Annotated in this window: 51 protein-coding genes, 2 pseudogenes and 3 riboswitches (1 of these 56 running past the window's edge); of the genes and pseudogenes, 33 read left to right on the plus strand and 20 right to left on the minus strand. The window is 52.7% G+C overall.

The features are described from left to right. Positions 1-332: 332 nt before the first annotated feature. From LPA02S_RS01010 to LPA02S_RS01020, 3 genes are read left to right on the plus strand one after another with little or no spacing between them, the layout of a single operon-like run. On the plus strand, positions 333-1,601 hold the full coding sequence (locus LPA02S_RS01010) for a tetratricopeptide repeat protein (RefSeq protein ID WP_054649873.1): 1,269 nt from the start codon (positions 333-335) through the stop codon (positions 1,599-1,601). 52 nt (positions 1,602-1,653) lie between these two features. Next, positions 1,654-2,838: a CCA tRNA nucleotidyltransferase gene (locus LPA02S_RS01015; RefSeq protein ID WP_054649875.1), complete on the plus strand. Its 1,185-nt coding sequence runs from the start codon at positions 1,654-1,656 to the stop codon at positions 2,836-2,838. A gap of 30 nt (positions 2,839-2,868) precedes the next feature. Beyond that, positions 2,869-4,770 (plus strand): ABC-F family ATP-binding cassette domain-containing protein, encoded by a 1,902-nt coding sequence (locus LPA02S_RS01020; RefSeq protein WP_056956951.1) that lies wholly within the window; start codon positions 2,869-2,871, stop codon positions 4,768-4,770. Positions 4,771-4,845: 75 nt separating this feature from the next. Here the strand turns inward: LPA02S_RS01020 and trhA are convergent, their stop codons facing one another. After that, positions 4,846-5,493 carry a PAQR family membrane homeostasis protein TrhA gene (trhA, locus tag LPA02S_RS01025; protein ID WP_420835968.1) on the minus strand — a complete coding sequence of 216 codons (648 nt, stop codon included), beginning with the start codon at positions 5,491-5,493 and terminating at the stop codon, positions 4,846-4,848. Positions 5,494-6,420: 927 nt separating this feature from the next. On the opposite strand from trhA, the gene LPA02S_RS01030 reads away from it, so the two are divergent. The 6 genes from LPA02S_RS01030 (at position 6,421) to LPA02S_RS01055 (ending at position 11,212) form a co-directional block, all read left to right on the plus strand. Next, entirely contained in the window at positions 6,421-7,263 is an 843-nt protein-coding gene (locus LPA02S_RS01030) for a DegV family protein (protein ID WP_056956950.1), read from the plus strand. A 194-nt stretch (positions 7,264-7,457) separates the two neighbouring features. Next, positions 7,458-8,282: an SGNH/GDSL hydrolase family protein gene (locus tag LPA02S_RS01035; protein ID WP_054649881.1), complete on the plus strand. Its 825-nt coding sequence runs from the start codon at positions 7,458-7,460 to the stop codon at positions 8,280-8,282. After that, on the plus strand, positions 8,282-8,959 hold the full coding sequence (locus LPA02S_RS01040) for a YpmS family protein (protein WP_054649883.1): 678 nt from the start codon (positions 8,282-8,284) through the stop codon (positions 8,957-8,959). Before LPA02S_RS01035 ends, LPA02S_RS01040 begins: the two co-directional genes overlap by 1 nt. 10 nt (positions 8,960-8,969) lie before the next feature. Then, complete coding sequence (msrA, locus tag LPA02S_RS01045; RefSeq protein WP_056956949.1) at positions 8,970-9,488, plus strand: peptide-methionine (S)-S-oxide reductase MsrA; 519 nt, start codon at positions 8,970-8,972, stop codon at positions 9,486-9,488. 2 nt (positions 9,489-9,490) lie between these two features. Then, a complete protein-coding gene (locus LPA02S_RS01050) occupies positions 9,491-9,712 on the plus strand; it encodes a YozE family protein (RefSeq protein ID WP_054649885.1) in 222 nt (73 codons plus the stop codon). A gap of 15 nt (positions 9,713-9,727) precedes the next feature. Further along, a complete protein-coding gene (locus LPA02S_RS01055; RefSeq protein ID WP_225354969.1) occupies positions 9,728-11,212 on the plus strand; it encodes a S41 family peptidase in 1,485 nt (494 codons plus the stop codon). A gap of 183 nt (positions 11,213-11,395) precedes the next feature. Here the strand turns inward: LPA02S_RS01055 and LPA02S_RS01060 are convergent, their stop codons facing one another. Together LPA02S_RS01060 and LPA02S_RS01065 are read right to left on the minus strand one after the other, a co-directional pair. After that, positions 11,396-11,761: a rhodanese-like domain-containing protein gene (locus LPA02S_RS01060; protein ID WP_054649887.1), complete on the minus strand. Its 366-nt coding sequence runs from the start codon at positions 11,759-11,761 to the stop codon at positions 11,396-11,398. A 2-nt stretch (positions 11,762-11,763) separates the two neighbouring features. Next, the gene (locus tag LPA02S_RS01065) at positions 11,764-12,291 is read right to left on the minus strand and encodes a MarR family winged helix-turn-helix transcriptional regulator (RefSeq protein WP_156470969.1); all 528 of its coding nucleotides are present in this window, start codon (positions 12,289-12,291) and stop codon (positions 11,764-11,766) included. Positions 12,292-12,577: 286 nt separating this feature from the next. Here LPA02S_RS01065 and LPA02S_RS01070 point away from each other — a divergent pair, with 286 nt between their 5' ends. Next, positions 12,578-13,171 carry an NUDIX hydrolase gene (locus LPA02S_RS01070; RefSeq protein ID WP_054649889.1) on the plus strand — a complete coding sequence of 198 codons (594 nt, stop codon included), beginning with the start codon at positions 12,578-12,580 and terminating at the stop codon, positions 13,169-13,171. Between the two features lie 165 nt (positions 13,172-13,336). On the opposite strand, the gene LPA02S_RS01075 is transcribed toward LPA02S_RS01070, so the two are convergent. Beyond that, positions 13,337-13,786, minus strand: a complete 450-nt coding sequence (locus tag LPA02S_RS01075) for a MerR family transcriptional regulator (protein ID WP_056956948.1) — start codon at positions 13,784-13,786, stop codon at positions 13,337-13,339. 80 nt (positions 13,787-13,866) lie between these two features. Here LPA02S_RS01075 and LPA02S_RS01080 point away from each other — a divergent pair, with 80 nt between their 5' ends. Continuing rightward, complete coding sequence (locus LPA02S_RS01080) at positions 13,867-14,598, plus strand: SDR family oxidoreductase (protein WP_054649891.1); 732 nt, start codon at positions 13,867-13,869, stop codon at positions 14,596-14,598. A gap of 103 nt (positions 14,599-14,701) precedes the next feature. Here the strand turns inward: LPA02S_RS01080 and LPA02S_RS01085 are convergent. From LPA02S_RS01085 to LPA02S_RS01105, 5 genes and pseudogenes are all read right to left on the minus strand, one after another. Further along, positions 14,702-15,124 (minus strand): annotated as a pseudogene (locus tag LPA02S_RS01085) (type I glyceraldehyde-3-phosphate dehydrogenase); the annotation flags it as partial. Positions 15,125-15,152: 28 nt separating this feature from the next. Beyond that, the gene (locus LPA02S_RS01090) at positions 15,153-16,019 is read right to left on the minus strand and encodes a DUF3737 family protein (protein WP_054649893.1); all 867 of its coding nucleotides are present in this window, start codon (positions 16,017-16,019) and stop codon (positions 15,153-15,155) included. Between the two features lie 50 nt (positions 16,020-16,069). Beyond that, positions 16,070-16,993 carry an alpha/beta hydrolase gene (locus LPA02S_RS01095; protein ID WP_054649895.1) on the minus strand — a complete coding sequence of 308 codons (924 nt, stop codon included), beginning with the start codon at positions 16,991-16,993 and terminating at the stop codon, positions 16,070-16,072. 17 nt (positions 16,994-17,010) lie between these two features. Beyond that, a pseudogene (locus LPA02S_RS01100) lies at positions 17,011-17,754 on the minus strand (SDR family oxidoreductase). A gap of 14 nt (positions 17,755-17,768) precedes the next feature. Beyond that, positions 17,769-18,329, minus strand: a complete 561-nt coding sequence (locus LPA02S_RS01105) for a sugar O-acetyltransferase (RefSeq protein ID WP_082405362.1) — start codon at positions 18,327-18,329, stop codon at positions 17,769-17,771. 109 nt (positions 18,330-18,438) lie between these two features. On the opposite strand from LPA02S_RS01105, the gene LPA02S_RS01110 reads away from it, so the two are divergent. Next, positions 18,439-19,320 carry a LysR family transcriptional regulator gene (locus tag LPA02S_RS01110; protein ID WP_054649899.1) on the plus strand — a complete coding sequence of 294 codons (882 nt, stop codon included), beginning with the start codon at positions 18,439-18,441 and terminating at the stop codon, positions 19,318-19,320. Here the strand turns inward: LPA02S_RS01110 and LPA02S_RS01115 are convergent, their stop codons facing one another. From LPA02S_RS01115 to eno, 4 genes are all read right to left on the minus strand, one after another. Further along, positions 19,321-20,172, minus strand: coding sequence for an aldo/keto reductase (locus LPA02S_RS01115; protein WP_054649901.1), 852 nt, complete (start codon positions 20,170-20,172; stop codon positions 19,321-19,323). Positions 20,173-20,885: 713 nt separating this feature from the next. Further along, complete coding sequence (locus LPA02S_RS01120; protein ID WP_003594410.1) at positions 20,886-21,290, minus strand: sigma factor-like helix-turn-helix DNA-binding protein; 405 nt, start codon at positions 21,288-21,290, stop codon at positions 20,886-20,888. Between the two features lie 186 nt (positions 21,291-21,476). Further along, on the minus strand, positions 21,477-23,750 hold the full coding sequence (locus LPA02S_RS01125; protein ID WP_056956947.1) for an HAD-IC family P-type ATPase: 2,274 nt from the start codon (positions 23,748-23,750) through the stop codon (positions 21,477-21,479). A gap of 74 nt (positions 23,751-23,824) precedes the next feature. Then, the gene (gene eno, locus LPA02S_RS01130) at positions 23,825-25,111 is read right to left on the minus strand and encodes a phosphopyruvate hydratase (protein WP_056956946.1); all 1,287 of its coding nucleotides are present in this window, start codon (positions 25,109-25,111) and stop codon (positions 23,825-23,827) included. A 50-nt stretch (positions 25,112-25,161) separates the two neighbouring features. Next, positions 25,162-25,230, minus strand: a riboswitch (Fluoride riboswitch). A 186-nt stretch (positions 25,231-25,416) separates the two neighbouring features. Between eno and LPA02S_RS01135 the strand changes: the two genes are divergently transcribed. The 5 genes from LPA02S_RS01135 (at position 25,417) to LPA02S_RS01155 (ending at position 28,579) form a co-directional block, all read left to right on the plus strand. After that, positions 25,417-25,815 (plus strand): fluoride efflux transporter FluC, encoded by a 399-nt coding sequence (locus tag LPA02S_RS01135; protein ID WP_054649903.1) that lies wholly within the window; start codon positions 25,417-25,419, stop codon positions 25,813-25,815. Next, positions 25,809-26,159 carry a fluoride efflux transporter FluC gene (locus LPA02S_RS01140; protein WP_056956945.1) on the plus strand — a complete coding sequence of 117 codons (351 nt, stop codon included), beginning with the start codon at positions 25,809-25,811 and terminating at the stop codon, positions 26,157-26,159. The genes LPA02S_RS01135 and LPA02S_RS01140 overlap by 7 nt, the downstream gene beginning before the upstream one ends. A gap of 73 nt (positions 26,160-26,232) precedes the next feature. Beyond that, positions 26,233-26,292: riboswitch (Fluoride riboswitch) on the plus strand. 47 nt (positions 26,293-26,339) lie between these two features. After that, complete coding sequence (locus tag LPA02S_RS01145; protein ID WP_054649907.1) at positions 26,340-26,909, plus strand: DHH family phosphoesterase; 570 nt, start codon at positions 26,340-26,342, stop codon at positions 26,907-26,909. Between the two features lie 35 nt (positions 26,910-26,944). Continuing rightward, positions 26,945-27,006, plus strand: a riboswitch (Fluoride riboswitch). Between the two features lie 63 nt (positions 27,007-27,069). Continuing rightward, a complete protein-coding gene (locus LPA02S_RS01150; RefSeq protein ID WP_054649909.1) occupies positions 27,070-27,912 on the plus strand; it encodes a metallophosphoesterase family protein in 843 nt (280 codons plus the stop codon). Between the two features lie 10 nt (positions 27,913-27,922). Then, positions 27,923-28,579, plus strand: coding sequence for a DUF190 domain-containing protein (locus tag LPA02S_RS01155; RefSeq protein WP_054649911.1), 657 nt, complete (start codon positions 27,923-27,925; stop codon positions 28,577-28,579). Positions 28,580-28,760: 181 nt separating this feature from the next. Here LPA02S_RS01155 and LPA02S_RS01160 read toward each other — a convergent pair whose 3' ends face one another. Further along, positions 28,761-29,306 (minus strand): helix-turn-helix domain-containing protein, encoded by a 546-nt coding sequence (locus LPA02S_RS01160; protein WP_082405363.1) that lies wholly within the window; start codon positions 29,304-29,306, stop codon positions 28,761-28,763. A gap of 384 nt (positions 29,307-29,690) precedes the next feature. On the opposite strand from LPA02S_RS01160, the gene LPA02S_RS01165 reads away from it, so the two are divergent. From LPA02S_RS01165 to LPA02S_RS01215, 11 genes are all read left to right on the plus strand, one after another. Further along, positions 29,691-30,935, plus strand: a complete 1,245-nt coding sequence (locus tag LPA02S_RS01165) for a replication initiation factor domain-containing protein (RefSeq protein WP_082788849.1) — start codon at positions 29,691-29,693, stop codon at positions 30,933-30,935. Positions 30,936-31,016: 81 nt separating this feature from the next. Continuing rightward, positions 31,017-31,265: a hypothetical protein gene (locus LPA02S_RS01170; protein ID WP_054650508.1), complete on the plus strand. Its 249-nt coding sequence runs from the start codon at positions 31,017-31,019 to the stop codon at positions 31,263-31,265. A 76-nt stretch (positions 31,266-31,341) separates the two neighbouring features. Next, a complete protein-coding gene (locus LPA02S_RS01175) occupies positions 31,342-32,580 on the plus strand; it encodes a tyrosine-type recombinase/integrase (protein WP_056956944.1) in 1,239 nt (412 codons plus the stop codon). Positions 32,581-32,693: 113 nt separating this feature from the next. Beyond that, positions 32,694-33,560 carry a ribosome biogenesis GTPase YlqF gene (ylqF, locus tag LPA02S_RS01180; RefSeq protein WP_056956943.1) on the plus strand — a complete coding sequence of 289 codons (867 nt, stop codon included), beginning with the start codon at positions 32,694-32,696 and terminating at the stop codon, positions 33,558-33,560. Continuing rightward, complete coding sequence (rnhB, locus tag LPA02S_RS01185; RefSeq protein WP_054650506.1) at positions 33,544-34,299, plus strand: ribonuclease HII; 756 nt, start codon at positions 33,544-33,546, stop codon at positions 34,297-34,299. Before ylqF ends, rnhB begins: the two co-directional genes overlap by 17 nt. 104 nt (positions 34,300-34,403) lie before the next feature. Then, positions 34,404-35,258: a DNA-processing protein DprA gene (gene dprA / locus LPA02S_RS01190; RefSeq protein ID WP_056956942.1), complete on the plus strand. Its 855-nt coding sequence runs from the start codon at positions 34,404-34,406 to the stop codon at positions 35,256-35,258. 95 nt (positions 35,259-35,353) lie between these two features. Further along, positions 35,354-37,435: a type I DNA topoisomerase gene (topA, locus tag LPA02S_RS01195; RefSeq protein WP_056956941.1), complete on the plus strand. Its 2,082-nt coding sequence runs from the start codon at positions 35,354-35,356 to the stop codon at positions 37,433-37,435. A 320-nt stretch (positions 37,436-37,755) separates the two neighbouring features. After that, a complete protein-coding gene (xerC, locus tag LPA02S_RS01200; protein ID WP_054650504.1) occupies positions 37,756-38,652 on the plus strand; it encodes a tyrosine recombinase XerC in 897 nt (298 codons plus the stop codon). Between the two features lie 102 nt (positions 38,653-38,754). After that, positions 38,755-39,276, plus strand: a complete 522-nt coding sequence (hslV, locus tag LPA02S_RS01205; protein ID WP_056956940.1) for an ATP-dependent protease subunit HslV — start codon at positions 38,755-38,757, stop codon at positions 39,274-39,276. A 9-nt stretch (positions 39,277-39,285) separates the two neighbouring features. After that, positions 39,286-40,689, plus strand: a complete 1,404-nt coding sequence (gene hslU, locus LPA02S_RS01210) for an ATP-dependent protease ATPase subunit HslU (RefSeq protein WP_056956938.1) — start codon at positions 39,286-39,288, stop codon at positions 40,687-40,689. A 26-nt stretch (positions 40,690-40,715) separates the two neighbouring features. Next, entirely contained in the window at positions 40,716-41,588 is an 873-nt protein-coding gene (locus LPA02S_RS01215; protein WP_054650502.1) for an aldose 1-epimerase family protein, read from the plus strand. A gap of 72 nt (positions 41,589-41,660) precedes the next feature. Here LPA02S_RS01215 and plsY read toward each other — a convergent pair whose 3' ends face one another. Next, positions 41,661-42,281 (minus strand): glycerol-3-phosphate 1-O-acyltransferase PlsY, encoded by a 621-nt coding sequence (plsY, locus tag LPA02S_RS01220; protein ID WP_054650500.1) that lies wholly within the window; start codon positions 42,279-42,281, stop codon positions 41,661-41,663. 213 nt (positions 42,282-42,494) lie between these two features. Between plsY and parE the strand changes: the two genes are divergently transcribed. From parE to LPA02S_RS01240, 4 genes are all read left to right on the plus strand, one after another. Next, positions 42,495-44,516, plus strand: a complete 2,022-nt coding sequence (gene parE / locus LPA02S_RS01225) for a DNA topoisomerase IV subunit B (protein ID WP_056956936.1) — start codon at positions 42,495-42,497, stop codon at positions 44,514-44,516. Between the two features lie 6 nt (positions 44,517-44,522). Continuing rightward, positions 44,523-46,985: a DNA topoisomerase IV subunit A gene (gene parC / locus LPA02S_RS01230; RefSeq protein ID WP_056956934.1), complete on the plus strand. Its 2,463-nt coding sequence runs from the start codon at positions 44,523-44,525 to the stop codon at positions 46,983-46,985. Positions 46,986-47,302: 317 nt separating this feature from the next. Further along, a complete protein-coding gene (locus LPA02S_RS01235; RefSeq protein WP_056956932.1) occupies positions 47,303-48,265 on the plus strand; it encodes a LysR family transcriptional regulator in 963 nt (320 codons plus the stop codon). Between the two features lie 45 nt (positions 48,266-48,310). Beyond that, positions 48,311-49,240: a manganese-dependent inorganic pyrophosphatase gene (locus LPA02S_RS01240; RefSeq protein ID WP_056956930.1), complete on the plus strand. Its 930-nt coding sequence runs from the start codon at positions 48,311-48,313 to the stop codon at positions 49,238-49,240. A 1,043-nt stretch (positions 49,241-50,283) separates the two neighbouring features. On the opposite strand, the gene LPA02S_RS01245 is transcribed toward LPA02S_RS01240, so the two are convergent. From LPA02S_RS01245 to LPA02S_RS01255, 3 genes are all read right to left on the minus strand, one after another. Beyond that, positions 50,284-50,577, minus strand: coding sequence for an ArsR/SmtB family transcription factor (locus LPA02S_RS01245; RefSeq protein WP_054650498.1), 294 nt, complete (start codon positions 50,575-50,577; stop codon positions 50,284-50,286). 37 nt (positions 50,578-50,614) lie between these two features. After that, the gene (locus LPA02S_RS01250) at positions 50,615-51,178 is read right to left on the minus strand and encodes an NUDIX hydrolase (protein ID WP_056956928.1); all 564 of its coding nucleotides are present in this window, start codon (positions 51,176-51,178) and stop codon (positions 50,615-50,617) included. A 126-nt stretch (positions 51,179-51,304) separates the two neighbouring features. Further along, complete coding sequence (locus LPA02S_RS01255) at positions 51,305-52,171, minus strand: DegV family protein (protein ID WP_056956926.1); 867 nt, start codon at positions 52,169-52,171, stop codon at positions 51,305-51,307. Between the two features lie 230 nt (positions 52,172-52,401). On the opposite strand from LPA02S_RS01255, the gene LPA02S_RS01260 reads away from it, so the two are divergent. After that, complete coding sequence (locus LPA02S_RS01260; RefSeq protein WP_056956924.1) at positions 52,402-54,108, plus strand: NFACT RNA binding domain-containing protein; 1,707 nt, start codon at positions 52,402-52,404, stop codon at positions 54,106-54,108. A gap of 72 nt (positions 54,109-54,180) precedes the next feature. Here LPA02S_RS01260 and LPA02S_RS01265 read toward each other — a convergent pair whose 3' ends face one another. Beyond that, positions 54,181-57,033: an ATP-binding protein gene (locus LPA02S_RS01265; RefSeq protein ID WP_054650496.1), complete on the minus strand. Its 2,853-nt coding sequence runs from the start codon at positions 57,031-57,033 to the stop codon at positions 54,181-54,183. Then, positions 57,026-57,671, minus strand: the 3' portion of a protein-coding gene (locus tag LPA02S_RS01270; protein ID WP_056956922.1) for a carbamoyl phosphate synthase small subunit. The gene runs 455 nt beyond the window's last position; only the last 646 of its 1,101 coding nucleotides appear in the window; the start codon falls outside the window, past its right edge — the gene reads right to left on this strand; it ends in the stop codon at positions 57,026-57,028. The genes LPA02S_RS01265 and LPA02S_RS01270 overlap by 8 nt, the downstream gene beginning before the upstream one ends.

The following is a 57,671-nucleotide window of genomic DNA, read 5'->3' on the forward strand; positions in this document are numbered from 1 at the left end:
CGCAGCTCATTTCAATATTGGGCACTAGCGCGAGAGCGTTGTAGCGTTTAACGCTTGAGGAGGCCGTGAGCGGTTTTGGCCTTTTGGTTAGAGTTACTTGTGCGGCGTCTTCTGGCCTGCGCAGCTCATTTCAATATTGGGTACTAGCGCGAGAGCGTTGTAGCGTTTAACGCTTGAGGACGCCGTGAAGCGGAATTGGCCTCTTTGGGTAGAGTTACTTATGCGGCGTCTTCTGGCCTGCGCAGCTCATTTCAATATTGGACAGCAACGCCCATCTCCAGCACAAAGTCATTAATTTCAAAAGATACTTCCGTGAATGAGGGGGAAACAACATGAGTAGTTATTCAGCCCAAATGCTTGATGCCATCGAGGGTGGTCAACTGGAACGCGCACACGAACTATTGCAGTTGGCGCAGACCAATGATGATGATGAAACTCAATTTAATTTGGCCGAGGAACTGTACGGAATTGGGTTCACACCGGAGGCCAAGCAACTGTACGAGTCGTTGTTAGGCAAATATCCCGATGAGGGTGATGTGTTGACCGCCCTCGCTGATATTGCGGTGACCGATGGTGACAGCGATGCGGCTTTGGAGTACCTATCCCGGATTCACCCGGACAATCCGGCATACGTCCAAGCGTTACTAGCAGTTGCGGATTTGTACCAAACGCAGGGCCTATATGAGGTGAGCGCACAAAAGCTACGTGAGGCGGCCCAGTTGGCCCCAGACGAGCCGGTCATCACCTTTGCCCAGGGTGAGCTAAACCGTGCTTGGGGGCACACGCAGGACGCTGCTGCGGCCTACCTGCGGCTTCTGGATCAGGGTGAGGACATTGTCGCCGGGGTGAACGTCCGCGGCCGTTACGGTGAGGCTTTGGGCAACCTCGGGCGTTACGAAGATGCGGTCGCCGTATTTGACGACGTGGGGGTTGACGCGTTAACTTTGGATGAGACCTTTCAACTGGGTGTCATGGACATTGAGCTGAAGGAATATAAAGACGCGACTGACGCCCTTCAGCGAGTGGTTGAACAGGACGAGACCTACACGAGTGCCTACCTGCCGCTTGCCCAGGCGCAGCAAGCCATGGGGGACACCACGGGCGCATTACAAACCGTGCAGGCGGGAATTGCCCAGGACGACACGAACGCCGACCTGTTCGCTTTGGGTGGCACGTTGGCATTAGATCTAGACGATGCGGAAACGGGCGAGCGGTACTTCCAAAGTGCGCTGGCCATTGACCCTAATAATCAGGCACACCGGCTCGACTGGAGTAACTTCTTGCTCCATGAGGGGCGTGACCAGGAGAACGTTGATTTCTTGGGCGCACTGGATGAAGATGGCAATAGTGATCCACAGTTGTACTGGAACCTCGCCCGTTCCCAGGAGCAGTTGGAGGAGTACGACGCGGCACGGGCCAACTACCTGCTGGCGTTCGGTACCTTTCAAGACCGCCCGAGCTTTTTGCGCGACATTGCACAGTTTTTCCGCACGACTGCGGCCGCGGCGGAAGAACGCGCGGCGTTGCAACGCTTGGTACAGTTGGAGCCCGATGATGTGGACGCACAGGAACGGTTGGATGATCTGAATGCGGGTGCGTAGCGCGGCAGTTACCGTCAAAACAATATAAGCAATCACGGAGGCAGTTATTGGCATGCAAGTAGACTTAAGTAACCCACAATTTCAAGCGGCGGTACCCATTTTGCGCCGCATCGAGGATGCAGGCTTCGAAGCCTATTTTGTTGGTGGCTGTGTCCGGGACGCCCTCCTTGGGTTGCCCATCCACGACGTTGATATTGCCACTTCTGCGTATCCAGCCGAGGTGAAGGGCATTTTTCGGCGTACCGTGGACACCGGCATTCAGCACGGGACGGTGACGGTGCTTGATCATGGTGCTGGTTACGAGGTGACGACGTTTCGCACTGAGTCCGGGTACCAAGACTTCCGTCGCCCAGACAGCGTGCAGTTCGTGCGCTCCCTCAAAGAGGACCAGTTGCGGCGTGACTTTACGGTGAATGCCCTCGCTGCGCGGCATGACGGAACGGTTATTGATAACTTTGACGGCCTAACTGACCTGCACAATCACGTTTTACGTGCTGTGGGGCGTCCCGATGACCGCTTTGGCGAGGATGCCCTCCGCATGATGCGGGCGGTCCGTTTTCAAAGTCAGTTGGGGTTCGCTTTGGAACCTGCGACCGCGCAGGGCATCAGTGATAACGCCCCGCTACTACAACACATTGCCGTCGAGCGCATTGCGTCCGAGTTTACCCGATTACTGCTAGGCATTGATCGGCGTGCAGGTTTACAAACGCTAATTGATACCGACCTGTACCGCTACTGCCCGCAGCTGGCGGATGCGCGGGCTGCTTTGAACCACCTAGCAGCGTTACCCGATACCCAGCTGCAGGATCCTGCCGTTGCGTGGACTTTAATGGTGGTGCTGGTTGGCGCACCCGTCAACCGGTTTCTCCGGGCGTGGAAGCAGTCGAACGACCTCATTGCGACGGTTAGCGCTGCTGCGGCAATCTGGCCGCTACTAGGGGACACCATCCCCGACCATTGGGCGCTCTATACCGCGGGACGGACGGGGCTCCGTATCGCGCTTGAGGCGTACGTCCACGTGCACCCGGACTTTAACAGCACACCGGTTCAGGCCGCGTACGATGCGTTAGCCATCCATGACAAAGGTGAGTTGGCACTGACTGGCAGTGATTTAATCCAGGCGGGCATGCAACCGGGCCGGGCGATGGGGCAGGCTCTGCGTCGGGCTGAGGAAGCCGTGGTGGCAGGCAGCGTACCGAACACCAAGAATGCGTTGCTGGCGTACGTGCGTGTCTAGTTTTTGAGATAGCGAGAGGGGAACTTTTTAGTGCAAACATTAACCGCTACGGGCGTCAACAAGGCGTACGGGGATAAACAACTACTACAATACGTTAACTTTCTGATTAACGAGGGAAACCGGATTGGGTTGATTGGGGTTAACGGGACCGGCAAGACGACGTTACTTGAGGGACTCGCGGGGACCGCGCCGTTTGACGACGGGTCCGTGGAGGCGCCCAAAAACTACCGGATTGCTTACTTAGCGCAGCAGCCCTCTTTGCCGCAGGCCGATACAATCATGGATGCTGTATACGGCGGGGATGCCCCCGTTTTTGCAGCCATCCGGGAGTACGAGGCTGCGTTGGCTGCGTACGGTGATGCACCCATGAGCGACGCTGTGCAGGAGCGGTATACCAAAGCAATGGCGCGTATGGACCAGACGAATGGTTGGGACGCGGAGACCGAGATCAAAACCATTTTGACCCAGCTACACCTCGATGACCTGACCCAGAAAATAGGCACGCTGTCCGGTGGGCAAGCTAAGCGTGTGGGGTTAGCGCAGGTTTTAATTGAGCAACCGGACTTGTTGATGCTGGACGAACCCACGAACCACCTAGATTTTGATTCAGTAGCCTGGTTGGAAAAGTATTTGGCTGCGTACAAAGGTGCGTTGCTAGTCGTGACCCATGATCGGTATTTCCTCGACCGGGTTGCCAACCAAATTTGGGAGTTGGACCGTGGGCAGCTACAGGCCTTCAACGGTAATTATCAGGACTACGTCGCGCAGAAAGCCGAGCAAAATGAGCGCGAGGACGCGATGGCGCACAAACAGGCACAGTTGTATAAGCACGAATTAGCCTGGATGCGCGAGGGGGCGCACGCGCGGTCGACCAAGCAAAATGCGCGCGTTAACCGGTTTAAGGCGATGAGTAACGGTCAACAGGAACGTCCAACCGCCACGGTCGACATCGACATCGGTACCCAGCGTTTAGGCAAGAAGGTCATCGAGATGTCTGGCGCGAACTTGCGGTTAGGCGACCACGTGATTTTGTCCGACTTTGATTGGTTGGTTCAGCCGGGTAAGCGGATTGGTATCACTGGTGTGAACGGTGCGGGCAAGTCATCACTACTGAACGTAATTACCGGTTTGGTACCGCTCGATAGTGGCACGCTAGCCATTGGTGAGACCGTTAAGTTTGGTTATTACCAGCAACAGATGCCCCCAATGGACGGCGATGAGCGTGTCATTAGCTACCTGCAGTCAATCGGCGAGGGGGTCACGAACAGTCAGGGTGAGCACCAGAGCGTTACCCAGCTACTGGATGCGTTCCTGTTTCCACGCGCCATGCATGGTACGCGCATTGACCGCTTGTCGGGTGGTGAGCGGCGTCGTCTATACCTGCTGCAGATTTTGATGCAACAGCCGAACGTCTTGTTGCTCGATGAGCCGACTAACGACCTCGATATTGCTACGTTAACCGTGCTGGAGGACTACCTGGATAGCTTTCCGGGCACCGTCATCACGGTATCCCACGACCGCTACTTTTTGGACAAAGTGGCGGATCAGCTACTCGTCTTTGCTGGCGGGGGGCAGATTGAACGGGCCGTTGGTCGCTTTACTGATTACTTGGCGCAGCAGGCGCAAGCGCCCACCATTGCTGACGATCAACCGTTGGCTAAGCCGAGATCAACAGCATCGCCGACAGAAGCGGCCACGCCGAAGAAGAAGGTTAAATTAACCTATGCCGAGCAAAAGGAATACGAGGGTCTAATGCCGCAAATTGACGCCCTGGATCAGCAAATTAGTGACCTGGAAGCGGCCATGGCGGCCACTGATGGGTACGATTACCAGACTTTGGGTGGTCAACAGCAGCAGCTCGATGAGCTCAATGCCCAACAAGAGAAGCTGATGGAGCGCTACTTGGCACTCGACGAATACGTTGCGGATTAACCCTTTGGCAGGGAGCATAAAAAAAAGAGGTCTAGACACATTTTGTGTCTAGGCTTCTTTTTTACAGATAAATTGTTAAACGAATAGGTAAATCGAAATGAACATTAGCGCCGACCCCAGCATCACGAACATGTGCCATACCACGTGAATGTAGGGGATGTTTCGCTGGGTGTAAATCAACGCGCCCACCGTGTAGGCAACGCCGCCACCAACCAGTAGCCAGAAGCCCACCACACCCAGGTGTTGCCACAATGGTGCCATCGCTACCAGGCAGAGCCAGCCCAGCAGGATGTATATGGCAACTTCTAGCTTCCGGAACTGTTTTGCCGCGCAACAGTCGAGAAGGATGCCCGCAGCACACAGCACCCAGATGGTGATTAGCAGGCCAATACCGAGCTTACCGCCAATGGCAACGAGGCAGTACGGTAAGTATGAACCCGCAATCAGTACGTAGATGCTGGAGTGATCGAGCGCTTGAAAAACTTTGCGCGCACGGGTGAAGTATAGCGCGTGAAAGAGCGTTGACGACGTGTACAGCACGATTAGGGACAGGCCAAAGCCCGCAAAGGATAGGATGCGCAAAATGTTGCCCGTCGGAATAGTTTTGACTAGTAACAGAACGAGTGCGGTAATGGCTAATGCAATGCCAATGCCATGAGTGATGGCGCTCCACACCTCGTTACGGACTAAGTAGCGGTGGGTTTTTAAACGGTTGTTTGTCATTTGCATTTATGTTCCCCCAAGGTCATCTGGTATCGATAACTACATACTAGTCCGTTGCGTCTTCAAAGTCAACCACACCTGGTATTGAAAACTATTAAATGCTAGTTAGTCGCAGTACGTCCCAATATGGTATTCAGTTGGTGGGATATGGTAGTGATTGCCGGCAGCGTCGGCCGAACCGGTAAGCTACGGCTTACGTGGGGTACTTCATGGTAATCCACTGCTAGGGCGACGGCTCCAACCCGCCAAGTGCGGGCGCGTTTCCGCCGCGATTCAGAGCCTGTCCGAAAGCCCACCGGCCAGTCTCTGAACTCGTCGCGCTGTAATGGCTAAAGCCAATGGAACTCTCGGACTGGCTGCGCCATTCCTGCGAGAAGCACGCAGTAAGCGCTAAAGCGGAAACTGCGTGCGTTCCCTGGCAGTGGTTACCACTCCGACCCCACACGCCTCCTTTCGCCGGTCCGACCGACGCTGCCTCACGCTACTGTAGCACGTGCATCTCATGACACGATGCCCTCGCCCCAAAGGCCACCCGTAGCTTCCCGCTAGTTCGTGCACTCTAATCCCAGCATTTTTGATTAAAGGCTAAAACTTTACCAAACTGAACTGGGAATGGCGTAGACGTTACTAGTCACACGAGTAAGCACACAGTTTCGTTTGGCATTGAATTTCCATTAAGGATTTAGGGTGTTAGCTGACCCGTAAACTTGATGGTAACCATCTACCGTTGGTCGCGGGGGCCAGCCGCTCAAGCGGAGCCGCCGCGTCAGTAGGACCAGCCACCAGGAGGAATACGGGGCAGTATCGATTGGCATTTAAGTTACACCTAGTTTCGGAAACCATTAAATCTATGCTAGATTTCAGAGCACGGTTCCGGTATACTAGCAGGGTACAAAATAAGTTGAGACCAGAAAGTGTGGCGTACAGATGACCAATATTAAGATTGTGGCCGACTCCTCAGTACAAATGACTCCAGAGGAAGTCGCTCAGTATCAGGTAACCATAATTCCGTTGACCGTTATGATTGATGGAACTGTTTATACTGATGGTGAAACCATTACGCGTGATGAGTTTGTCAATAAAATGTTTAGCGCCAAGGATTTACCGCAGACGAGTCAGCCGGCGATTGGGTCCTTCGTGGAACAGTATAACCAGCTCACGGCGGACGGTAGCCAGGTCATTTCTATTCACTTGGCAGAAAGCCTCAGCGGTACCGTTAACGCTGCCCGTCAGGCTGCCGAGATGGCCGACGGTGACGTCACCGTGATTGATTCCGGATTAACTGACCGCGCGATGGCCTTCCAGGTGATTGAGGCGGCCAAGTTGGCGGCACAGGGGGCTGATGTTGACACCATCGTCGCCCGGGCGAAGACCGTTGAGGACCACACCACTTTGCGTATGGGGGTAGTTGACCTGACCAACCTGGTTAAGGGCGGCCGGTTGTCCAAGGCAGCGGGGATGATTACCTCCGTGCTTAACATTAAAATTGCGCTCTCCATGGAGAATGGTAAGCTTGGCATCTTGAAAAAGGGACGGGGAATGAAGACCATCAAGCGGTTTATCGATGACGTTGTCCAAACGATGAGTCAGAAGCCGGGTATTCACTCGGTGGGTGTATCCTACGTTGATGAAACTTCCGGTGCGGATGCCATTGCGGATCAGATTCGTGCGGCGGTCCCTGGTGTGGACGTACTGGTTCGGCGGACGGGCCCAATCGTGGCTACCCACGCTGGCAAGGGCGCCTTTGCCATCATGTATTATGAAGACTAATTAACTAACGAGCATGGCGGGCCGTTCCTTATGGGGAGCGGCCCTTTACGTTACCCAGAGTGCGCCTTGAAGGATGACAAAATGTTTAAGCCGCGCCGGACTGGCTGAGTCGAACGGGCTTTTGTGGTACCATAAATTAATAGCTATTAATAGGCGGAATAACAGAATTTTCAAGAACGAGGGATGAAGCTATTATGACGAAACGTGTGATACGGCTAGTCACTGTGCTGGTGGTGGCCGTGCTCGCTGGTGTCGGGTTAACCAACATCTTTGTGCATAGTGCGCGACCGTTAGCGACTGGTGGGGACACCTCCACTACCGGTACTGTGAATGTGGTCGCAGTAGGTGACTCACTGACCCATGGTGTTGGCGATACGACCGGCCAGGGGGGCTACGTGCCGCTTATTGCGGAGGATATCCGGGTAGAGACCGGTGCCACCGTTAATACCAGTAATTATGGGGTGACGGGTGATACCTCCCTCCAGATTCTCAAGCGTGTGCGGACCAATACAAACATGCAGTCTGACCTGAAGCAGGCAAATGCCATTACGTTGACGGTTGGTGGTAACGACCTCATGCACATCCTGCAGAATAATTTGAATAAGATTAACCTCAAAAAAGTTGATCAGGGGATCGATACGTTTCAAACACATATCCAGACTTTGATTGCGCAGATTCGCAAGTACAACGGGAATGCACCCATTTATTTGTTTAGTATCTATAATCCGTTCTACGTATACTTCCCGAACTTAACCAAGATGCAAACTAGCGTGAAGGAATGGAATGCGGCCACGGAGAAGACCGTGGGGCAATTGCACCGGGTGCACTTTGTGGATGTGAACAAGACCTTGTCATACGGTACGGCGGCCGACCAACGTTCGATGAAGGCGGGTAAGAGTAGTGTGACCAACCACCTGATTTACACCAAGGATCATTTCCACCCCAACAACGCGGGTTACGTCAAAATGACGGCCAAACTATGGTCGTCGATGTCAGCAACGGAGGATGAATGGCAATAATGGCAAATAATACGGAGCAACCACAAAAGCAAAGCCGCGTTAATCGCGTGCAGAAGCAGTCGACACCACAGTCCCCCAAGTCGCCACAAACCCATCGTGGGATTAACTGGTGGTTCTGGGCCTTCATCGTGTTGCTGGGCCTGGTGATTGGTACCAGCTGTACGGTGGTGTACAAAGCCTCTCGTCCGGTGGAGACGACCACGCAGGTGAAGCCGGTTAAATCGGCCGGTGACGTAATGCACGTTAGCATGACCAAAACTGAGGTTAACCGTTTGATTGCGACCTACCTAAGCCATCAGCTCAAGGCTGGGGACATCAAGTACACGTTCTCGGTGGGGAACCACGCGGTGTTGAAGGGCAAGTTTAAGTTCTTGGGTACCAACGTCAACTTTGGCATGGTGCTGGATCCTTACGTTCAGACCAACGGGAACGTGCTGCTCAAAGTGGCGCAAATTAACGTGGGTCAATTGGGAGTACCGGTAAGCTACGTGATGAGTTACATCGCGAATAATTATAAGCTCCCGGATATGGTGCAAGTGAATACCAAGCGCCAGATGATTGTGCTAAGATTAAACAAAATAAAACTGAGTAACGGCCTCCGCATACGTGCGGACCGCATTGACCTGGCGCACGATGAAATCGACGCGACGGGTTACACCGTGAAGGCGGCTCAGTAAACTGGAGGTTGTGCGTATGGCAACAGCAATTTTTGCGGGCGGATGTTTCTGGTGCATGGTCCAGCCCTTTGAAGAACAACCAGGTATCCAGAACGTGGTGTCCGGTTACACGGGCGGACACGTACCGAATCCAACCTACGAACAAGTGAAGAGCCACACCACGGGGCACACTGAGGCCGTTGAGATTACCTTCGACCCGGATGTTATTAGTTATGCCGACCTAGTGGAAATTTATTGGCAGCAAACTGACCCAACCGACGCGATGGGGCAGTTCCAGGACCGTGGCGGAAACTACCGTCCGGTCATCTACGTCAACTCGCCTGAACAGCGGGCGGCGGCAGAAAAGTCGAAGGCTGCATTGGCTGCTTCCGGTAGGTTTAGCGACCCGATTGTGACCACAATTGAGGACGCCCAGCCGTTCTACCCCGCTGAGCCCGAACACCAAGAATTTTACGCAAAAAATCCGCGCCGGTATGCGGCAGAACACGCACAGCGCCAAGAATTTACCGACGCGCACTGGAAGGAGTAGCAATGACCGAACCATTCTACCGGTTTCTGATGACTTTGCGGAACCCCAACGATCATGGGGAGCTGGCCACCTTTGCCCAAAATGCATTCTTGGACCAGTCATTTCCACAACAGGAAACCGATTTTGATGAATTAAGTAATTATCTTGAATTGAACGGCAATTATCTGCCCAGCATGGACGTGTTTGATGCGGCTTATAAGCTGTACGAAGAACGGCGCTCCTAGGGCCCGGAGGCAAACGTGAGTAACGAAGACGAAACTAAGAACCAGCAGGAACAGGCACCACAATCGGACAAGCCCACCCGTAAGTCAATCCCCGTATGGGCGGCTACGGTAGGTATGGCCGTTACGATCGTACTGGGAGGCGGCATCGGGTACGGTGCGTTCGCCATACATAACGCCCAGCAGGCAACGACCACGACGGCGGTTCCGGCGGAGATGAACAAAGTCGTCAAAGCGTACGCCACCATTTCGCAAAACTACTACCAATCGACCAGCAGTCAGAAGTTGATTAACGGTGCCATTAGCGGCATGGTCAACTCACTAAAGGATCCATACTCGGTTTACCTACAGAACCAGGATGCCACCAGTCTGAATACGGAAATCTCCGGCTCGTTTGGGGGTATCGGCGCCACGATGGAACAACGCAGCAGCGGCGTCTTCGTCGAATCTGTGAACGCGGACAGTGCGGCCAAGAAGGCGGGCGTCCAGGCCGGCGACCAGATTGTGAGTGTTGACGGGAAATCGGTCACCAAGCAAAGTCTGAACAAGATTGTGGCGAAAGTGCGGGGCAAGATCGGCACCAAGGTGACGGTGGGCGTCAAGCGCGGCGGGCACACGATGACGTTCACAATGAAACGTGCCAAGGTCACGGTAGCCAGCATCACTGGCAAGTTGGATAGCACCAACAAGCAGGTGGGCATTATTACCTTCACCACCTTTACCGATAATTCGGGTAAGGAGATGAAGAAGGTTGTGAAGAAACTTCGCCAGGAAGGTGCGAAGAAGTTTGTGCTCGACTTGCGTGGTAACCCGGGTGGGGTGCTCGATCAGGCTCTGGCCATTGACTCGATGTTCCTGAAGAACGGACAGACCATCCTCAAGGTGAAGTCGCGGACTGGTGCCGCCGAAGTTTACAAGGCCGGCAAGAAGTACGACGATGGCTTCAAGATTACCGAACCAACAGTTGTCCTGATTGACGGTGACTCGGCATCCGCAGCCGAAATTACCGCGGCGGCTTTGAACGAGCAGGCCAATGTTCCTTTGCTGGGCCAGAAGAGCTTTGGTAAGGGCACCGTGCAGACTGTCGCCGACATGGGTGGCGGTAATGAACTTAAGCTGACCATCGCCAAGTGGCTGACGCCTAACGGCACGTGGATTAACCACAAGGGCATCCAGCCAACCGAGAAGGTGGACAATCCGAGCTACGCCAACATTCCGGCCATTACCGTGACCAGCATGAAGGAGGGAGACGCCAACAAGAGCGTGAAGTCACTCCAGCGGGCGCTGAACGCTTTGGGGTACGATGCCGGTACCGCCAACGGTTATTACAGTAGCACCGTCACGGCGGCCGTGAAGGCTTTCCAGAGCAAAGCGGGACTGACTGCCACTGGGGAGGCTAACGAAGACACCATTGGTGAATTGGTCACCAAAGTGAGTGCCAAGATCAGCGACAACGACACCGTGATGAAGGCGGCGTTGACGAAGGTCGAAGGTATGCAGTAATTTGGCTTTACAGCTGAGTAAGCACGAAAAACTCGATTTGCGGCAGTCAGCCGCGAATCGAGTTTTTTCGTATCCAAACCATCTATAAAAACACCCCACGTCAGTCCTGCCTTCAGGATTAGCGTGGGGCGTGACCAGTCAATAGCGGTTCGCCATTGATTGGGGGACACTTAGGACTTTAATTTACGCGATTGACTCAACTGGTAGGTGCATACCCTTCCAGCCATCTAGTGCGCAGGAGAGCTCGAATGCTTTGAAACCATTGGTCAGTAACACCAGCAAAGCGGCCTTACCCAATGTAGTACCCGCGGTCCAGTCGTAAACGACGTAAGTCTTCTCGTGGTACAATTCGTCAATGTGATCAGCCAGGTCCTTAGCGGGTATGGCGACGGAGCCCTTGATTTGGTCCTGCTTAATTTGGGCAGGGGCATTACGAACATCCAGCACCACGATGTTAGAGTTGGGCTTTTGCATTTCTGGTAGCACTTCGCTGTGGTTGATGTACAGGCTCAGGTAAGTTTGTAAAAAGTTGATTTTCTCAGTATTCATGTTTAAAACTCCATTTCTTTTTTGAGGGCAACTGTGCCCTGGTTGATTTTTGACAGTAACTGGTCCAGTGTGGTTAATTCTGCCGCCGTTAATTGACCAAATAATGTTTGAATGGCGGCAAAATTACGGGGCAAGTAATCCAGCAGGGTTGCCTGGCCCAAAGTGGTGAGGTGAATCAATGTAGCGCGCTTGTCCTCAGTGGACGGGTGTTTTTCTACCCAGTGCATTTCGGTCAGCCCCTTGATCATCTTAGTAACGGTGACGCGGGTAGAACCTAACTTTGCGGCAATTGCTGATGGTAAGAGCTGTTGGTGCGGCGCTTGGGAGAGAAACATCAGTATAATAAAGCGCGATTCTGACAGATTATTGACGGCCAGGACATGGTCATATTCGCGCTGCATTCGCCGGTACGCCCATTGAAAATCTAGGAATTTTAGCACGACGGTCGGATCGATGTTTGACTGTGCCGCGCTAGTGCTCATTGCGATGCGCGCGGCATCAGGACGGTCGTTAAAGCTATATTTGTCCATATTCAGTACGCTCCTAAAATACAATTAGCCGGCTAATTATATTGAATACTATGAAGACTTGCGAATATTTGTCAACAATAATTTTGGTAGTGTGGTTGGATTGTTGCTGGTGCGAATATGGCTAGCCCACTATTTAAGCTATCCCGCTGCTGCTTACTAGATAATTTTTGCGGCTGATTTACCGTCACCGCGGCTTTCAGTGGTGTATATTAGCCTTGTGGTTTTAGACGAGCAAAGTTGTACAACGGTAATGACGTCAACATTCTAACGCTTTATGGGGGTAGTTATGGAAGAGCTAACATTCTTACGCCGATTATTGGCGATTAGTGGTGCCGGTCTGGCTTACGCGCAGGACAAATTTGACCAGGAACGGTATCAATCCGTACGCGACTTGGCGGAAGATCAGATGGCTGCGTACACCGGGCAGCCAGTTAGTTCAATTCGTGCGAACTTTGCTGATGAGCAGGGTTACCCGACACCCAAAGTAGATGTGCGGGCATTTATTCGCCGAGATAAGCAGTTCTTGATGGTGGAAAATGATCACGGTGAATGGGCGCTACCCGGTGGCTTTGCTGAAGTGGGTTGGTCACTTAAAGCAAACGTAGCTAAGGAAGTAAAAGAAGAAACTGGATTGACGGTCGATGTAGGGCGTTTGCGTGCGGTTTTTGATACGTCACAAAGAACGGATATCCCCCAAGCATTTCAGTATTACAAAATGATTTTTGAGTGTGAGATTAAGAGCGGTTCATTCGTTCAAAATAGCGAGACCGTCGCCACTGGGTGGTTTGAACAATCGGCTTTGCCACCGTTATCGCTGAGCCGCACCACGCCTGAGCAGGTTGCCATACTGTTCAGCAAACAGCCAACATATATTGAGTGACCATGGGGGTTGTCCATTGGTGGATACAAATTAAACGCACAGACCCGTGCGGTTTTCTTTGGTGAGGTAGGTAGCACAAGCGCCGCACAAAAACCGCGCTCGGAACGCAATAATCCGAGCGCGGTTTTTTAATGGGTGGTGCGTGCGGTTAGAATTGAGATCGTATCACTGCTGATGGGTAGCGAGGTAGTCCGCACGCCATTTAGGGTCAACCTGCGTGGTACCGGGCATAAAAAATATTTGTTCCGTTCCTGCCTGGTTGGCGTGTGCGTAATACCACTTTTTCCAACGCAAAAAATCCAGGTTTGCTTGTAGCACCTGAATGCGGGCCTCCAGCGCTTGTTCCTGGTCAATCATGAATTGTTCCCGCTGGGGGAGGGTGGCGTCGCCCTCAACGCACCAATGCATAAATTGACGGATATACCGCAAAGGTATGGCCGAGCGCTTGAGACAATCGATTACTTCGAGGTAACCCAGGTCATCATCTGTAAAAATACGCTGACCTTGGGCGTTACGCTTCACAAAAGGCAATAACCCGGACTCGTCGTAGTACCGTAACGTGGCGACCGTCGTGTGGTAACGCTCGGCAATTTCACCAATTGAATAACTTTTCATGATTTCTCCTTGACCTCAAGTATACTTGAGCATTTATGCTTATTTTAAACAACAAGGCAGGAAAGTAAAGGAGAAAAAATATGACTAAGAATTTGATTGTTATCACCGGTGCGTCGTCCGGCTTTGGTGCCGAGATGGCCAAATTGTTTAACAACCAAGGTTACCCAATGCTACTACTTGCGCGTCGAACGGAGCGCATTAAAGCCTTGCCGTTGGATTTCACCAATGTTCGGGTTGCTGGTGCAGACGTGACCAACCAGGAGGAGTTGCGGACCGCAATTAGTGCGGCCGAGGCTGAATTTGGGCCGTTGGACTTATTGGTGAATAATGCCGGAGTGATGCTGCTGGGTAACGTTACTATGCAGGATTCCTCGCAGTGGCAGCAGATGCTGAACGTGAACGTGATGGGTGTACTAAATGGTATCCAGGTAGTGTTACCGGGGATGATTGAGCGCGAACACGGAACCATTATTAACATTTCCTCGTTGGCGGGTAAGAAAACGTTTGTCAACCACGCTGCTTACGTTGCCTCTAAGTTTGGGGTGCACGGTCTGAGTGAAACCATTCGTGAAGAGGTTTCTGGCCATAACGTCCGGATTGCCATGGTGGCCCCAGGTGCAGCCGAAACAGAGTTATTGGGTCACACCACGGATAAGCAGGCGGTCACCGATTATAACGGTTGGAAGCAAACGATGGGTGGTATCACGTTGAATCCACGACACGTTGCCGAGGCGGTCAACTTTATTTACTCGATGCCTCAATCCGTCAATGTACGTGAAATTGACATTGCCGCGACACGTCAAGATAGCTAACGTGCTACTGGCCGGCAGCAATGAAAAGGCGCCCGCAAAGCGTAACTACTTTGCGGGCGCCTTTTGTTTGGGCATAAGGGTTATTGGTATACCGTTAAAATCCCTAGTTTAATTCAGCAAACTTGAGCAGGGTGCGAATCATCTGGCAAGTAAAGCCGTACTCGTTATCGTACCACGCAACTGTTTTAACGAGTTGTGTGTCGCCGGCCGTCACCACCGCAGTTTGAGTGGGGTCAAAAACGGATCCGTAAGTGGTGTTAACGATGTCAGCAGAGACAATCTGGTCCTCATTCCACCCAAAACTGTCGTTGTTGTCGGTGTACGGTTTAATCCGTGCGTTAATTTCATCAGCCGTGAGGTTTGTAGACTGTAGCACGGTGACTAATTCAGTGAGTGAGCCGTCGGGTACGGGGACGCGCTGGGCGTGACCCTGCAGTTTACCGTTTAGTTTTGGCAACACCAGCCCAATGGCCTTGGCTGCGCCAGAAGAGTGGGGGATGGTGCTGACCGCTGCGGAGCGAGCTGCCGATCAGGGGCGTGGGTGAAATCGTACATTAAGCGGACTTCCTTTCTGTGATGGGTAACTGCGTGATGATCTGGGTCTTACTCGGGTCAATTTTTGAGGCGTCAAGAATCAAAGACTTAATGCCGTGAGCATGAATACGACCGCTGAGCGGATTCTTGACACTTAAAATATCAGATGTGATTTCGGCATCAATTTCTGAACAGTATTCAAATGCCAAGTCGGTATGCAATAGGCGGCAGTTCTTCATCGTCAAATGTTCGACGTAACAGAGGCCTTGATTGCTTTCGATAGTGCAGTTGATCAGGGTTAAATTCTTGGTGTTCCATGCTAGGTATTCACCAGTAATCGTTGAATCGTAAAGGGTGACGTTCTCGCAGTTCCAGAAGGCATCCTTTGAAACAAAAGTTGAATGATGTGCTTCAACGTTCTTAGCACCGTCGAAGCAGTAATTGCCAACCAAATCTACGTGGTCGAGGTAGATGTTGCTACTATCCTTACCGAAGTAATTACCGTTTATCTGCACATCGGTAAGGCGGATGTCGTCACAGCTCCACATTGTTTCTTCCGCATCGGCAAAGTGAACGTGATTGAGGCGAATTTTGCTATTCCGCCGAAAAAGTTTTGGGGCCTGCAGCGCACTGTTGGTGATTGTAATATCGTGTGTATACCAGATGCCGGAGCGTGCCATCGTTTCAAATGTCGTCTGGTTGGCTTGAATGTGCTGACTATACCAAAGCGGGTATTTCCACTTGAAGATTGAATCATTCAGTTGAATATTAGAACTTTCCTTGAGTGGAGATTCGCCGGCATCAAAGACGGTTCCGTTGATCACGGCGTCTTGCTCAGCAAAAAGAGCACGCTCTCCTTCAAGGTAGGTGTTTGTGTATTGCGTCATAAGTACCTCCTAAAAAGCACATCGATCAATAATCGATGCGCCATGTGTGGCTACATCGCGTCGTCAAAGAAGACTTGTAGCTTGTCGAATGGAATCTTGGTGATGTCATCGTAGAGATCAATATGGTTGGCATTAGGCACTAAAACCAGTTCCTTAGGTTCAGCGGCCGCTGCATAAGCATTATCAGAGAAAAACTTAGAGAAGGCGTTCTCACCTGCAACCAGCATGATTGGCCGTGGAGAAATTTCATTGATCTTGTCCAACAATGTGAAGTTCATGAATGCAATATCAGATGTCGCCGTGAATTGTGTGATCGAGTTCGGGTGGAAGCCGCGGCTAGTGAAGTAGAAGTCACCGAATTCACGAAAGACGGGATCGTCGGTTTCATCAGCCAAGGCTGCACCGCGATTGCCAAGTGCAGGCTGATCATTTTCAAAGTCAACGTAGCGCTGCTCGGCAAGTTTCGTCAAACGGGCTTGCCGTTCTTCCTTAGTGCCTTGCTGTGCCGCACCAGAGATGTCAACCATGCTGGCGGTAGCAACAGCCTTGATTCGCATATCAACTGCTGTTGCGCTCAAAGCAAAGCTACCACTACCGCAGATACCGATGGCACCAATGCGATTGCGATCGACGAAGTGCCTAGTGCCGAGATAGTCCACACCTGCCGAAAAGTCTTCAACAAAGATGTCTGGCGAGGAAGCATGACGTGGCGTTCCGCCGGAGAAGCCGTTGAATGACGGATCAAAGGCGAGCGCAACGTAACCACGTTTAGCCATCTCCTGCGCATAGATACCGGGACCTTGCTCTTTGACGCCGCTGTATGGAGGGCCAATAACCAACGCAGAATACTGACTTGCATTATCCATATCCTTTGGAGTGTAGAGGTCGGCGGCGAGTTCAATACCGTAGCGGTTATTGAAACGGACAGTCTTACGAGATACGAGAGGGCTAAGTTTGAAGATGTAGTTGTCCATATTATTTTTCTCCTTAATTACCATGGCTGATCAGTCGGACCAACGGTAAATTCATTAACGTTCGTGTCATCGGGCATGTCGATGGCAAACGCAACGACTTTGGCGATACGATCCGCGCCAATTTCGTAGGTGTCATAAGTCCGTTGCATGGCATCACCGGCTGCCTTATCAGTGATTGTATTCAGCAGTTCCGTTTTGATGGCTGCTGGGTAAATGGTAGCGGTACGAATGTGGCTACCTTCTTGGGCGGCTTCCATTCGCAGTACTTCCATCAAGTCACGGACAGCCCACTTAGTTGCGCCGTATACGGCACCACCGGGATAAGCTTTCAATCCAGCAACTGAGCTGGTGGCAATGAAGTGACCAGATTTTTGATCTTTGAAAGTGGGTAGTGCAGCTGCAATCCCGTTGAGCACCCCTTTGATGTTGACATCGATCATCTGGTTTCATTCATCAACGTGTAGTTCCGACATTGGTGCAACCGGCATTAAGCCAGCGTTTAAGAACATGACGTCAATGCCACCAAAAGCGTCCTTGGCGAGCTGCACAAGGTTTTCATTGTCAACAGACTTTGTAACATCGGTGACCCGGTAAACCGCCTGGCCGCCGGCGTCATTGATTTCATCAGTTAATGCGGCAAGCTTATCTTCGCGCCGGGCGCCGAGGACAACACTCGCCCCTTGACTGGCCAGTAATTTGGCGGTGGCGGCACCGATACCGCTAGATGCACCGGTAATCACGACAACTTTATTTTCGATCATAATAGTTTTCTCCTTTAGTGTTGAATTGTTCGTAGGACTTTTGCAGGAACGCCGGCAACGACGGTGTTGGCAGGGACGTCTTTGGTAACGACTGCTCCTGCGCCAACAATCGCGTCCTCACCAATGGTCACTCCGGGTAACACAGTGACGTTAGCTCCAAGCCACGCACCTTGTTTGATGTGAACTGATTGCAGTACTAAATCGCGGCGATGGGCCGGATCCTCGCGATGCCCAACCGAGATGAGCATTGTGCGTGGTCCGATCAGAGCATTGTCTTCGATGTAGACGCCGCCGAGATCAACGAAAAAGCAGTCGCGGTTGATGAAGACGTTTTTGCCCAGAAATATATGGGGTCCAAAGTCAGTTCGAAACGGTGGAGTGACCATGGTTTCCTGGTCAAGGGAAGCACCGAACATCTGGGTGAGTAGGCCACGGCGTTTAGTTTCGGTTGTTGCTTGGTTGAAATCAATCAAGTAACGGTTGGTTTGAGCTACAATTGTGTTGACTTTATTTGGCAAATCACCGGTCCAATTGACGATACCGGCATTGATTAGTTTAGATAACGGGTTATTCACAACGAACCTCCTTGCTTGATTACACCATTGAGTATAGATACGACCTTTAGTTCTGTCTAATACCTCTATTGAATGCTATACTATGTTAAATAAGTATGGAGATGAGGATATGGAATTACGGGTTTTACGTTACTTTTTGGCGGTGGTCGATGAGCGGAATATTTCGCATGCGGCCGAGAAGTTACACGTCTCGCAGCCGACAATTTCCCGTCAATTGCACGATTTGGAGGATGAGGTTGGTGTGACTTTGTTCGAGCGGGGGAGCCGCACAATCAATCTGACCAGTTCTGGAGAATATTTTGTCAGTCAAGCCCGTCAGATCGTAGCCTTAGCTGACAAAACGGTGGCTAACATTCAGCGTACACAGGAAGTCAGCGGCAGTATCGTGATTGGCAGTGCTGAAGCCCCGATGATGGCGACAGTGGCTGCTGCAATTAGCAAGCTGCGGGAAACTGCCCCCAAGGTGAATACAAATATTTATAGTACTGATGCTGATGATGTGCATGCGCGCATGAAGAATGGATTATTTGACTTCGGTGTCGTGATGGAGCCGACAGACAAGGACGATTATCACTTTATCAACTTACCCGGTACCACCGGATGGGGGGTGTTAGCCCAGCGTGATTCACAGCTAGGCCGACGTGCAAGTGTGACCGTAGCTGACTTGCGGGGTCAGCAGGTGATTATGCCCCAGCAGCACGGTAGTATCGATGTTTTGAATGATTGGCTCGGTTCGAGTGAGCAGGAGTTCAACATCGTGGCCAAATATAATTTGTTGTACAACGCCGGCATTTTGGTCAACGCGGGCGTCGGCATCGCATTATGTCTTGACGGTATTATCAATACTACCAATACCGACCTGCGCTTTATCCCGCTCACACCACGACTAGAAGGACACGCCAGCCTAATTTGGCGAAAAGCGGGGCAGATGTCCCCCGCGGCAACGGCGTTTTTAGACGCCATGCGTGATATCCTGCCCAATAACAAGTGATTATTGGACAAACGTGATGTTGTGCAGGCGGCAGGCTTCTGCATAGGTGTCAACATCGAGGATTAACGGGTGATTTGTGTCCAATTTGTTAATCTTCGCCATATCTGCATCTGACAAGCTGAAGTCATCCACAGCAAAATTCTGACGAATACGTGCCAGATGAACAGATTTAGGGATGGCAACGATGTCATTTTGGCGTAACCACCGCAGAGTGACCTGAGCCGGCGTCTTACCGTACTGATCCCCAATTGCTGTGAGGACAGGGTGGGTGAACAAATGGTTCTGGCCCTCTGCAAATGGTGCCCAAGCCATCGGGGTAATGCGATACTTAGCCATCAGTGCGCGCAATTCACGGCGCTGGGAAAATGGGTGGATTTCGATTTGATTAACTGCTGGTACCACTTCAAAGGACTGGATTAAATCTGCCAAGCGATCAGGTAAAAAGTTGCAAACGCCGATTGCGCGTATCTTCCCAGCTTGATACAGGTCGATCATCGCCCGCCAGCTACCAAAGTAATCACCGTAGGGCATGTGAATCAGGTACAAGTCGAGATAGTCTGTCTGTAGGTTGTCCAGTGTCTTCTGGAATGAAGCCATGGTCTTGTCATACCCTGCATCTTGAATCCAAACCTTGCTAGAAATGAAGATGTCTTCCCGTGGCACGCCGCTCTTAGCAATTGCACGACCGACAGCGGACTCATTTCCGTAGCAAGCCGCAGTGTCGATTAGGCGGTAGCCAGTTTGTAAAGCGTCACTGACGCCTTGTTCACACTGCATTAAGTCGTCGATTTGAAAGACGCCATAGCCCAGTTGTGGCATTGAGACACCGTTGTTAAGTTGAATCTGTTTCATGTTAATTACCTCCGTTTCTTTACAAAAGGCAAGTCTACGGCCACTTTGCACTAATGTCTAATGCCTATTGGCGAAGGGAAACCATGTCATTTAGTTATATAAGGCCAAGGCTAGACTTACTCCTCCCAGAACCTTATGCAAATTTTTGTGGTCAATAGCCCACCGAACGGTGATTATAACTAACAATACGCGCGTGGAAATGAAGGCGATGAACTCATGCGTTCAGCAATCTTCAGCTGAGCAATAGCGACTGCCTGAACTCGGTGCGCGTAGCACCATAGCGGGATTTCTGCTAGAATTAGGGACGCAGTAATTCAGTCGGTACCCAAAGGAGAACAAAATATATATGGCAAACATTAACTGGTTGAACCAAGGCTGATTGGCAATGCTACTCATGGTGGGTATGGGATCTCTGATAAAGCTGAATGAAAATTAGCAAAAAAGCCCGTCAATTCGGGCTTTTTGATTGCTCTCAAGTTTTATCGATAACTCGTGGGATGATTCGGCAGGGCATCGGTAGAGGCTGATTCTAAGCAATGCTTGGCAAATAAAATCAGATTTTGCCCACGTTTTTGCCCACACATTTCCACACATTTCGTTGAAAAATACCCGGGTATTTACTTGGACTTTGAATACGCACATGCCCATAATTGGTTGGCAAAACTGAATTTATTGGATTCTTCGTTTCTACGTTGTTGCGTAAGTTGTGCGAGCTATTTATATATATTTCTGTATACTTTCTTGATTCGTGCTAGTACTTGTCGCCGTCTCTTGTTCACCCCCTGACTAGTTTTGCCGGTGCGGTTCCCGATTTCCACGGCGTTAAGTTCAGAATAGTAATATTGATACAACACCGTCTTTTCAGCAGTTGAAAGGCTTGCAATGGCCGCTGCAAGATGCTCATTTTCGATGAAGGTTTCGAGATGTTCAACCTCGTCATCAGTTAAAAGAAAGTCTTCGGGATGTCCAGGATCAACGATTTCTTCCAATAACCGTTCCTCAAGTAGAGTTTCTTTGAGGTCTTTAAAGTGTTTACGATAGAGGTTGATTCGTTCGTTACGAAGGACTTGTTGCATGTATCTGATGAACATTCGAGAGACCTCACGTTCGCGGCTCATGAATACAGACTCCTTAGATTGACAGATAATTAGTTACACCTACGCAGGTCACAGGCCGAGGTTGAACATAGCGGTGAAAGCAAAACGTTAAATTAGGTAATTAAAATCGTAGGACAGCAAAAAAACCATTAGCCAATATACATTGACCAATGGATTCAAGAGCAGTGTGGATCTGGTGAGAGTTCGCTAGATGTGTGCCGCAAATCGAATCGCTGTCAGCACAATGCCCGTTAATAAAGTGATCACGATTGCTAAGCCGATCAAGGCCGGGCTGATTGCAGCGATCCCCCAGCCAGTCAGTGCCAGAACTAGGGTCAATATACAGTTGCCACCGATCGCTACTGCAACGGCGCGACTGGGTCTGCTAGCCCAGAACGGCTTTTGGGTGCGGGTCATCAGGATCGTCAGCATCGCGCTAAAAATCAGATAGACGTAAAGGCCAGTGCTGACTTGTCCAGTCGTTAGACCAAGCCGTTGCAACCAAGTCAGCCAACCGTAGCCGACCGTTGACCAGCCTATGGCCAAGATGCCAGCAATCTTGCTAAGTTTGGCCAGGTTCCAGCTTTCTGGTTGGTGGGTGATCGTCGTGCGGTCAGTGCCGAGCACAAGGGTCACACAATCATTCAGGATCGCGACCAGGATCATCGCGTTTAAGGTCAGCGGAATGAAGTGGAGAATCAGATAACCTAATGTCAGCAGGAGTGTCAGCTCCGCGGTGCGTGAAAGTTTGGTGATTGTCCAGGTCATCATGCGTTGATAGACGCGGTGGCCGGCATCTAGGATCTCGATGATCGGGGTCAGGCCGTCTGCTAGCAGAACCATGCGCGCCGAGCGCTTGGCGAGGTCAACGGCATTGTCAACGGCGATACCAACATCGGCTTGTTTCAAGGCGGGTGCGTCATTGACCCCGTCGCCGGTCATACCGACCACATAGCCTTCACCTTGTAGACGCTGGGCCATCGCCAATTTGTCTTCTGGGGTCACGTCGGCGATGCCTGCGAGGCCTGCAATTTTGGTCCCGACATTAACCTCGGTGTACGAGCGCACCTCACCGTTTAGCCCAACTGCTTGGGCAATCGCGGCGGCAGTTTTTTGGTTATCGCCAGTCAGCATGATTACTTTGACGCCGCGTGCCTGCAGAGCCTTGATGGCAGTTGCGGAATCTGCCCGAGGTTGGTCTTGGAGTACGAATAGACCGACTAGCTGTGAATCAACGACCACGGCTGCCGTACGGCCTTCGGCAAAGTTGACCGCCGTTAGGTCTGGGTGATTGGTGGCCAGCGCCGTCAACTTCTTCAGTGCGCCGAGTTTCACGTTGACGGTGGTACTATCGGTGACCACAGTGGCTTGGGAGTAACCGATACCGGAGGTGAACGGCGTGAATTCATGCTGAGGCCAGGCCTTAATGTTGTGTGCTTGAGCATAGTTGAATAGCGCCGCGTCGATCACTCTGGCATTGCGCGTATCTGCTGCACTGATCGCCAGTCGGGTCACGTCGGCGTCTGGGAGCGTTGACCAGTTGTAGAAGGCCACCACAGCGGGTTTGTTGGCAGTAATCGTGCCGGTTTTATCCACGAGTAGCACATTCATATTGGCAGCTTCTTGAATCCCGGTGAGGTCGGAAACTAAGACGTGCTTGGTGCTCAGGACCTTGGCTTCGACCGAGTTAGCAACGGCAAAACTCGATGGCATGGCGATTGGGATCGTTGCGATGAACAGCATTGCCAGAAACGGTAGCATGGCGACCAAGTCTTCATGGCGGACAATGGCCACGATGATCGATAGCACGGCCAACACCGCATCGAATGCTGCTAGATAGCCGATGATTTCGCCCAAGAGCTTCTGCAAATGGCCCGGCGCCGAGCTTTGGTTGATCAGGCTGATCGTTTTGCCGCTGCGGCTATTAGCACCGGTGGCGGTGACGATCGCTAAGGCATTGCCGGAGAGGACTTCGGTGCCGGCATAGGCGGTATCACCAGGGGTGCGGTTGACGGCCTTGGCTTCGCCTGTGATACTGCTTTCGTTGACTTCCAGCGTGTCCGTCAGCAGACGCACGTCGGCGGGGATAATGTCTCCTTGGCGTAGGCTGATGAGGTCATCAACGACTAAGTGCTTGGCCGACACCTGTTTCCACTTGACATCGCGGCTGACCGCGGCGGTCGGCGATAAGTCATGTGATAGGCTGCGTAAGACCGTGTTGGCGCGGCGAGATTGAATCGCGCCATTGACCGCGGCAAAGAGCAACATTAGCACGATGAACCCGGCTTGGATGCCCTTGCCTAACACGATTTCAATGATCAGCGCCGCTTCGAGTATCCACGCGCTAGGCTCCCACAGGCGAGTGATAATGGCCGTGGCAAAGTTGAAGGGGGGTTCGGCCACTTCGTTGAAGCCATTACGGGCCAGTCGCTGGTCAGCTTCGGCTTGGGCGAGGCCGTTTAGATCGTTTTTTTCGGTCATAGTAGACACTAGCTTTCTGCAAGATAACAAACGGCCGCGCACAGATTCGTGCTCGGCCGTTTGGTCAATGCTGATCAGTCGAAGTCGACTGAATCAGGGAAGTGGGCTAAGCGCGTGCCGTCAGCGCCGAGTTCTTCTTCGATCCTCAACAGTTGGTTGTATTTCTCCACACGCTCGGAACGGGCCGGGGCGCCAGACTTGAGTTGCGCAGCGTTCGTGGCGACGGTAAAGTCAGCGACAAAGGTGTCGCCGGTTTCACCAGAACGGTGAGACATCATGGTAGTGTAGCCGTTCTTGCGTGCTAAGCGGATCGCTTCCAGCGTTTCGGTGACCGTGCCGATCTGGTTGAGTTTGATCAAGATACTGTTGGCCATGCCTTGTTTGATGGCGTCTTTGATCAAGGCTGGGTTAGTGCAGACCGGATCGTCTGCGACTAGTTGCACGCGGTCGCCGTACTTCTTGGTGAAGTCAGCGAAGTGGCCCCAGTCTTCTTCCCCATAAGGATCTTCGATGGAGATGATCTCTGGAAACTTGTCCAGCAGGTGAATGTAGTATTCGCCTAATTCGGCAGGCGTGTAGGTTTTGCCTTCAAAGTCATAGTTCTTGGTGTCGCGGTTGTAGAAGTATGATGCCGCCGCGTCAAAGGCGATGGCGATTTCCTTGCCAGGCGTGTAGCCTGCCTTGATGATGGCGTCATGCAGCATCTGCAAGGCGTCTTCGGAGTTCTTGAGGTCAGGCGCAAAGCCCCCTTCATCGCCGAGGCCCGTGGTGTAGCCGGCTTCTTCGATTACCTTCTTCAAGGTGTGGTAGGTGTTGGCGATTTTTTCGAAGCCATCACGGAAGCTGGAACGATCGACTGGGGTGATCATGAATTCCTGAATATCGATGCCATTGTCAGCGTGCTCACCACCGTTGATCACATTGTGGAACGTTTGTGGCAGCTCCAAGTCAGTGCCGCCGAGGTAGCGATACAGCGGTGTGTGCAAGGCGTTGGCTGCTGCACGGGCAGTGGCCATTGACACCCCTAAGATCGCGTTAGCCCCTAGGCGTGCCTTGTTAGGTGTGCCGTCTAAGTCGATCATCAGCTGGTCGATGTGGGCTTGGTTGAAGGGGTCGGCACCGTGCAAAGCCTTGTTGATCTGGGTATTGACGTTGGCCACGGCCTTTGAGACGCCTTTGCCTTGGAGCCGGTCGCCGCCGTCGCGCAACTCGACGGCTTCTTTTTCGCCGGTCGATGCACCAGATGGTACCTCCGCGCGGCCGAGCGTACCGTCCGACAGGATAACATCGGCCTCAACAGTTGGGTTGCCGCGCGAATCGAAGATCTCGCGCGCCTTCACAGATTCAATCACTACTGACATAATTGTGCTCCTTCCGGTAAAAAAAGATGACGTCTACTGCACGCAAAATCTGTGCAGTAGACGTCATCAAATTGATTTACCAATTAGTTTTAGTGGCGAACGTCATCGCCGATTAACTTTTTAACACTCAAAGCATACTCCCTTACGAAATTTTGCGCAAGCCAGACCGACAAATTTTCGTGCAAAAGGCGGACTTGTCTTACAGCTGTACGTTTTGCTATAATGCTAGGCGTTATATTAAATTTTAATGAGTGTAACCACACGGCTGCCAGTATTTTGGTAGCCGTGTTTTAGGGGGAAGTTCAATGCAGCGATTGCGATACCAAGATATTTTAGCGGTGTTCATCGGCGGCTGCTTCGGTGGGGTCGCCCGTTGGGGAATCGGCTTGTGGCTCAATGATGCCGACACGATGCTCGGCACCACGGCGGTGAATCTGGTGGGCAGCTTCATACTGGCGTTTGTCACATACGGTCTAGCGGTGTACATCGACTTGCCGAGCTGGCTGATTTTGGCGTTAGGGACTGGTTTTGTCGGCGCGTTCACGACATTTTCGACGATGGTGCTGAACCTCTACAAACACGTTGGCGAATCGCCGGTGTATGCGATCGGGATCTTCTTGCTTGAGCTGCTTGTTGGTTTAGGCGCGTCGTTTGGCGGCTATTTATGCGCCGAAACCTGGGGAAGGCGGCGACAGACATGGTGATGTTAGTGGCTTTAGGCGCGGGGGTAGGCGGCGTGATGCGATACGTGCTGACGCAGCTAGGCAAGAACTGGTGGCCTGGGGTGCCGCTGGCGACGCTTGTGATCAATGCTAGTGGTGCCTTCGTAGCGGGATTTTTGGCGATGTGCGCACTGCCGCAAGCGTGGTCACTGCTACTTTTGACCGGTGTGTGTGGTGGGTACACGACTTTTTCAACATTCATGACTGACGCGTTTATCTTATTGCGCAACCGGCGTTACCGTACGTTTGCTTGGTATTATTTTGGCACGACGGGAGCCGGGATAGTCACCCTGACCATCGGTGTGTGGCTGGGTAGCCTGTGGTGAGATAAGGCAGTACTCACTTACTCGATAATGACACCTATAGACAATCATGGATAATGGTGTTATATTGGCCTCGAACATGATAGGCGAAGGTGTTCGCCATAACCGTTATTCAACTAATGACACCTAGTTTCGGGCATTTAGTCCGGGCTAGGTGTCTTTTTTCGAGAAGGAGACGATAAAATGCAGATTTTAACAATCGGCCCGCGGCAATCAACTGTAGGAATTGACATTGCCGTCATCAACGCCGCGCGTCTGGCCTCCGCATTCGGCAAAGACGCTGCGCCAAGTGCTTATACGCGGCTGTCACCGGTCATGCGGGACATCGTGAAATTCTGGGGAGTGGCACCGCCAATAGTGGTCAAGGCAGTTGCTGGGGCCGCGGGCGGTGTGGTGATGGTCGGCCATAACGACTTGGCAGTGAGTGCTCCAGACATTAGTGAAGCCAACGTTGTAGCGGTCGTGGATAATCATCGGATGAGTGGTTTTCGTGCTAGTCATCCGGTATACATTCGTCTCGAACCTGTGGCCAGTGTCAACACGATACTCACCGAACTCTATCAAGAGCGTGACGTGATGCTTTCGCCTTTGTCAGCAGGGCTTTTGCTGACGGGAATTTGGTGCGATACCCGTCAGCTCACAGCTGATGCGACAACTGAAAAAGACCAAGTGGCTGCGGCTTATCTGGCTGATCGAATACAGCGTGATCGTCACTTATTAGCTGATCGGGTCAGTGCATGGGTAAGCGCTTGAACTCTGTCCGCAACGATGTTATATTGACGGTGAACAAGTGAAATGGTGATGACGTTCACCCTAATACAAGCTAATTGTTGATGACGTCTGTCTTAATGCCCTGTGCTGTAGCGGGGTAGTGAGGCAGACGTTTTTTCTTTCTGACCCGGGAGGTGAGTAGATGCATAAGATCGCAGTGATCGCCGACGTACACGGTAATTACAGTGCCCTGCAAGCTGTGCTGCAAGACGCACACGAACAACACGCCACCGATTACATGGTGTTTGGCGACATTGGCAACCGTGGCCCAGAGCCAGCAGCGTGTGTGCAGGCACTTCAAGTACTCCAACCGCTGGCGTGGGTGATCGGCAACCACGAAGAAGTTTATGCTAGCCTGTTGCACCACCGGTTCGTGACGTTTGAGAAGAACCAAAAAGCAGTCGTGGCGATCATCACGTCGGCTTTTGACCGCGAGCATCTCACCGCGACACAGTTTCGTTGGTTGGTTAGTCGGCCGCTACATCAAGAATTAGTGATCGATGGCGTGAAGTTGAGCATATTTCACGCAACGCCGACCACCAGCCGTGGTCATCAAGCAGAACCTGTGGCTAAGCAACAGAACTTCGATGCGTTGCTGGCCGGCAGTGACGCAGACATTGCGCTGTATGGACACACCCACCAGCCGCTGATGCGTCAAACTACTGATGGCCGCTACATCATGAACCCCGGTAGCGTCGGCTTGGCGACGTCACTGCAACCGCAGTTAGCCGCCGGGCGCGCCCAGTATGGCTTGTTGACTATTGATGCCGGCCGTTTCAGCAGCTGGACGCTTCGTGTGCTCCCGTACGACGTTGATCAGGAGCTAAGGTTAGTCACCCGTGAACAGCTTCCCTATGCGGCGCTGTATACGCGGACGTTGACCACCGGTGCATTCGGCTACAGTACCGTTGATGTGACCGCAGAAAATATGACCCATAATTACGGCGCCAAAGCCCAAGCCTTGATTGCCGCTGACGCGTGGTAGGAGGAGAACGATGACAGAAGCAACTTTGATTCGGGTGGTGACTGATGAGGTCATGCAGACGCTGACCCATCAAGAACTGGTGAAGCAGATTTTCGCATATTTCTGGCAGCGTGGGATCGTCGACGGCACGATCCGCCGCACGATTATGGGCGTCAACAAGTATAACGAGATGCGCCAAAGCCTACGCAAGCCAAGACGCGGCAACGACTTGCCGGTGATCATCGAAACGGTGCAAAGCGGCGACAACTTGCAGGTAATTTTGGCTGAACTGACGCAGCTCGTTGACGATCGCGGTCAGATTACGACGGTTCAAGGACAGACTGGGAGTGACATTGAGATGGACGATACCGCAGCATACTATGACGTGAAGTTATTTACCCGAGAAGACAATAAGCACTTTGCCCCAGACCACTACACTAAGATTGTGGCGCAGTTGCAAGCGATGCATGTGCGCTGGGTCAGTGTCACTCGGGGGATTGCCGGCTATGACGACGGTCGCCATGTACATGAAGAAACCACGACACATAAAAGTGGCCACCTACCAATCGTGATCGAAACGGTGGTGGATCGTGCGAGCCTGCAAACAGTGTTGGAGGCGCTCAAACCCTTGTCAGATGCCGGATTGTTATTTACGGTTCCCGTGGCATTGGTCAACGAGCCCTACTAGCGGACCACTTACTATGGTTGCCATTTTAGGATTTGCCTTCGACATCTACCTTATTTAGTCATTCGGAAGATCCGCATTGCAATGTCGATACAAAGCCAAAACAGTGACAATACCCGGCACAGCCTACTACGCGAGTTTCAGCGTAAAGGTTGTGCCGGGTATTGTTTTCGATGTGAATTTTTCAATTCAGATTTTGCTTATCATCCTTGTATGAATGGATAGCCTTTAACTCTTGGTATGCTTGATGAATTTCCTTAATAGGCAAATCTCGATACTTCGATTTCTTCGTAATTACGCGACCATTCTGATCTGTATCTGGCACACCGTCCTCATCAACTGGTGTGTAAGGGAGAAAGTAGTGCATAATCTCGTTGAGTTGTTCAGCCAGTCCATCTAATTGGCGTGGTGAGAAGTCGCCCATCATGTGCATCACTCTGCGAATCTCCGCAACCTTTGGCATATATTCATCGATTCGATCAAGAACGGCCGTGGTTTCTCCAACCGCGGCTTCTTTTTCTGTCCGCAACAACTCTGACGGCATGACATTAAAGAACTTAGCGATACCAATCAGGTTCTCATAAGTAGGATGATTCATCTCGCGTTCCCAGTTTGAGATAGCCTGTCCATTGACTGGCGTATCCAAAGCGGCGCCAAGTTCTGATTGTGACATGCCACTTTGAAGACGGAGCCGTTTTAGATTTGGGCCGAAATATTTTGTTTCTGTCATGTTGATCACCTCGCCATCAGGTTATCAGATAATCAGCTTCAAGACAAGATACACAACTATAATTGAAAGTTTTGTAGCTACTAAAAAACTAAGGAAATCGATTGAAAGCCTTGGTATTATTTCGGTAACGTATAGATTGTTAATACGGTTAGTGATGAAAGGAGAAAGTCTCGCCGCCACGCGCGGCGTGCAGCGCGAAAGCCGCAAGCGTGAGCGGCGGCGGTCGGCGTAGCCGGCCGCCTAGACCCCCATGTACTAACAGGGGGGTCGTAAATGACACCTATCTACCTGATTTCCGGGTAGAAACGTTGATACGACACAGAACTTACCGACTGGACAACTCAAGCTGATGTCTAGTGGCAACAAGATTAGGAGGCAAACAATTTGGGTTACTGGAGTGATTCAGTACGGAGGCGTCGTAAAGAATTGAACCTGACACAGGTGCAGCTATGTCACCGGCTTGGTATCACACAACGCCACCTTAGTCGCATCGAAAATGGCGAAGCGTGTAGTAGCGGCTTACAGATGCACATTGATAAGACTCTCAATAATTGGTCAGATGAGCCGGAACTGCAACTGCTGATTGACTATGTACGGATTCGGTTTCCAACACAGGATATAGACAAAATCGTCGATGACCTTTTACGTTTGCAAACGGATTGTATTCTGTCTGAAGATCGCGCGGCGTTTGGTTATCAGTTCACCCGCTCACTAGGACAGATTAAAATCTACGGCTCTGATCCGGGCCACAAGGAATTAGGCACGCTGCTAGAACTACGTGGGCAAGGTTGTCGCCAGATGGAAAGTATTCTGCTAGGGCGTGGCGAAACTTGGTATGACTTTCTTTACCAGTGCCTGGACATGAAAGGCGTGATGAAACGACTGGATTTAGCCGTTAACGATATGGTCAATATGTTGGATATTCCAAACCTGATTCAAAAAATTCAGGCCAACGAGTGTATCCACGTCATGCGTGAGTACCAAGGCACGGTATCCGGCCGCATCTATCATGAAGACGATGAAGAATTTGATGATGAGACTGGTACGACATTATACATTGGTTCAACCAAAAGCGAACTTTACTTTTGCCTCTACGAGAAAGGCGCCGAGCAGCACAAGAAAGGCTTAACCACCAACATCTACAACCGTTTTGAAATTCGTTTGAAGAACACTCGGGCGGAAAAGGCTGTTGATGATTTACTTTGTTATCGCGATGAGGAACGCACGATATTTGGCATCATTAAACGCTATCTACGCTTTGTTGATGCTCAAAAAGGCAAGCTACGACTGGATTGGCCGCTCAACAAGAATTGGCAACGCTTTGTCGGTCATGATCGCCAGCCGCTGCGCTTGACCACTGCCCCAGAACCGCTCGATCTCAACCGCACGCGGGCGTGGATCGATAAGCAAGTTGCACTGACGGAGCGAGTGCTCCACGAGATTGACGCGTACTGGGGTAACCAAAAAACGATGCAATCGATTCGCGGGGCAATCTTGACAGACAAGCATCGACAAATCATTGAGCAGTACACAGTTGGCGCAGATCAACTTGAAAATGGTTTGTTTGAAGAAATGACACCCGAAAGTGAGCAATCAAAAAAGGATGACCACGCCGACCAAAGCAAGTAGTCACCCTTCACAGATAAGATATGGGTCCTATCTGTGCTGATTATCTCACACAGATGCTAGACACAACAAGTGAGGTAATGAATGAAAATCAAATACAGTCCAGTATCGGACAGTGATGCTGAATGGGGCAATAAGGAAGCCATTTTGAGCCGATACGACGGCTTAAACAAATACACGCTCAATCGTTGGCTATGTGAGATGCGTGACAACAAGCTGTGGCGTGATGGCGTCTTGAACCCAACGCACAAGCTCGTCTTCATCAATTTCGAGGTATTCGACGACTTTTTGTACTGGAAGACACATGGCTATTCAAAATTGCGCAGAAAATAAAGGGTTTGGATGTTAAAATAGAATCTGCTAATAGAGATTCAGTTTTGCCCTTTTCCTTACCCGGAAAGGATAAAACATGTATTTTGAAGAAAGAAAACGCAAGAACGGTAAGTCAACTTATTACGCGGTCGATCGCTATGTTGATCCATTGACTGGCAAAGCAAAACGGGAAGTCGTCAAGTTCACTACGAACACGGCGCGCGCCCGCAAGCAGGCCGAACGCGACTTAGCTGCAAAGATTGAGGAGCTGATTGCAGAGAAACAAGGTACTTTCAACGGCGCCGCGATGGTGACATTCGGTGACTTGAAAGCAAAATGGTTGGAAACTTGGCAGACTACGGTCAAGCCGCCAACCGTCACGCGTGAGAAAATGGTGTTGAAACGTATTGAAGAGCTGATGGCAGATGACGTGCTTCTTGAAGTGATTACACCACTGCTAATTCAGAACCTGTTGAACGACTACAAGAAGAAGTATCATTCAACCCATTCGACGATGCAACATATCAAATGCTCGCTAAATAAGATCTTCGACTACGGCGTTCTGCACAACGCAATTCCGTTCTCACCAACGCGTGTAATCAAACTCTCTGCCAGTTCAAAGGAGAAGCGCGAAAAACGACTGCGCCACGAAGCGAAGTTTCTTGACGAGCACGAGGTCCACGCCTTATTGGCAGAGTTACGCAAGCGGCGGCATCAGACATACTACGATTTGGCGCTGTTCATGATTGGGACGGGTTGTCGTATCGGTGAGGCTGCTGCATTGACGGAAGCGGATATTGATTTCGAGAATCGGCTGGTGACGATCGACAAGTCCTTGCAATATTACGACCTGCGCGTTGATGAGTATTACGAAGACACCACTAAGACCGAGGCCGGTGAACGTGTCGAAGAATTGCCGGAATTTGCCATTGATGCCGTAAAGCGTGTCATTGCGCGTAACAAGGCATTCGACGAACACATGGCTGACTTTCCCGCGGACGCCTTTCATGCTTCTAAGTCGCTGTTTAGGACAGAGTATGGCTCACCAATCACCTCGCACAGCTTCCGTGAGATTCTGACGCGAATCAATAAGTCGCTAACGAAGCATTGCCAAGAATGGTATGGTTTTGAATGGACGAAGAACGCGATTCCTCACGGCTTCCGCCACATTCACATTTCGGTGCTTCGCGATGACCCGTCGATTTCACTCAAAGAAGTGCAAAAGCGGGTCGGGCATGTTCGGGCCGAAACCACGGATGGCTACACCCACACCCTTGATGAAAATCAGGATAAATCGGTCGAAGCCATCACGCGGTTCATTGAAAAAATCGGGTGAAGTTGAACGGTAGCGTTTGGTAATTTCGCCACGCTGCCCACGTTTTGCCCACGTTTATGAAAAAATGACAACCCAAGGGCCTCAAGCCCTTGGTACTAAAGGAGTTACAAACAATGGCACAAATTAACTGGTTCCCCGGCCACATGCAAAAGGCCCGGCGGGAAGTAGCCGAGCGTATTAAACAGGTAGATATTGTTTTTGAGGTGGTGGACGCACGCGTGCCGGAAAGTTCACGTAACCCCATGCTGCTGTCCATGCTGAACCAAAAGCCGCGGATTGCAATCCTCAACAAGGCGGACCTCGCTGATCCTAACCGTACCAAACAGTGGTTAGCAGCATACGAGCAGGCTGACCAACCGGCTTTGGCAATCGATGCGCAGCACGCCAACCGCCTCCAGCAGTTGGCCCAGATGGCGACCACCCAGCTCGCGGACAAAATTGCCCGCAAGAAGGCGCGGGGGATTAAAACCCCCCATATTCGCGCCATGTGTATTGGCATTCCGAACGTTGGTAAGTCGACGATTCTGAACCGGCTAGTCCACAAAAACATTGCTGTTACCGGGAACCGCCCCGGCGTCACCAAGAACCAGCAGTGGCTTAAGGCCGGCGATAACTTGGACTTACTGGACACACCCGGCATCCTGTGGCCGAAGTTTGAGGACCAGGAAGTGGGGATGCGCTTGGCTCTGAGCGGTGCGATTGCGGACACGGTGTTTAACGCCGATGACGTTGCGCTCTGGGGACTGACGTACTTCATGCAGGAGTATCCGGCCCGGTTACGGAAGGCGTACGGATTAAATGATGCCGATATGACTTTAGCCCCGCACGACCTGATGGCCTACCTGACCAGTAAGCTAGGCTTTGGTGAGGAGTATGACCGTATGGCTACACGCCTGATTAACGACGTGCGCAAAGGTGAGCTGGGACGCTACACGCTCGAGGTGCCGACCGCGGAGGCTGAACATGCCGACACTGAGTGAGTACCGCACGTTACTGGCGCAACCACCCGTTGCCGCGGACGTATTGGCCGCGTTGACCGCTGATCCGCGCAAAGGGGCGCAGCAGTTGCTCCAGCGCTATCAGCGTGAGCAGGCACGCGCTGCCGCTGCCCGGGCGGATTTTGAGCAACGTCTGGAGTTTGAACAATCCTTGTGGCCGCAGTATCCGCACATCGCGGGAATTGATGAAGTTGGCCGTGGACCGCTAGCTGGCCCAGTTGTGACTGCCGCCGTGATTATCGACGGTAGTTTTGACGTGCCCGTCAATGACAGCAAGCAGCTGACTGCGCATCGTCGCGAGGAGCTGTACGCGCAAATTCTGACTCAGGCCGTGGCTGTCAGTTTGGGGGTCAAGGACGCACCTACCATTGACCGTGAAAATATTTATCACGCCACCGAACTGGGGATGGCCGACGCCGTTAACGGGTTACGCGTCCGGCCGGATTACTTGCTGGTAGACGCCATGACGGTGCCGGTGAACATCCCCCAGACGAAGTTGATTAAGGGGGACGCGCGCAGCATCAGCATTGGTGCGGCCAGCATCGTGGCCAAAGTCGCCCGTGATCACCTGATGGAGATGTATGACCGCATCTATCCCGGGTACGACTTGGATGACAACATGGGCTACGGCACGGCCAAACATCTTGCAGGTTTGCAAAACCTCGGTGTTACGCCAATTCACCGGCGTTCGTTTAGTCCGGTACGGGCCGCACTCAGATAATTAAATTTTGGACCCAAATAATGTGTACGACTAACATTTAAATAGTAGAAAAACGACGCGACTTTGCGAAATCTCCTGACAGACCCGTTTGCGGAGGTACAAAGATGGAATTGCGTGAATTTATACTGTTAACACACTTGGCGACTGGGGCCAGCCCCACGGTTGCGCACAACGTCATGGTCGCAATTGCGGACGGCGCACCGGCCGTTGACCAGACGTTAGTTGATGCGGCGCCGGCCCGGTCACGTGCGCGGCTACTGCGGTGGTTGAACGAGCCAATGCACCGGGCGCAATGGCAGGCGCTGTGTGCACACACCCAGTACATGACCATTGTTGATAGCGACTATCCGGAGCGGCTGCGCATGATTGAGCAGCCGCCTTTAGTCTTGTTTTACGCCGGCCACCCAGAGTTATTGCACATGAGTAGTGTGGGTATCGTGGGGGCGCGTTCGGGTGGTGAGTATTCCGAACAGGCTCTCGCGCAGCTACTACCAGCGTTATCACCGAATGTGGCTATTATCAGTGGCCTGGCCAAAGGTGCGGACGGTATTGCGCATCGTGCGGCGCTGACCACGGGGCTGCCACCGGTGGGGGTGATTGCGACCGGCATTGACCGGTTTTATCCAGCCCAGAATCGTCATTTGCAGTCCGCGGTTGCCCAGCACGGCCTACTGCTATCCGAGTATCCGCCTGGAACTAGCTCCATGCCGTACCGGTTTATTGCGCGTAACCGTATTATTGCGGGGCTGAGTCACGTATTATTGGTTACAGAGGCCCGGCACAAAAGTGGTAGTCTAATCACCGCAACCATGGCGGCTGAAAACGGGCGGACCGTGTGTGTGCTCCCTAATCGGATTGACGCACCACTCGGAGTGGGACCCAATGAACTGATTCAACAGGGTGCAACTTTGGTCCGTCAGGCGGCCGATATTTCGACAGAATTACGCTATTTTGATTAAAAAGTTTGACAGGGCCCCACGTGATGGCCTAATATGGGCCTTGATTTTGTGTATCGCGCGTGGCGGTGCACCGTACTATTGAAAGGAGGACGTTTATGTCCGCCAAGAATCTCGTCATCGTGGAATCACCCGCGAAGGCCAAGACAATTGAAAAGTACCTGGGACGCAATTACAAAGTGATTGCGAGCCTCGGTCATGTGCGTGATTTGCCCAAGAGTCAGATGGGGGTCGATATCGACAATGATTACGCACCCAAATATATTTCCATTCGGGGTAAGGGCGACGTCATCAAGGGGTTGAAACGGGAGGCCAAGAAGGTCGACCACGTGTACCTCGCAGCTGACCCGGACCGTGAAGGGGAAGCCATTGCGTGGCACGTTAGCTACCTGCTCGGACTCGACCCAAAGGACAAGAATCGCGTGGTGTTCAACGAAATCACCAAAGATGCGGTTAAGAACTCCTTCAAAGAGCCCCGGAGTATTGACGAAAAGCTCGTCGAAGCTCAGCAGGCCCGGCGTATTTTGGACCGACTGGTGGGTTACTCCATCAGCCCGCTCCTGTGGAAAAAGGTCAAGAAGGGTCTGTCAGCCGGACGCGTACAGTCCGTCGCGTTGAAGCTCATCATTGACCGCGAAAAAGAAATTAATGATTTCAAGCCCGAAGAATACTGGACCATCGACGCGGAGTTTAAGAAGGGGCGGGGCAAAGCCTTTCCCGCATCCTTCTACGGTCTGGACGGAAAGAAAACGAAGTTGCCAGACAACGACGCTGTTCAGGACGTGTTGGGCCGGGTAGATAAAGCCCAACCGTTCGACGTCACTAGTGTTGTCAAGAAGGAACGCAAGCGGTTCCCCGCACCACCGTTTACCACCAGTTCCCTGCAGCAGGAAGCTAACCGTAAGCTCAACTTCCGTACACGGAAGACCATGATGCTGGCTCAGCAGCTGTACGAAGGTATTAATTTAGGTGGCAAAGAGGGTACGGTCGGGTTAATCACCTACATGCGTACCGACAGTACCCGTGTTTCCAGCGTGGCGAAGGCCGAGACCAGCAAATTTATCCACGAAGAGTATGGCGAACCGTACGCGGCCACCAAGATTCGTCAGGGTAAGTTGCAGGAAGGCGCCCAGGACGCCCACGAAGCCATCCGGCCGAGTTCCACCTACCGGACGCCTAAGAGTCTGGAAAAGGTGCTGACCAAGGACCAGATGCGCCTTTACCAACTGATTTGGTCGCGCTTTGTGGCCAGCGAAATGACCCCTGCCGTTGTGGATACGGTGTCCGTCAAGCTCCACCAAAACGGTGCGGAGTTCCGTGCCAATGGTAGCCACACGAAGTTCAAAGGTTTCACAACTTTGTACGTGTCTTCCCGTGATGCGGACCAGAAGGACCGGGAGTTACCCGAACTGGCTGAGGGCGACAGCGTCACGTTGACTAAAACCGACCCGGCGCAGCACTTTACGCAGCCACCAGCACGGTATTCTGAAGCCAACCTCGTTAAGGCGCTGGAAGAAAACGGTGTGGGCCGACCGTCAACCTACGCCCCAACGATTGAAACCATCCAGAAGCGGTACTACGTGAAGCTGAGCGCCCGCCGCTTTGAACCAACGGAACTCGGCGAAATCGTTAACTCGCTAATCGTGGAATTTTTCCCCGACGTGGTGGACATTAAGTTCACGGCCAACGTCGAAGGCGAGTTGGATGCCATCGAAACGGGTGAGGAAAACTGGGTTAAGGTTATCGACCAGTTCTACAAGCCATTCGCCAAGGAAGTGGATCACGCCGAAGAGGGCATCGAAAAGATTCAGCTCAAGGATGAGCCGGCAGGGTTTAACTGTGACATCTGTGGCGCGCCCATGGTGATCAAAATGGGCCGTTACGGTAAGTTCTACGCCTGTTCCCGCTTCCCTGATTGTCGCAACACTAAGGCCATCGTCAAGGAAATTGGCGTGATTTGTCCTAAGTGTGGTATCGGTCAGGTGGTTGAACGCAAGAGCAAGCGTAACCGGACGTTCTTTGGTTGTTCCCGGTACCCTGACTGCGACTTTGTCTCGTGGGATAAGCCAGTCGGGCGTAATTGCCCGAAGGATGGCCACTTCCTCGTGGAGAAGCGTAGCCGCGGCGGTGTGCAGGTCGTCTGCCCGAACGGCGATTACGAAGAAGCAATTCAAAAATAAGCAACGCATATGAGAGTGGACCACGATGCGGTTAGCTCCCGAGCACTAACGTAATAAGGCTGATATTCCTGTACTTAGGAATATCAGCCTTATTGGTTTAGGTCCAGGGAGCTGCATTGTGGTCCACGTTTGTAGGGCGGGTTGCTCACCATAACCCCAATCGGTCAGAAGCCTGGCGGGCGTCGATGTGCATCGTTTTTACGAAGCCGCCAATTATGACTGGTCGCCTTTGTTGTCCGGCATGAATTTCCGCTTTGTCAGTATTTACGTAAGCGCATTCGCACTAACTGTGATAGGATAATTGGGACGGAGGTGAGCCGATGGAGCCACTAGACGAATTTATCAACTACCTGAAGGTTGAGCGCCACTATTCGCCCGCCACCCAGCGGGCCTACCACGATGACGTGGCTGCGTTCCGCCAGTTTTGTGAGGAGAGCGGCGGCTTTGATGGGTACGACAAAGTCGATACCGTGACCGTGGCGGCCTTTATGACTGACATGAACGACCACCATTACAGCCGCGCAACTACCGCGCGTAAGCTCAGCAGCCTGCGGAGTTTTTACCGCTACATGATGCGGGTGGGGCGCGCTGACCATGACCCCTTTGCCATGGTTGAGACCAAAAAGGGTCACCGCCGCCTTCCCCAGTTTTTCTACGAGCCCGAAATTGAGCAGCTATTTAAGGCGGTTAGTGGGTCTGAACCCGCCGACATTCGCGACCGCGCACTACTCGAAGTGTTGTACGATACGGGGATGCGGGTGAGCGAAGTGGCTAACCTGACAGTGGAGCAGGTGGACATTAAGATGCACGCCATCCTCGTTCACGGTAAGGGCAACAAGGACCGCTACGTCCTCTTTGGCGACCAGGCCGCTGCGGCGCTCCAGCAGTACGTTGATACTGTACGGGCAGATTTGATGGCGGTGAGTGGACTGTGGACTAACCGCATGTTTTTGAACCAACACGGCAATCCCATTACCGCTCGCGGCATTGAGTACATTCTGGACCGCGTGGTGGAGCGTACCAGCCTGACTACGAAGATTCATCCCCACATGCTGCGGCACAGCTTTGCGACGCATATGCTTAATCACGGCGCTGATTTACGGACCGTACAGGAACTGTTAGGCCACAGTAGTCTATCGACCACGCAGATCTATACGCACGTCACGACGGCGCACCTGGTGGCGGACTACCAGAAGTATTTTCCTGAGCATAAGTAGCAGAATCATACTTTAGTACGATGTTATGACAGAGTGTCACAGTTATGATGTACACACCATCACCGAATTGATGGTCAACAACGGATATTAAGGAGCAAATTAATGACAACAATTGCAGCAGTACGACGTAACGGGCACACGGCGATTGCCGGGGACGGCCAGGTCACCGGTGGCGAGAAGGTCATCATGAAGGGGACCGCGGAGAAAATCCGCCCAATCTATGGTGGCAAAGTCGTGGTTGGTTTTGCTGGTGGTGTCGCTGATGCGGTCACCCTGCAGGATTGGTTTGAAAAGAAACTGGAACTGTTCCAGGGTAACTTACAGCGCTCAGCCGTGGCTTTGGCCCAGGACTGGCGTAAGGACCCCACGATGCAGAAGCTGGAGGCCATGCTGATTGCGATGGACGGTAAGGAGCTGTTGCTGATCTCCGGTAACGGTGAGGTGATTGCCCCCGATGAGGACGTCCTTGCCATCGGTAGCGGCGGCAACTTTGCCCAGGCCGCGGCCGTAGCCCTACTCCGTCACACGGAGATGGACGCGGGTGCGATTGCCAAAGAGGCGGTGGGCATCGCCAGCAGCATCGATATTTTCACCAACTCAAACATTAAGGTTAGCGAACTATAGGAGGCGCCCATGAGTGATTTAACACCGAAACAAATTGTCGCCCAGTTGGACCAGTACGTGATTGGTCAGGATGAAGCGAAGCGGGCCGTGGCGGTGGCCCTGTATAACCGGGAACGCCGCATGAAGTTGAGCCCGAAGATGCAGCAGGATATTACGCCGAAGAACCTCTTGATGATCGGACCGACTGGGGTTGGGAAGACCGAGATTGCCCGGCGCCTGGCCAAAGTGGTGGATGCGCCCCTCGTGAAGGTTGAGGCCACTAAGTTTACAGAGGTCGGCTACGTGGGTCGTGATGTGGAATCCATGGTGCGGGACCTCGTTGATGTTGCCGTCCAGATGGAAGAAACCGCGCAGTACGCCCAGGTGCGTGGTCGTGCTGAAGAGGCGGCCAACAAGCGACTGGTCAAACTATTGGTACCGGGCATCAAGAAGGAAAAACGTCAGAACAACATGGCGGACCTGATGTCCATGCTCAACAGCATTCAGAATAACGAAACGTCGAATAACGATGAGGACGATGGCGAAGTGACCGACCAGATTCGCGACGAGCGCCTCTCGGTAGCGGAGCAGTTGGACAAAGGCCTGCTGGAAGACCGTGAATTGACCGTGGCCGTGGCTGATGAAAAGAAGGCCAATGGTGGTATGAACGATATGTACGGCCAGATGGGCATTGATCTGGGCCAGGCACTGGGTAGCATGATGCCCAAGCAGAAGGTGGAACGCACCATGTCCGTCCGCGAGGCCCGCGAAGCCTTTATTCGCGAGGAATCCTCCAAGCTGGTGAACCACGCCGATATTTACGCAGCGGCTATCCGGCGGGCGGAGAACTCAGGCATCATCTTCATTGATGAAATTGACAAAATTGCCAAGGGCACTAAGAATGGTAGCGGTGAGGTATCCCGCGAAGGTGTCCAGCGCGATATTCTGCCGATTGTCGAAGGGTCCCAGGTCAACACCAAGTACGGGATGATCAGTACTGACCACATCCTGTTCATCGGTTCTGGTGCCTTTGCGGAAGCCAAGCCGAGCGACCTGATTGCCGAACTGCAAGGCCGGTTCCCAATCCGCGTGGAATTGTCCGACCTGACTGAGACCGACTTTGTCCGGATTTTGACCGAACCCGATAACGCGCTGACCAAGCAGTACATGGCGCTCATCGGTGCCGACGGGGTTAAGGTCACCTTTACCCAGGAAGCCGTCCAGACAGTGGCGCACATTGCGGCTACGGTGAACACCACCCAGGAAAATATCGGTGCGCGGCGGTTGGCGACCATCTTGGAAAAGCTGCTGGAGGACATCCTGTACGAGGGTCCGGACATGCAGATGGGTGCCATTACCATCACCGAACAATACGTCCAGGATAAGGTGGGCGACATTGCGGCTGATGACGATATGAGCAAGTACATTTTGTAAAACACTTTGGTAGGGGGAAATTTTTGATGGTTACGATTGCAAACGAACACTTACAGGCGGAAATTAACTTACACGGCGCGGAGTTGTCCAGTCTTAAGGGCGACGACGGCACGGAGTACATGTGGCAGGCTGACCCGCAGGTATGGGCACGTCACGCACCAGTATTATTCCCGATTGTTGGGGCGCTCAAGGATGATGAGTATCATTATCAGGGCCAGACGTACCACATGACCCGCCACGGCTTTGCTCGCGATATGGACTTCGAGGTGCTCCGTCAAGAAGACAACGCCGTTGAGTTAGTGCTAACCGACACCGCCGAGTCACGGGCGAAGTTTCCCTTTGCCTTTCGGCTGGTGCTGAGTTACCGGCTGGCCGGTAACAGCCTGGAAGTGGGCTACAGCGTGAACAATCCTAGCCACGACGATGAACTCTATTTCAGTATTGGTGCCCACCCGGCGTTTAGCCTGCCGTTAGACGCAGAGTCGGCTTACGATGAATACACGCTGACGTTTGACCCAGCAGAAACCCGTACCCACATCCCCCTGGACGGAAAGTATGCTGATTACGCCCAACGTGACGAGCAGGAGGTTGGTCAGCAAGCGTTGTCCCACGAGCTCTTTAAGGACGATGCGTTGATTTACGAGTTGAATGGTGAAGAAACGACGATGAGCCTGAAGTCGAGCAAAGGTGGTCACGGGGTGGCCCTGACGGTCAGTGACGCGCCATACGTCGGCATTTGGTCCAACTACCCAGTTCCTGGCAACTTCTGCTGCATTGAACCGTGGTGGGGCATTGCGGACGCGCCAGACGCTTCGGGCGAGCTGACGGAGAAGCGCGGCATCAACCGCTTGGCTCCAGGTGGCACCTTTGTCCAGGGATACACGATTAAGACATTCTAGTCATAGGCGCACAAAAGCCGCGGTTCAACGCCGCGGCTTTTGCTTGGAGTAATGTGTATGTGCGGGCAGCACTTACTGGTGTCGCTGTCGGTACCAGTAGTACAGGCCAAACGGAACCAGGTTTTCCTTACCGGCCCGAATGCGGGCAAAGTTGGCCCGGTGCCGGATAAAGAAGACCACCGTCAGCACCCCCGCAATGGTGGTGAGCAACGGATCATGGTAGCCAAACCAGCTAATGAACGTCACGATGGTAATGGCGGACGTACTGGCGATGCTGACCATCGACGTCAACAGAATGAATGAAACGAAGAGGGCGGAGGCAATCAGGAAGAAGCCGGGGTTATATGCTAACAAAATTCCCGCACTGGTTGCGACCGCTTTGCCACCTTTGAAGCCGATAAAGATGCTGGCGGTATGACCCACCACGGCGGCAACACCACACACCAGAATGAGCCAGTGCTGGTGGTAACCAAACATGACGGGTAAGCTCGCCCCGAGCGTTCCCTTGAGGATATCCATGGCCAGGACGATGGTGCCGGCTACAGGGCCGAGCACCCGGTAGACGTTGGTCGTCCCAATGTTATGGCTGCCGGCGGTACGGACGTCCTTATGGTATAGTGCTTGACCGATCCACACGCCCGAGGGGATCGAACCCAATAAGTATGAGAGAATAAACGCTAATACAAGTAGCATATCGCCACTCCTTTCAAGCTAACATTTTAGCATGTTTGCATAGTGAGCGCACCGCGCCGGGTGTAACGGATAGAATTTATTTTGACAGTCTTGGGGCACCCGGGTAGAATTAATTGGTCAATACGAACATACTTTCGCTACCGAAATATTTGGAGTGGGTTGCCTTAGTGGTGTAAAGTAACATTATTGTGTAAAAGGAAAGGTTGTCGATTTATGGCGAAACCAGTAGATGCTTATAACGATTCGTCGATTCAAGTTCTCGAGGGCCTTGAAGCCGTGCGCAAGCGTCCCGGGATGTACATCGGTTCGACCGATGCCCGTGGGCTGCACCACCTGGTCTACGAAATTGTAGATAACGCGGTGGATGAAGCGCTGGCCGGTTATGGAGACATTATTGCCGTCACCATTCACCCAGATAACAGTATTACCGTTGTGGACCACGGACGGGGGATGCCTACGGGTACGCACGCCAGTGGCCGACCAACAATTGAGGTTATCCTCACCGTGCTGCACGCAGGTGGTAAGTTCTCCCAGGACAGTTACAAGACTAGTGGGGGTCTGCATGGTGTCGGTTCTTCCGTCGTGAACGCCCTCAGTGAGTCGCTCACGGTGCGCGTGGTGCGTGACAAACGCGCCTACACCGAGACGTTTATTAACGGCGGGCACCCAGACGGTAACGGTTTGCAAAAACTGGGTAAGGTGAACGAACCTAACGGGACCACCATCACGTTCAAACCCGACCCGACCATTTTTCAGACTACTACCTACAGCTTTGATACCCTAGCTGAACGCCTGCGTGAGTCGGCCTTCCTGCTGAAGGACATCAAGATTACGTTGACTGATGAGCGTCCTGATGAACCCCGGGTGGAGGAATACCACTATCCGGAGGGGCTGAAGAGCTTCGTGGAGTACCTCAACGAAGGTAAGGACACGATGTCACAGGTCATGCACTTTGAGGGTGACAAAGAAGGCATCGTGGTCGACTTTGCCGGACAGTACAACGACGGATACTCCGAAAACATTCTGTCGTTCGTTAACAACGTGCGGACACCGGATGGTGGGACGCACGAAGCGGGGATGCGTGCGGGGATGACCCGCGCCTTCAACGACTTTGCCCGTAAGGTGGGGCTGCTGAAGAAGCGAGATAAGAACCTGGAGGGTAGCGACGTCCGTGAAGGGCTCGCCGGCGTCCTGGCGATCCGCGTGCCGGAGGAACTCCTCCAGTTTGAAGGCCAGACCAAGGCCAAACTGGGGAGCCCGGAAGCCCGCCCTGTAGTTGAAAACGTGGTGGCCGAGCAGCTCAGTTACTGGCTCATGGAGGGCGGGGATGCCGCCCAGGAGCTGGTCAAGAAGGCTGTCCGGGCGCGTGAGGCACGTAACGCTGCCCGCAAGGCCCGGGATGAGTCCCGTAACGGCAAGAAACGCAAAAAGGATCAGGGCCTCCTATCGGGGAAGCTTACGCCGGCACAGAGTAAGAATGCCGCCAAGAATGAGCTGTTCCTGGTCGAGGGTGATTCTGCCGGTGGGTCGGCCAAGCAGGGTCGTGACCGGCGTTTCCAGGCGATTTTGCCGCTCCGTGGTAAGGTGCTCAACACCCAGAAGGCGCGCCTGGACGATATCGTGAAGAATGCCGAAATTAACACGATCATTTACACGGTCGGTGCCGGTGTCGGGAGCGACTTTGAGGTCGACAGTTCCAACTACGACAAGGTTATTATCATGACCGATGCCGATGATGACGGCGCGCACATCCAGATTTTGCTACTGACGTTCTTCTACCGCTACATGCGGCCGCTGATCGAAGCCGGCAAGGTGTACATTGCGCTACCGCCGTTGTACCGGTTGTCCAAAGGTGTGCGTGATAAAACACGCATCCAGTACGCGTGGACCGACGAGGAGCTGGAGTCCGAGGCTAAGAAAATGGGCAAGGGCTACAGTCTGACCCGGTTCAAAGGTCTGGGGGAAATGAACGCCGACCAGTTGTGGGAGACGACCATGAACCCAGAAACGCGGACACTGATTCGGGTACGCATCGATGATGCAGCTCTGGCTGAGCGTCGGGTGACTACGCTCATGGGTGACCGGGTTGAGCCCCGCCGTGAGTGGATTGAGCACAACGTGAAGTTCACGTTGGACGATGAGGGTTCCATCCTGGAGTCCGATACTGACCACGCCGATATGCAGTTTGGGAAGCAGACCATCAAGAAGCAACTCAATAAGCGGAAAGGAAAGTAGTGAGTTATGGCCAATAACGTTCAAGAATTAACGCTTGAAGACATTATGGGTGACCGCTATGGCCGGTACTCCAAATCCATTATTCAGGAGCGGGCGCTGCCCGACGTGCGCGACGGGTTAAAGCCCGTGCAACGCCGGATCCTCTTTGCCATGAATAAGGATGGCAACACCTATGATCACGGGTTCCGGAAGTCGGCTAAGTCCGTCGGGAACGTCATGGGTAATTTCCACCCTCATGGTGATAGCTCAATCTACGAGGCCATGGTTCGCTTGTCACAGGACTGGAAGTTACGTGTACCCCTCGTGGAGATGCACGGTAATAACGGTTCGATGGATGGTGATCCGCCGGCCGCAATGCGGTACACGGAAGCCCGCCTATCTAAGATTTCGGGCGAACTGCTGAAGGATATCGATAAGGACACCGTGGATATGGTGTTGAACTTTGATGATACCGAGCAGGAACCCACCGTTTTACCGGCTGCCTTTCCTAACTTGCTGGTGAACGGCTCGACCGGTATTTCAGCTGGTTACGCAACCGAAATACCGCCGCACAACCTCCGCGAAGTTATCGATGCGTTGCTCATCCTGATGCAAAATCCAGACGCAACGCTGGACGATCTAATGACCAAGGTCAAGGGTCCCGATTTTCCTACCGGTGGCATTGTGCAGGGTCTGGCCGGCATTCGCCAGGCGTACGAAACGGGCCGGGGCAAAATTGTGGTGCGGTCCAAGACTCACATTGAGGAGATGCGAGGTCACCGCCAGCAGATCGTCGTGACGGAGCTCCCGTACGAAGTCAACAAAGCTGAGTTGGTTAAGCGAATTGACGAGCTGCGCGTGAACAAGAAGGTTGACGGCATTGCTGAAGTCCGGGATGAAAGCGACCGTTTCGGACTGTCTGTGGTCATTGAACTAAAGAAGGACGCCAATGCTGAAGGTATCCAGACGTACCTCTTCAAGAACACCGATTTGCAGGTGTCCTACAACTTCAACATGGTGGTCATCGCCGACCTCCAGCCGCGACAACTGGGGCTAAAGCCCTTGCTGGCAGCGTATCTGGAACACCGTCGCGACGTGGTAGTCCGGCGCGCCCAGTACGATTTAGCTAAGGCCCAGGCGCGGGCGCACATCGTCGAGGGGTTAATCAAGGCCCTGTCCATCCTGGATCAGGTTATTAAGACCATCCGCGGTAGTAAGGACAAAGCTGACGCCAAGAACAACCTGGTGAAGGAGTACGATTTCACCGTGGCGCAAGCGGAGGCCATTGTGTCCCTGCAGCTGTACCGTTTAACCAACACGGACGTGACTGCCCTTGAGGCGGAAGCGGCCGAGCTGGCCAAAACAATTGCTCGGCAACAGGACATCATTAATAAACCGGCGGTCCGCGACAAGGTAATTACCGACGAATTGCAGGCCATTGGCAAGACTTACGGTTCCGACCGGCTGACGGAAATTGAGGCCCAGGTGGAGACACTTGAGGTGGATACGACCGTGTTGGTTGCGGATGAGCAAGTGATGGTGCAGGTATCACGTGATGGCTACGTTAAGCGGAGTAGCTTGCGTAGTTTTCAGGCGGTTAGTCCGGAGGTTAACGGCTTGAAGGACGAGGACGCACCCGTTTATGCGGCGCAGCTGTCCACCCTGACGCACCTGTACATTTTCACTACCAAGGGCAACATGATTTACCGCCAGGTACACGAACTGGCCGACACCAAGTGGAAGGACTCGGGTGAGCACCTGAGCCAGACTGTGGGCTTGGCGGCGGATGAGCAAGTACTGGCGGTGTACGCCTTTGATAAGCTGGACGGCGACGGTGCGTTCACCATCGGGACCAGCGACGGGTACATTAAGCAAACGTTACTGGCGGAATTACAGCCAACCCGGACGTATAAGAGCAAACCCATTGTGGCCATTAAACTCAAAGAGGCGGCGGCCACCGTTACGGACGTGTACTTTAACGCCGCCGGTGCGCAGGAGCTGTACGTCTTTGTTGCCACCAAGATTGGCTATGGGTTAACCTTTGCACTGGACGAAGTTCCGGTTAGCGGCGCGCGGGCGGCGGGTGTGAAGCTTATTAATCTCAAACCCGATGATGCCGTTGCTAACTTTGCCGTGCTCGATAACCCTGATGGGGCGACGGTGGGCATTCTCACACAACGTGGGGCGTTCAAACGGATGCGCGTCAGCGAAGTACCAGTAACCAGTCGTGCCAAGCGGGGACTGCAAATTTTGCGCGAACTGAAGAAGGAACCGCACCGCATCGTGGCAATGGTCTTGTTGGCGAGTGGGATGACTCTGGACGTGACGACAGACCAGGGGACGCAAACTAACATCAAACCGATGGACCACCCGCTGAGTGACCGTTATAGTAACGGATCATTCATTATCGATACGGATATGGTCGGTACGCCAGTCGCAGTGGTACCACACTTGGATGCAACTACCGGTGATGATGACACCGCGGAGTAGCGCTAATAATGATGAGAATTTGTTGTGGGCGAAACCACGACCGTGATTGACAAAACGAACCGTCGACAAATTGGTGTCGGCGGTTTTTATTTGCACATAGGCATTGCGAACGCTTTCTATTTGGTGCAGGTATAACGGGCGTGGCAAAAAAATTATAAGAAAATAATCAGAAACTATTGTTTTTGGCGGCCCGATAACTTATTCTAACTATTAGAGCATAAATTAGAGCCAAGTAGGATGCACAGAGGGCGGTTGGAAACGCGTTTTGCTGCCACTGGTCGTCGGTGAAAGCTCAACTAAACTAGAGGAGATTGCTTATGGCTACAAATCACGATTCGTTGTTCTCAGCCAAGACTTTGGCATATTTCATGCAGTTAGCAGATTCGATGAACTACACGCAGGCAGCCCAATTACTGGGAATTACCCAGCCAGCGTTGACCCAGCAGATTAAGAAGCTGGAACAATCGGTGGGTGCACCATTGTTTTTCTCCGTTGGTAAAAAATTGCACCTTTCAGACGCTGGGGCCACGATGTTGACGGCTGCCCAGGAAATCTATGAGGTCATGAACAACGCGACGGACGAAATCCAACGGACTACTAGTGCCAACTCCGGGGAAATCTCAATTGGGTTCTTGTCATCAATTGAGGATGCCGTGTTTACCGACTTCATTGCGCAGTATTATGAAAAGCACCCAGATATCACCGTTACTTTCCGCCTGATGACCCGGCGTGAAATTTGGGAGAGTCTCGAGAACAACCGGATTGATTTGGCCGTGATGTACCTGCCAGATGATTCGATTAAGAACTGGAAGCCGTACGAATCCCGGAAAATTTTCGATGAAGAATTACTCTACCTACACCATGGTGCCAAGCTGGAGGGTAAGAAGCGCATCAGCTTTGAGCAAACTGCCAATTATCCGTGGGTTTCATACCCGTCCGACTATTTCTTGTCCCACCTGTTAGGCGAGACGTACAAGAACCAGTTAGTCACCATGCCCGATCCGGTGGCACGCTTCACGACGCCATACCAGTTGGCTAAGTTCTCGAACATGACGCACGTGAACACGGCGTTGCCATCTAGCTTTTACGGTGCCCACAAGGACGATATTGAAGCGGAAGCATCTCAGTTTAAGCCTGGTATTCACTTTGAACTCAGCTTCGTTTACCGACGCGGGAAGGACCAGATTCCACGAATTGCCGGATTCCTGGACCAGTTCAAAGAATATTTGGATGAGAAGGATTACTTCGCTCGTATCAGTGCAACGCGTGGTAGACTATAAAAGGTAGCACACGCCATTGATTAAACACAAAGGAGCAACGCTTTCATGACAACTTTGATTTTCGGGCACCAAAGTCCTGATACAGACGCCATTACTTGTGCCATTACCTTCGCCGAGTACCAGCGTCAGAACGGCAACACTGACGTTGAAGCCGTAGCACTGGGGACGCCTAGTGCAGAAACACAGTTCGCACTGGACTACTTTAAGCAGGCAGCACCACGCGTAATTAAGACCGCCGCTAACGAGACGGATACGGTGATGCTGGTTGACCACAACGAAGCCCAGCAGTCCGTGCCGGACCGTGACCAGGTCACAATTGAGTACGTGGTGGATCACCACCGAGTAGCCAACTTTGAGACGGCCGCACCGCTGAACATGCGTCTAGAAACTTTAGGTAGTTGCAACTCGGTTATCTACCACATGTACAAAGAAGCCGGTTTTGAAATCAGCCCACAGATTGCTGGGTTGATGGCTTCTGGCTTGATTTCTGACACGTTGTTGCTGAAGAGCCCCACGACCACCGATGAAGACCGGCGCATCTTTGCAGAACTGCAGAAGATTGCTGGTGTTGACCTGGAGGAATACGGGCTGCAGATGCTGAAGGCTGGGACCAACCTCAGCGCTCGTACTGACCAGGATCTCATTGATGGTGACGCCAAGAGCTTTGATATGAACGGCACCCACGTGCGTATCGACCAGGTTAACACCGTGGACCTGTCAGAAGTTTACGACCGTCAGGCGGGGATTGAGGACGCAATGAAGGCTGAAGCTGACAAAGAGGGTTACGACCTGTTCTTGGTTATTGCGACGGACATCCTGAACAGTGACTCGGTTGGCTTTGCTGTAGGTGACCACAGTAAGGTTGAAGCTGCGTTTGGCAAGCAGTTTGATGACCAGGGGCGGATTGCACTTCCGGGTGTGGTTTCCCGTAAGAAGCAAGTTGTACCACCATTGACGGCTGCATACAACGGCTAAAACGATTAAGTTTGCAAAGTAGCGTTCTCTTTGTGGGGCGCTATTTTTTTGCGGATAGATATTAGCGTGGGCAACCAACGCGTGGGTTATAGGTAACTTATTTAACCCACCCTTGCTTTTGGTATAGGGTGGGGTAGGTGGGGTGTTCACTGCCCGTGGAGGCAAAGGTTGGTTGTTACCCTGTAATTTTATAGTGACCTATCTGTTTACAATACAATTTGGTCTTTGCTGGTGATCATAGAAGTCATTAAGCCAACGAAAAGCTAACGAACGAATAACGCCGCCATTGCGGGAACCATGTTGATTAGTTTGTCAGTCATCAGGTTTTAAACTTAGCGAATTAAACTGAAAAAAACGCGAATTACACCCAGCAGAAGGATGTTGGCAGACTAAAGACTTATGATGTCAGCCATGTGCCTGTTGAATCGCGTTATGTATTTATTGCGAAATCGCGATTTTGTTGGTCATAATCACGTTACGGCGGTAATTGGTATATAGGCGTCAGTGACCGAGACCCGCTCATGCAAGCCGATATGTGCAGGTGTTTTAATAATGAATTTGTAGCTCGAACCAAACGTGAATTAGTAGTGACGTGTATCGCTGAATTTCGAGTCTGAGAGGACGATTTTGGGGTGATTTCGACGGTATTGGTCCGTGGACTGGTCAACCAGACGAATGCAATCACTTTGATTAGCACTGGCGTAAATCGGTAATTTAGACAGGTACATACGTGGGAAAATAATACTCGGTGTTTGGCAGGATGCATTGAAGCTTGAATCATGCAGCATTTTAAACTGAGCAGTGCGCCTGGGTTAGTTGCGAGCAATCTTAGTTAGTGGGACTGAAAGATGTTGGCGCGGTTGGCGGGCGAATCTGCGCGCCAGCCTTTAATAATCTTCCGTTGTGTTTTCTTCGGATAATATATATTATGTAAACTAGAATTAAACGATTATTACCAATCCGCAGCAAGCCCCCCCCACTAGCCCAGTTTGTGCGTGAGGAACTGCTGGTACCGGCAAATCGCGTATGGCTACCGTATATGACTACAATGTGCCCAGAAACCCTGGCAACACCGCGGTAAAAACTTGGCTGTTAATGCCCACATACCGGGTCTGCGCTGCACGTCGTGTCGTTGTCAATCCGGCTTCACGGAGTAGCTTTAAGTGGTACGACAAGGTTGACTTGCTGATGCCCAGTTGCTCACCAATTGATGTGGAATCCATCTCGTGACCCACACCGTGGAGCAAACGAACAATTGCTAACCGGCTTTCGTCTGCCAACGCTTTGAATATTTTGACCCGTAGCTCATCGTTGCTAATTGTTTGTTTAATGTTCATAGCGCATCCTCGTGGAGTTTTTCTGCGATTACCATCGCTATTGGGCTGACGCAATAAAGGCCAAGTAATAACTGACGGCAGCGATTGTTTGTGCTGAGGTCACTTCGCCGTCACGTACGGCCGTCACGAGGTCCGTAAACGGCACCAGGTTTGTAGTGACGAATTCGTCTTGGTCAAAGTGGCGTTCTGTCCGCTGATTAGGATCAATTGTAGCCATCACGGCAGTAATACGTTCATTGGTAAAGCCTTCAGACGCCATCATGCTTGTGAACGGTCGTAAATCTGATGCAATATACCCCGTCTCTTCGGCTAGTTCCCGTTTGGCTGCGGTCACCGGATCCTCGCCTGGATCAATCAGGCCCGCTGGCAGCGCAATCGCCTCACCATTGAGGCCCACCCGGTATTCCTGGTTAACGAGTACTTGCTGTCGGTCGGCCGTCATGGCCAGCATGACTACTGCTTCACCATGTTCCACTAGGTCACGATGGACGGTGAGGCCATCGGGAGTTTTAATTGTTTGTTGCAAAACTTTGAAAATGGGTCCGTTATAGACGCTTTGGCTACTCAATACCTGACCAGTTGTTTGAGGACGTTTCAGCATAGTGTGTATCCCTTCTAATTCGAAAATTTTGAAAGCATAAAAATAGACGCTCACTCAGCGTCTACATTATACAATATAATAATTGCAGAATTAAATGGTGCAATTAAATCGCCTTTGGTTGCGGCACTACGCTTTGGTAAAGTCCTTCATCCATGCAATTGCGATGGCCTTTTCGCCTAAATGGGTGCCGATTACTGGCCCAAAATAAGAGGTTTCAAAGGGTACTTCGGGGAACTTTTCCGTGAGGTCTGCTTGCCACTTGGCGGCGGCATCGGGATCGTTGGCGTGAATCACCAGACCGCGGACCGGATAGTCGATTTGGTCCAGCTCTTCCTGGAATAAGGTTTCCGCACGCGCGTACGCCTTCTTTAACGACCGAATCTTTTCAATCGCCACAATTTTGTGCGATTCATCGTCGAACGTTAATAATGGCTTGATTTTTAGCATGCCGCCGATAAAACCGGCCGCGTTGGATAACCGCCCACCACGGACCAGATTTTGTAAGTCGTTAACGATGAAGTATTCGCCCATCGATGCACGCAAGTCGTCCAAGCGTTCAATAATTGCGGGCACGTCAGCACCCGCTTCGACCATGTGCGCTGCCTCAAGTACCAACCAACCCATGAGTTTAACGGTAATTTGGGAGTCGTATACGGTGACCTCTAGTCCGTCAATCTCGGGTGCAATTGTACGTAGAGTTTGCTGAAAACCGGAAATGGTGTTGGCCAAGTGAATGCTAATAACCTTTTCGTAGCCTTCATTCCTTAGGTTTTCGTAAAGGTGAATCATCTCACCTACCGGCGGCTGGCTGGTACTGGGAAACGTTTTGGCGGAACGTAACTTGGTGTAGTATTCTGCTGGGGTAATGTCCTTCCCCTCGTCGTATACCTGTCCGTCCAGGATTACGGGAATGGGTACGACGGTGATATTGTTGGCCCGTACTTCTTCATCGGAAAGATAAGCAGTACTATCGGTCACAATTGCAATTTTCATAACGTGGACCAGCTCCTTCAAAATTATACCCAAGTACTATAACACAGAACCAATGTTAAGGCTATTTTCCACCCGCGGGCGATTGACAACCGTGGTGCACAATCACCAACAGCATTTTTCTGAAAACCCTGCCGGCATTCGTGTCCGTATTTCCCATCAATACGAACATATTTTTGCACCATGGTGAAACTACTAGTACAATGAAATGAGCTAATTAAGGAGGTCACACCATGTCCTTTGACGGATTATTTACCCACGCGATGGTGCGCGAACTGCAGGGCGAACTACAATCTGGTCGGGTGATGAAAATCTCACAACCCTACCCTTACGAATTGATGCTCAGTATTCGTGCTAACCGTAAAACGCAAACCCTGTTGCTCTCAGCCAATCCTGAATTGGCGCGGGTACAGATTACTACCATCCCCTTTGCCAACCCCAAAGTGCCCACGCCATTCACAATGGCAATGCGCAAGTACCTCGCTGCCGCAACGCTTACCGACATTCAGCAGGTCGGCGCCGACCGGATTATTTACTTTGACTTTGCCACACGTGATGAACTCGGTGACTCCGTCTCCCTACGACTGGTGGTTGAATTAATGGGTCGCCACAGTAACGTCATTCTGGTTGACCAACGGACCCACAAAATTTTGGAGCTTATTCGCCACGTGCATCCGGATGAAAACCGGTTCCGGATTCTGCTCCCGGGAGCGGAGTACGTTGATCCTCCTTATCAAGATAAACTGGATCCGTTCACGGCGCAACCAGCAGACTACACCCCGTTGGTGGAACAGGCAGGTTCGGATACTGGCGCACTGGCTAAAGCCATCCAGTCCCGGTTCCAAGGCTTTGGGCGTGACGCGGCCGTCGAAATGGCGACCCGATTACAACACGGCCTCCCACAAGCTGCTTGGGACGGTCTGATTGATGCCTTTAACCACCCAGAGCCAGTGCTGATTGACGCTCAGAAGCCACAGTTTGCTGCCACACCGCTGCGAACGGTTGACGGCGACGCCCACGCGTACCCCACGCTATCGGCCCTCCTAGACGCCTTTTACGCCCAACGCGCTGAACGAGCCCGCGTGCAGGAAGTCGGGAGCAAGCTCATTCGCGTATTACGAACCAATACCGAGCGGCTAACCAAGAAGCTCAAGAAATTGCAGCACACGTTAGATGAAAGTGACCGGGCGGACGAGTTGCGTATCCGTGGTGAGGTTTTAACCACGTATTTGCGCGACGTTCCCCGTGGCGCAAACTCGGTCGAGTTACCTAACTTTTACGACGACATGCGCCCCATCAAAATCGCGTTGGCCCCGGAATTAGGGCCTAACCAGAACGCGCAAAAGTACTTCACACGGTATCAAAAGCTACGCAAAGCCGTGAGCCACGTGCACGAGCAGATGGCTGAGGCGCAGGCCGAGCTTGAGTACCTGCAGGGTGTCCAGGCCATGGTGGAGATTGCTGCCCCGCAAGACCTGGTGGATATTCAGACTGAACTCACCAATGCCGGCTACATTCGGCTCCAGCGCAAAGCTAAGAAGCAACGGCAGCCCAAAGTGGCTCCACCTGAAAGATTCTGGGCCAGTGATGGCACCGCCATCCTGGTGGGTAAGAATAACCTGCAAAACGAGCAGCTAACCCTGCATAGCGCGGCCAAGGACGATGTTTGGCTGCACGCGAAGGACATCCCCGGCTCTCACGTCATCGTCAAGTCTAACGACCCGAGTGCACGCACGCTCACCGAGGCCGCGTCCTTAGCCGCCTACTTTTCTAAGGCGCGGCAATCGGCCAACGTACCGGTGGATTACATCCCCGTCAAACGGATTCGCAAGCCAAATGGCAGCAAGCCCGGTTTTGTCATCTACACGGGCCAACGGACACTGAGTGTGACCCCAACCACCGAGCTGGTGGATAAACTGCGGCAACAACCGACCATGTAAAGTCTAGCTAGTACACAAATACCCGCCCAATGTCCTTATGGAGATTGAGCGGGTATTTGTGTGTAAATAATATTACCAACTAACTGGTGGTAGTGGTTCGAGCGAGAACGCCCGGGCTTCATAGACCCGTAACATGGCGTCCGCACAGACGCTGTTGATGATTGGAATTGTCCGGGCAGTCGCTTGTGCCCTAACAGCTGCGCTGGGCGAATCGGTGATAACGAGCCGAACGTTGGCTCGCGTGATGCGGGTCCCGTCAGGCTGAATCTGGAAACCTTGCGCCCGCAACCGCCCGGCCAACGCGCTGGCTTTGTCGTCGGCGAGGTCGAGCAAAATGGGCCCGTGGTCCGGTAACGGTTGGTGTGCCGCAGCAAACGCCTTGATCAATGCTTTGCCCAGCGCGGTATCGCTGCCCATGACCACACCCGTTTGCACCATTTCGGGCCTGTCGGTATCCGGTGCGGGCAAGCCCTGGCGGTAAACCGGCAACAGTACGTGCACCCCGTCAGCCTGGGCCAGTTGTCCGGACGCGATACCCAAGTCAGCCAGCTTGTTGCCCAGGTACACGTGCGCCGCCAATGAACCAAAGTCAACGGTAGTCGTCTTGGCTAGGAACGGTACGGTGGCGTTAACCGTGGGTGCAACGCGGCGCACGATGATTTGGTGACCGTTCACCACGAACTCCGTGTGCACAAAGCCAATCAGGCCGTACATCTTGGCCAGGTTGACCGTAATGGCCGTGACGCGTCGTGTGAGTGCGGCCACCCCTTTGCGTGGCGGCGTGACTGCTAGCACCGTGCCGGCAACGTCCGCGTTGTGTTCCAAACTGTTAATCACGCCGAGGACGGCCACGGTTTCGCCGTCGCTCAACGCGTCCACGGCCAGGTGCGTGTTACCAGGTGCGATGCTAGCCGTGAAGTCAAGGCTAACTTCCCAGTCGCTGTCCGACTCACCCGCGACGGCCGCACCAGCTTTGGATTGGTCAAAGGTGGTAACGGAGTCGGCGTTGCTACCCAGTACGTTCATGCCCGCGGCACGGAGCCGCCCTGCCAGCGCGGCTCCGTCGTTACCACTAGCCTGGCAGATAACGCCAATGGGGTCCTCGTGGTGGATGATCGTCAGGATTTCCTCGGTGCTGCCGGTGGCTAGGTACCGCCGGACGCCCGCTACGTTTTGCTTAACCGTGCTGTTGGTAATCATGACTGGCGCGTAGCCAGCCTGCGTAATGGCGTCTGCCAAAGCAGCGGTGACAGCACCCTGCGCCTCATTAAGCCATAGGTGTGTGCTGGTCGGTGTAACGATGACAACTCGCGGCTTGGTACCTACCCGCGGTTCACTTTCGTCACCAAAGCTACTGTAGTATGACCGGGAGGCGTTGATGATTTGGCCGCCGCCATCAATGGCCTTAAACGTCGGCTGAATGGCGAGTTCGGCGCGTAACGCGGCTACTTGGTCAGTGGTCATGTCCCAGCGGTTAGCAATTGCCGCGTCGGTAATGCCGTACCGCTTCGCCTCCCGTAGCAAGTCTAGGTCGCCGGGGTGACTCGTGAGCTGCTGGTGCAACTGCGACAAGTGTTGCACGATGGCCAGCAACCCCACGTTAATACGGGATAATTCCACTAGTTCGTCGAGGGTGTACCCCCGGTCAAAGGCGGACCAGATAGTGGGTAACCGCAACGCGTTGGCCCGAATAATGTGCTGGGTCAGCTCCCCGTCATCCCAATTGGTAATGGTGGCGGGTACGACGTCCGCCGTCAGCTTTGCGCCGAGCTGGATGCGTAATCCCTCCAGGATGGCGCTCTCAGCGTTCGCTCCCGCTCCCAAGATTGCGCCGCTCGCTACTAGTTGTGGCCCGAGCGTCGCGCCGTTGAGGTGGTCCTCACCAAACTGGGGGAACCGGGTCATGATGGCGTCCTGGGTGGGCTCGATAACGGCTGGCACACCCGCCCCAATTTCGATTTCATCCACGTTGCGACCCAGCGCAATTTGTGTGGACACCTCGGTAATGGGATAGGCCGTCGCGGTCTGGGTGAGTTCCGTCGCCCACGTGGTCCCCACCCGGACTTTGAGTAGGTACCAGTCGGCCGACGTGTCGTCGAGGGCAAAGGAGAACGTGGCGGTACCACGAATGTCCAACGCGTCGAGCACACGGAAAGCCGCGGCGCGTAACACGTTGCGTTCGTGGTCCGTAATGGTTTGGGCCGGCGACAATACAATGGTGTTCGCCGGGTTGACCCCCACCGGATCAAAGTTTTCGGTGGTTCCGATCAGTAGCTTGGTATTGTTGTTGTCCCGAACGAGGACGCACTCCACCGCTTTCAGACCGTTAATGGCCCGCTCAATCCGTAACCGGCCCCAGTGGTCGGTATTACTGATCAACTGGCGCAGTTCGTCCGCATTGTTGGCGATCCCCCGGTTAGCCCCCCGACGCATTAATACGGGGTAGCCGATTTTATCCGCAACGTCAGTGGCCTGGTTATCCGACTTAATGTACGTTGATTCAGGGTTTGGTAAATGCTGTTCCCCCAAAAAGTGGCGGAAAGCCTCGCCGTCTTCCAGCGTGTTCAGGATACTGTCGTTAGTATCGAGTACGGGGATGTGAAGCTGACGAAGCAGGCCACTCTGCTGGACCTGGCGCAGAATATGCACGGCACTTTGGCCGCCAATGGTCCCGAGGATGGCGTCCGGACGTTCACGGCGAATTACCTGGCTGATAAAGTCAACGGTTAACGGTGCGACGAAGATACGACCGGCGATGTGGTTGTCCCGCGGGGCGTTAGGATCGCTGGTGACCAGCGTTACGTCCTTGCCGGCTGCGGTTAGTACCTGACACGCGGTGGCAACAGCCGCCGGAAATGAAGTGGGCTGGGCTGAACCGACTGGGCCGGTCCCAATAACCAGAATACTCTGGACCGTTTTACTCATACCGCGTCGCCTCCTTCCCCGCTTTGTCCTTCTCGGCGTCAATTAACTCCATGAACTCAGTCAGAACGTGGTCAGCATCGTTACTGCCCGGTGCCCCCTCCGGCTGAAACTGCACCCCGTATGCCGGAAAGCGGCGGTGGCGTAGGCCTTCAACCGTTTGATCGAGAATGTTGAGGTGCGTAATCAACAGTTCTTCGTTATGTTCGAGGCTGGCCGGATCGACGGTGAAACTGTGATCGTGCGAAGTAATGTCAATCCGCCCGGTGGCGACTTCCCGGACGGCAAAGTTGAGTCCGTGGTGTTCGTGCGCCAAACGCTTGGTGGTGGCGCCGTTGGCCATGGCGAATAGCTCGTACCCTAGTCCGATGCTAAGTAACGGTAGGTGTTCCTGGATACCACTAATCATCGGTAGCGCACCCTGGCTATCCTCGGGGTCTCCGGGGCCGTCACTGAGCACCACACCATCGGGATCCAGGTTCAGGATCCGTTCGGCCGTGGTGGTTGCAGGGACAATGGTCAGGTTGCAATCGCGCACCGCAAACTCACGTAGCAGGCTGTGCTTCAAGCCAAAGTCGACCACCACGATGTTCCGACCGGTCCCTGGTGATGGGTACGGGCGTTCAGTCGATACCTGCTGA

The sequence above is a fragment of the Lacticaseibacillus pantheris DSM 15945 = JCM 12539 = NBRC 106106 genome (genome assembly GCF_001591865.1).
GTDB classification, from domain to species: Bacteria; Bacillota; Bacilli; order Lactobacillales; family Lactobacillaceae; genus Lacticaseibacillus; species Lacticaseibacillus pantheris.

Bases quoted from the DNA above. Each gene is read 5' to 3' on its own strand.
- LPA02S_RS01260 (WP_056956924.1), top strand. From the start codon at position 52,402: ATGTCCTTTGACGGATTATTTACCCACGCGATGGTGCGCGAACTGCAG.
- LPA02S_RS01010 (WP_054649873.1), top strand. From the start codon at position 333: ATGAGTAGTTATTCAGCCCAAATGCTTGATGCCATCGAGGGTGGTCAA.
- LPA02S_RS01155 (WP_054649911.1), top strand. From the start codon at position 27,923: ATGACAGAAGCAACTTTGATTCGGGTGGTGACTGATGAGGTCATGCAG.
- LPA02S_RS01255 (WP_056956926.1), bottom strand. From the start codon at position 52,171: ATGAAAATTGCAATTGTGACCGATAGTACTGCTTATCTTTCCGATGAA.
- LPA02S_RS01160 (WP_082405363.1), bottom strand. From the start codon at position 29,306: ATGACAGAAACAAAATATTTCGGCCCAAATCTAAAACGGCTCCGTCTT.
- LPA02S_RS01215 (WP_054650502.1), top strand. From the start codon at position 40,716: ATGGTTACGATTGCAAACGAACACTTACAGGCGGAAATTAACTTACAC.
- LPA02S_RS01035 (WP_054649881.1), top strand. From the start codon at position 7,458: ATGACGAAACGTGTGATACGGCTAGTCACTGTGCTGGTGGTGGCCGTG.
- hslV (WP_056956940.1), top strand. From the start codon at position 38,755: ATGACAACAATTGCAGCAGTACGACGTAACGGGCACACGGCGATTGCC.
- LPA02S_RS01115 (WP_054649901.1), bottom strand. From the start codon at position 20,172: ATGAAACAGATTCAACTTAACAACGGTGTCTCAATGCCACAACTGGGC.
- LPA02S_RS01265 (WP_054650496.1), bottom strand. From the start codon at position 57,033: ATGAGTAAAACGGTCCAGAGTATTCTGGTTATTGGGACCGGCCCAGTC.
- LPA02S_RS01170 (WP_054650508.1), top strand. From the start codon at position 31,017: ATGAAAATCAAATACAGTCCAGTATCGGACAGTGATGCTGAATGGGGC.
- parC (WP_056956934.1), top strand. From the start codon at position 44,523: ATGGCCAATAACGTTCAAGAATTAACGCTTGAAGACATTATGGGTGAC.
- LPA02S_RS01175 (WP_056956944.1), top strand. From the start codon at position 31,342: ATGTATTTTGAAGAAAGAAAACGCAAGAACGGTAAGTCAACTTATTAC.
- LPA02S_RS01145 (WP_054649907.1), top strand. From the start codon at position 26,340: ATGCAGATTTTAACAATCGGCCCGCGGCAATCAACTGTAGGAATTGAC.
- LPA02S_RS01040 (WP_054649883.1), top strand. From the start codon at position 8,282: ATGGCAAATAATACGGAGCAACCACAAAAGCAAAGCCGCGTTAATCGC.
- trhA (WP_420835968.1), bottom strand. From the start codon at position 5,493: ATGACAAACAACCGTTTAAAAACCCACCGCTACTTAGTCCGTAACGAG.
- LPA02S_RS01050 (WP_054649885.1), top strand. From the start codon at position 9,491: ATGACCGAACCATTCTACCGGTTTCTGATGACTTTGCGGAACCCCAAC.
- dprA (WP_056956942.1), top strand. From the start codon at position 34,404: ATGGAATTGCGTGAATTTATACTGTTAACACACTTGGCGACTGGGGCC.
- eno (WP_056956946.1), bottom strand. From the start codon at position 25,111: ATGTCAGTAGTGATTGAATCTGTGAAGGCGCGCGAGATCTTCGATTCG.
- ylqF (WP_056956943.1), top strand. From the start codon at position 32,694: ATGGCACAAATTAACTGGTTCCCCGGCCACATGCAAAAGGCCCGGCGG.
- LPA02S_RS01135 (WP_054649903.1), top strand. From the start codon at position 25,417: ATGCAGCGATTGCGATACCAAGATATTTTAGCGGTGTTCATCGGCGGC.
- plsY (WP_054650500.1), bottom strand. From the start codon at position 42,281: ATGCTACTTGTATTAGCGTTTATTCTCTCATACTTATTGGGTTCGATC.
- hslU (WP_056956938.1), top strand. From the start codon at position 39,286: ATGAGTGATTTAACACCGAAACAAATTGTCGCCCAGTTGGACCAGTAC.
- topA (WP_056956941.1), top strand. From the start codon at position 35,354: ATGTCCGCCAAGAATCTCGTCATCGTGGAATCACCCGCGAAGGCCAAG.
- LPA02S_RS01095 (WP_054649895.1), bottom strand. From the start codon at position 16,993: ATGGACAACTACATCTTCAAACTTAGCCCTCTCGTATCTCGTAAGACT.
- LPA02S_RS01075 (WP_056956948.1), bottom strand. From the start codon at position 13,786: ATGAAAAGTTATTCAATTGGTGAAATTGCCGAGCGTTACCACACGACG.
- LPA02S_RS01080 (WP_054649891.1), top strand. From the start codon at position 13,867: ATGACTAAGAATTTGATTGTTATCACCGGTGCGTCGTCCGGCTTTGGT.
- LPA02S_RS01250 (WP_056956928.1), bottom strand. From the start codon at position 51,178: ATGCTGAAACGTCCTCAAACAACTGGTCAGGTATTGAGTAGCCAAAGC.
- LPA02S_RS01070 (WP_054649889.1), top strand. From the start codon at position 12,578: ATGGAAGAGCTAACATTCTTACGCCGATTATTGGCGATTAGTGGTGCC.
- xerC (WP_054650504.1), top strand. From the start codon at position 37,756: ATGGAGCCACTAGACGAATTTATCAACTACCTGAAGGTTGAGCGCCAC.
- LPA02S_RS01125 (WP_056956947.1), bottom strand. From the start codon at position 23,750: ATGACCGAAAAAAACGATCTAAACGGCCTCGCCCAAGCCGAAGCTGAC.
- LPA02S_RS01065 (WP_156470969.1), bottom strand. From the start codon at position 12,291: ATGGACAAATATAGCTTTAACGACCGTCCTGATGCCGCGCGCATCGCA.
- rnhB (WP_054650506.1), top strand. From the start codon at position 33,544: ATGCCGACACTGAGTGAGTACCGCACGTTACTGGCGCAACCACCCGTT.
- parE (WP_056956936.1), top strand. From the start codon at position 42,495: ATGGCGAAACCAGTAGATGCTTATAACGATTCGTCGATTCAAGTTCTC.
- LPA02S_RS01120 (WP_003594410.1), bottom strand. From the start codon at position 21,290: ATGAGCCGCGAACGTGAGGTCTCTCGAATGTTCATCAGATACATGCAA.
- LPA02S_RS01245 (WP_054650498.1), bottom strand. From the start codon at position 50,577: ATGAACATTAAACAAACAATTAGCAACGATGAGCTACGGGTCAAAATA.
- LPA02S_RS01150 (WP_054649909.1), top strand. From the start codon at position 27,070: ATGCATAAGATCGCAGTGATCGCCGACGTACACGGTAATTACAGTGCC.
- LPA02S_RS01240 (WP_056956930.1), top strand. From the start codon at position 48,311: ATGACAACTTTGATTTTCGGGCACCAAAGTCCTGATACAGACGCCATT.
- LPA02S_RS01030 (WP_056956950.1), top strand. From the start codon at position 6,421: ATGACCAATATTAAGATTGTGGCCGACTCCTCAGTACAAATGACTCCA.
- LPA02S_RS01235 (WP_056956932.1), top strand. From the start codon at position 47,303: ATGGCTACAAATCACGATTCGTTGTTCTCAGCCAAGACTTTGGCATAT.
- LPA02S_RS01140 (WP_056956945.1), top strand. From the start codon at position 25,809: ATGGTGATGTTAGTGGCTTTAGGCGCGGGGGTAGGCGGCGTGATGCGA.
- LPA02S_RS01015 (WP_054649875.1), top strand. From the start codon at position 1,654: ATGCAAGTAGACTTAAGTAACCCACAATTTCAAGCGGCGGTACCCATT.
- LPA02S_RS01060 (WP_054649887.1), bottom strand. From the start codon at position 11,761: ATGAATACTGAGAAAATCAACTTTTTACAAACTTACCTGAGCCTGTAC.
- LPA02S_RS01090 (WP_054649893.1), bottom strand. From the start codon at position 16,019: ATGACGCAATACACAAACACCTACCTTGAAGGAGAGCGTGCTCTTTTT.
- LPA02S_RS01110 (WP_054649899.1), top strand. From the start codon at position 18,439: ATGGAATTACGGGTTTTACGTTACTTTTTGGCGGTGGTCGATGAGCGG.